The sequence below is a fragment of the Streptomyces sp. NPDC102514 genome (genome assembly GCF_055584525.1).
This window is the reverse complement of sequence record NZ_JBVJLW010000027.1, coordinates 1-57671: the sequence shown is the minus strand read 5'-3', so window position 1 is coordinate 57671 and position 57671 is coordinate 1. Positions and strand designations below refer to the sequence as shown.

The window sequence follows — 57671 nt, the reverse complement described above, 5'->3', positions numbered from 1 at the left end:
CCGGTGGTGTAGTCGACGAGAGCGGCTCCGGTCGCGCCCTCGATGGAGGCCAGGGTCTCTTTCAACGCGGTCTCGGTGTTGGTCATGGTGGTGCGGTCCTTTCGGTTCGGTTCAGTTCGTGTTGGTTCGGATCGGTCCGGGCTGGGTCGGTGCGGCCGGATTCAACGGCTCTCACCGGTCGGCCCGGGGATCGTCCGCGCGGTGCGCGCGGTTCTGGTGCGGGGCGTGAGGGCGGCCTTCGGGGTGGGCCGTGCCGCCGGGGCCGGCTGGGCCTCGACGGCGGCCTCGACGAGTTCGCCGATCCGGGTGCCGGAGCGGCGCCCTTCGAGGTGCAGCCGGCCGACGTTCGTCCGGTCGCCCGCCAGCAGCGTCAGTACGGCGGAGGGTCCCGCCGCGTAGGTCGCCACATAGCCGTGCTCGCCGCGCAGCAGAAGTTCGCGGAAGTCGCCCCGGCCGGTCGCGTCGGCCACGCGGAGGGCGACCCCCAGTGCGGCGGCGGTGAGGGCGGCCAGCCCCTCCGGCTCCACGCCCGGAGTGTCCTGGGCCAGTACCAGGCCGTCGACGCTGGCCGCGAGCGCGCCCGTCAGCTGGGGCACCCGGGCCCGTAACCGGTGCAGTTCGTCGAGGACTTCGGCCTCCGCCGCCATCAGTTGTCTCCTCTCGGCACGCTGTCGGAGCGCGCGGATCACAAGGCCTCCAATGCGTCTCTGAGCCGGCGCAGCAGGGCCACGTCGGGATCCGCCGACGCCTGCGCGGCCTGCGCCGCCTGGGCGGTCGCAGTGGAGACGGGGGACATGGGGGACACGGGGGGTGCGGCGGTTTCCGGTGCCCGGCACTCGACCGTTCGCGCGCGGGTCGTCACGATCCCGGCCGCCGCCAGCCGGCGGACGTCGACCAGCGTGTGGAATCCCGGCCTGCCGAGGACCCGCGAGATGTCCGAGACCGTGCGCGCCCCGTCGACCTGGTCGAGAACCGTGCGCTGACGCGGCGGAAGGACCACGTCGACGGCACGGGCGGTCCGGACGAGTTCCGCGGTGTCCGTGTCCGGATCCGGCCAGATGCGGTGCAGCAGCGCGCGGCGCCGCAGCGTCTCGCGCTCCACCGCGTCCACGGTCACCGGCCGTACGGGGCCTATCCAGTGCGCGACCCCGTACCTGAACCGCGCCGGGCCGCTGCTCGCGCCGAGCGTGAAGAACGCGGCGTCGTACAGCGCCCCCAGGTGGCACAGCTCCAGGGCGCCCGCGGCCAGCCGCCCGCTGTCCACCAGGAACCGTCCGACGCGGCGTTCGGCGCCCGCCTCCGAGACCGCCTCCCACCAGCCGTCGGAACCCAGTGCCCCGCGGCTGGTGAGCAGGATGTCCAGCCCGGGGGTCGCGGGGCTCTCGGCGTGCACCACCTGGCCCTCGACCAGGTACAGCACTCCGCGGTCCCGTGTCAGTACGCCGGTGGCGCGCTCCTCCGCGAGCCGGCTGAGCATGGGACTGAGCACGGGCGGGACACCGGCCGGCCGGTCCGCGCCGTCCAGGTCGACGGCCGGGTCGACGGGTGGGCCGACGGGTGGGTCGGGGTCGGGTCTGCCCAGTCCCGGCAGGGGGCCTGCTTCCATCGTGGTCACCCCACCACCAGCCGTTCCGCCATCTCACCGAGGCGTATTCGGGCCAGGGCGAGATTGCCGTCCGAACGCCCCAGCCACAGATGCAGGAACACACTGCTGTCGAAGGTCGTCCGGACGAAACGCAGGACGTGATAGCTGTCCCTGTTGCTGACGATGAGGTCCTCCACCGGCGGCTGCCCGCCGGACCAGTCGGCTCCTTCCTCGGGTGCGAACGCCTTGTGCTCCGCGGCGAGGCGGGCGAGTTCCGCCGCCTCGGCCGCGGTGGCCTCGTGATCCCCGTTCGGTGAGTCCCCGACCGTGCCCAGAGCCAGTCCGCTGGTCCAGTCGACCACCGAGGCTCCCCGGGCTCCGGGCAGCCTCATGGCCTCCAGCAGGCACTCGTCGATTCCGGGCACGGTGCTTCCCTCCCGCCCGTCGGTTCAGCTGAGTGACGCAGAAGCTACGCAACGTGTGCGTGACGGGTGAGAGATAGTGCATTTTCCCGTGGAACATGCCAGTTGCTGGCTAGTGTGGGTCGATTGCCCTGAAGATAATCAGACCTTCAGGCTTTGCCCGGTTCGTAGGTGCATTCCGGTCACGCCTGGTTCGAGCCGCGCCTGGTTCGAGCCGGTCCCGCCCGCGCCGTACGGGTCAGGCCGGGGGTTCGCCCGTCAACGCGTCCGCGTGCGCCCCTCCCGACTCCGCCACGAGTTCGTCGATCGTCTGCGCCGTGCGGACCGTCGCGAACCGCACCCCGCCCGCCCCGTCAGGACCGAAGCCGTGCACGGCGGGCCGCGCGAGCGAGTTGTACCCGTAGTGGTGCGCGAAGTAGTACGCCCCCGTGTCCAGCGCGGCCGCGTAGTCGCCCTGTTCGAGCAGCGGCATCGACCGGCCCTCCGCCAGCAGGTCGCCCGCGAAACAGGCCGGCCCCGCCACGTCCTGCACCACCTCGGGCCCCGTCTTCGGCCGCCCCTTGGCGTCGTACGCGGCCACCCGCAGCGGCCAGGACTCGGGCGCGTACACCGTGCGGGCCGCCACCTGGACCCCCGCGTGCGTCACCGCGATGGCCCGCCCGCCCGCCGACTTCGCGTACTCGACGCGCGCCAGCACCACGCCGTGCTTGGCGAGCAGCGACCGCCCGAACTCGGTGACCAGCCCGTACCGCCCGTCGAACAGCCCCGGCACGGTCGACGCGAGGAGCCGTGCGTACTCCTCGTACGTCGGGGCGTGGACGTCCGAGCCGAAGTTCACCGGCAGCCCGCCGCCGATGTCGAGCGTGTCGACCTGCCGCCGTCCGGCCCGCCCGTTGATCTCCTCCGCGAGCCCGTACGCCTCTGCCACCCCGCGTGCCATCAGCTCCAGCGGCATCCCCTGCGAACCCGAGTGCGTGTGCAGCCGGGTCAGCCACGGCCGGTCCAGGTACGCCCGCACGACCCACTCGCGCGCCCCTTCGTCCCGCAGCGCCACACCGAACTTCGAGGTCGCCGTCGCCGTGGACAACGCCCCGATCGAACCCCCGCCGACCTGCGGGTTCACCCGCAGCCCCAGAGGTGAGCGGGTCGACGCCGACCCCACCAGCGCGTCGATCCGCGCCAGCTCCTGGGGGTTGTCCGCGTTGACCGCGATGCCCAGCGCCAGTGCCTCCCGCAGCTCCGAAGGGGTCTTCGCGGGCGAGTCGAGGACCGTACGGGACGGGGGCACCCCGGCCGCGCGGGCGAGGGCCAGTTCGCCCGGACTCGCGACCTCCATGCCGATGCCCTCCCGGTGCAGCAGGCGCAGCACGGGGACGAGCGGGGTCGCCTTCACCGCGAACGCGTGCAGCACGGGCGTACCCGGTGCGGTCACCGCGTCGAAGGCCGCCCGCAGGGCCATGACGGAGGACCGGATTCCGGTGGTGTCGAGGAGTGCGACGAGAGGGGTGGAGGGACTCACGAGCCCTTGCTCCACGGCGGCGCGAACGGCTTCGTGGCGCCGCGCGGCCCCCTCCGGCGGTCCGCCGGCCGGGTCCGGGCCGGTGTTCGTTTCCGTATCACTGTCCGCGTCCCCTGAGCCTGTGTATGCAGCCATACATCCAGCCAAACACCCGTACGGCGCCCGTGCTGGCCCGCGAGGGTATTGACTAGTTCTATTCAGAAGTTCAGGATGTGAATATCTGCTGTATCGCTGTATTGCCCCACCGCTGTATCGCCGCACCGCTGTACGAACGGCACCACCCGGAGCACTCACCGTCGCCAGGAGGCAGACCATGTCAGGACCCCGCCCCGTCCGAGCACCGCGCGGAACGGAACTGAGCGCCCTGGGATGGCAGCAGGAAGCCGCTCTGCGGATGCTGCAGAACAACCTCGACCCCGAGGTCGCCGAGCACCCCGACAAGCTCGTCGTCTACGGCGGCACCGGCAAGGCCGCCCGCGACTGGCGCTCCTACGACGCCATGGTCCGTACGCTGCGGACGCTGAAGCAGGACGAGACGATGCTGGTCCAGTCCGGCCGCCCCGTCGGCGTCATGCAGACCCACGAGTGGGCGCCGCGCGTCCTCATCGCCAACTCCAACCTCGTCGGCGACTGGGCGAACTGGGAGGAGTTCCGGCGCCTCGAAGCCCTCGGCCTCACCATGTACGGCCAGATGACCGCCGGATCGTGGATCTACATCGGCACGCAGGGCATCCTCCAGGGCACCTACGAGACCTTCTCCGCCGTCGCCGCGAAGAAGTTCGGCGGGACGCTCGCCGGGACCATCACCCTGACGGCCGGCCTCGGCGGCATGGGCGGCGCCCAGCCGCTCGCCGTGACGATGAACGACGGCGTCGCGATCTGTATCGACGTCGACCCGCGCGCCATCGAGCGCCGCATCGAGCACCGGTACCTGGACGTACGCGCCGACTCCCTGGAGCACGCCCTCCAACTCGCCGTGGAGGCCCGGGACGCCCGCCGCCCGCTCTCCATCGGCCTGCTCGGCAACGCCGCCGAACTGCTGCCGCGGATGCTCGCCGAGGGCGCCCCGATCGACATCGTGACCGACCAGACCTCGGCCCACGACCCGCTGGCCTACCTGCCCGTGGGCGTCGAACTCGACGACATGGCCGCGTACGCCGCGAAGGACCCGGCCGGTTTCACCACCCGGGCCCGTGAGTCCATGGCACGGCACGTGGAGGCCATGGTGGGCTTCATGGACGCCGGCGCCGAGGTCTTCGACTACGGCAACTCCATCCGGGGCGAGGCCCAGCTCGCCGGATACGAGCGGGCGTTCGCCTTCCCCGGCTTCGTGCCCGCCTACATCCGGCCGCTGTTCTCCGAGGGCAAGGGCCCCTTCCGCTGGGCCGCCCTGTCCGGTGAGGCGTCCGACATCCACAAGACCGACAAGGCGATCCTCGACCTCTTCCCGGAGAACGAGTCCCTCCACCGCTGGATCAAGCTGGCCGGCGAACGCGTCCACTTCCAGGGCCTGCCCGCCCGGATCTGCTGGCTCGGCTACGGCGAGCGGGACAAGGCGGGCGAGCGCTTCAACGACATGGTCGCCTCGGGCGAACTGGCCGCCCCCCTGGCCATCGGCCGCGACCACCTCGACTGCGGTTCCGTCGCCTCCCCGTACCGCGAGACCGAGGCCATGCTCGACGGCTCGGACGCGATCGCCGACTGGCCGCTGCTGAACGCCATGGTGAACGTGGCCTCCGGCGCGTCCTGGGTGTCCATCCACCACGGTGGCGGTGTGGGCATGGGGCGTTCCATCCACGCGGGGCAGGTGTCGGTGGCCGACGGCACGAAGCTGGCCGGGGAGAAGATCCGGCGTGTGCTGACGAACGACCCCGGGATGGGTGTCATCCGGCATGTCGATGCCGGGTACGACATCGCTGAGACGGTTGCCGATGAGCGTGGCGTGCGGGTTCCCATGCGGGAGGGCGAGTGAGCGGGTCGTTGTCCGGCGGGGGCTCCGCCCCCGGGCCCCGCTGGGGGCTCCGCCCCCAGGCCCCCGATCGGCCTGAACGGCCTCGTCCTCAAACGCCGGACGGGCTGGGGGTGTCCGAGCGGTCTCGTCGGCAGGCGTCGGACGGGCTGGGGGTGCCGGACGGGGTGAAGGGGTCCTCCTTTCTTGAGATGTGGGGGGAGTTGGAGTCCATCGGGCGGCATGCCGGGTCCGGGGGGTATCGGCGGTTCGCCTGGACCGGGGCCGATACCGACTGCCGGGCCTGGTTCCGGGCGCAGGCCGAGGCGCGTGGGCTCACCCTCGAACTGGACCGGAACGGGAACCAGTGGGCCTGGCTCGGTGACCCCTCCGCGGGAGACGCCGTCGTCACCGGGTCCCACCTCGACTCCGTACCCGACGGCGGTGCCTTCGACGGGCCCCTCGGCGTCGTGTCCTCCTTCGCCGCGCTGGACGAACTGCGCGGCCGGAACGCGCGGTTCACCAAGCCTCTCGCCATCGTGAACTTCGGCGACGAGGAAGGCGCCCGCTTCGGGCTCGCCTGCGTGGGCTCGCGGCTCACCGCCGGGGAACTCACCGTCGAGCAGGCTCACCGGCTCACCGACGCCGACGGGATCACCCTCCCGCAGGCGATGGAGGCCGCGGGCCACGACCCGGACGCCATCGGCGCGGACCCCGAACGCCTGGGCCGTATCGGCGCGTTCGTGGAGCTGCACGTCGAGCAGGGACGCGCCCTGGACCTGACCGGTGACCGGGTCGGTGTCGCCAGCGCCATCTGGCCGCACGGGCGATGGCGGTTCGACTTCCGGGGCGAGGCCAACCACGCGGGCACCACCCGCCTCGTGGACCGCCGCGACCCCATGCTGTCGTACGCGGAGACCGTGCTCGCGGCCCGCCGGGAGGCCCAGCTCGCCGGCGCGGTGGCCACCTTCGGCAAGATCTCCGTCGAGCCGAACGGCGTCAACGCCATCCCCTCCCTCGTACGCGGCTGGCTCGACTCCCGCGCCGCCGACCAGGCGACCCTCGACACGGTCGTCCACGGCATCGAGAAGGCGGCCCGCGAGTACGCCGACGCGCACGGCATCCACCTCGACGTCGTCCGGGAGTCGTTCACCCCGGTCGTCGAGTTCGAGCACGCCCTGCGGGACGAGATCGCCCGCCTCCTCGGCAAGGAGGACGGGGGGAAGAGCGCGCACCTGAACGTGCCCGTCCTGGGAACCGGTGCGGGACACGACGCCGGGATCCTCTCCGGTTCGATCCCGACCGCCATGCTGTTCGTACGCAACCCCACGGGGATCTCGCACTCGCCGGCCGAGTACGCCGCCGAGGACGACTGCGTGGCCGGGGTGACCGCACTCGCCGACGTACTGGAAGGGCTGGCCTGCAAGTGAGTGAGCCGCACGTGAGCGCGCGAGGCACGACGTACTGGCTGGAGCACGCCTGGCTCGACTCCTACGTGGAGCCGGGCGTGGCCCTCGACGTGGGGACGGACGGCCGGATCGCCGCCGTCCGCACGGGCGTCGACGGTCCACCGCCCGGGGCGGAGATCCTGCGCGGCCTGACCTTCCCCGGCCTCGCCAACACCCACAGCCACGCCTTCCACCGGGCCCTGCGCGGCACCGTCCAGGTCGGCTCCGGGACCTTCTGGACCTGGCGCGAGATCATGTACTCCGTCGCGGACCGGCTCACCCCGGACACGTACCACGCGCTCGCCCGCGCGGTGTACGCGGAGATGGCGCTCGCCGGGATCACGGCCGTCGGCGAGTTCCACTACGTGCACCACGCGCCGGGCGGCACCCCGTACGCCGACCCGAACGCCATGGGTGAGGCGCTCGTCGAGGCCGCCGCCGAGGCGGGCATCCGCATCACCCTCCTCGACACCGTCTACCTCGCCGCCGGCCTGGTCGACGCGCGCAGGGGACAGCCGCCGAACCGGCACCAGCTCCGCTTCTCCGACGGCACCGCGGAAGCCTGGGCAACACGCTGTTCAGTTCTCAAGGACCGGGATCACGCGCGGATCGGGGCCGCCGTCCACTCCGTACGGGCGGTGCCCGCGGGGCAGTTGGCGACGGTGGCGCGGTGGGCCGAGGAGCGGCGGGCCCCGCTCCATGTGCACCTGTCCGAGCAGACGGCGGAGAACGACGCCTGCCTGGCTGCCCACGGCCGCACGCCCACGCAACTGCTCGCCGACCACGGGGTGCTGGGCCCGCGCACCACGGGCGTGCACAACACCCACCTCACCGACGAGGACATCGCGCTGCTCGGCCGCTCCGGCACCGGCACGTGCATGTGTCCGACCACCGAGCGCGACCTCGCCGACGGCATCGGACCGGCCGTCGCCCTCCAGCAGGCGGGCTCCCCGCTGTCCCTCGGCTCCGACAGCCACGCCGTGATCGACCTGCTCGAAGAGGCGCGCGCGATGGAGCTGAACGAGCGTCTGCGCAGCCGTACGCGGGGTCACTGGACCGCGGCGGCGCTCCTTCGTGCCGCCTCCGCGGACGGTCACGCGGCCCTCGGCTGGGCCGACGCGGGCACGCTCGAAGCGGGTGCGCTCGCCGACTTCACGACGGTCGCGCTCGACTCCGTCAGGACAGCGGGGACGCTGCCGCGGCTCGGGGCCGAGACGGCCGTATTCGCCGCGACAGCGGCGGACGTGCGGCACACAGTCGTGGGCGGCCGACACGTCGTACGCGACGGGGCGCACACCCTCGTCCCGGACGTGCCGCGGGCCCTGGCGGACGCCGTCGAAGCGCTGCGCGCCTGAACTCCGGCCCCGACCGGGCCCTCTCCGCCCCGACAGCCCCCGAGGACGCCATGAGCAGCACCAGCCCCAGCAGCACCAGCGGTGGCAAGACCGGCAGCACGACCCTCATCACCAACATCGCCAGTCTGGTCACCAACGACTCCTCTCTCGGTGACGGTTCTCCGCTCGGTCTGATCCAGGACGCGGCCGTCGTCATCGACGGCGACCGCATCGCGTGGACCGGTGATTCAAGAAAAGCACCCGCCACTGACAATCGGGTCGACGCCGGTGGCCGAGCGGTGATCCCGGGCTTCGTGGACTCCCACTCGCACCTGGTCTTCGCGGGCGACCGCACGCAGGAGTTCAACGCCCGGATGTCCGGCCGGGCCTACAGCGCCGGCGGCATCCGCACGACCGTCGCGGCCACGCGCGCCGCGAGCGACGCGGAGCTTGAGCGCAACGTCGTCCACTACCTCGACGAGGCTCTGCGCCAGGGCACGACCACGTTCGAGACCAAGTCCGGCTACGGGTTGACGGTCGAGGACGAGGCGCGGGCCCTGCGGATCGCGTCCGCGCACACCGACGAGGTCACGTTCCTCGGCGCGCACATCGTCTCGCCGGACTACGCGGACGACCCCGCCGCGTACGTCGCGCTCGTCACCGGCGAGATGCTGGACGCGTGTGCCCCGTACGCGCGTTGGATCGACGTCTTCTGCGAGAAGGGCGCCTTCGACGGGGACCAGGCCCGCGCGATCCTCACGGCCGGCAGGGCGAAGGGGCTGCACCCGCGCATCCACGCCAACCAGCTCTCGTACGGCCCCGGCGTGCAGCTGGCCGTCGAACTGGACGCGGCCAGCGCGGACCACTGCACGCACCTCACCGACGCGGACGTCGACGCCCTCGCGAACGGCACCACGGTGGCGACGCTGCTCCCGGGCGCCGAGTTCTCCACCCGCGCCGAGTGGCCGGACGCCCGTCGCCTGCTCGACGCGGGCGTCACGGTCGCCCTGTCGACGGACTGCAACCCGGGCTCGTCCTTCACGTCGTCCGTACCGTTCTGCATCGCGCTGGCGGTACGGGACATGGGCATGACGCCGGACGAGGCGCTGTGGTCGGCGACGGCGGGCGGTGCGGCGGCGCTCCGCCGCACGGACATCGGCCGCGTGGCCCCGGGCGCGTACGCCGACCTGACGTTCCTCAACGCCCCGAGCCACGTGCACTTGGCGTACCGGCCGGGGGTGCCGCTGGTACGGGAGGTGTGGCGCCGGGGAGTACGGGTGTGATCAGGCGGTGCCTGCTTTCACCCCGAGTATCAGGTGGGCCAACGGGCCGGTGGTGGTGTTGAGTGCGATGTCTGGGGTGTCGCTCTCGCGGAGGTGGAGGGTTCCGGGGGAGGTGGCGATTTCGACGCAGGTGTTGCCCTCGCCGCCGTCCGAGAAGGTGGACTTCTGCCAGTGCAGGGTGTGGCTCATGGGGTGCCTCACCGCTCCCTTGTCAGGCGGTTGCGCGGAACAGGCCTGACTTCACTCCGCGTATGAGATGCGTCAACGAGGTCGCGGAAATCGTGAGTTCGGTGGACGGGGCGTCACTCTCGCGGAGGCGGACGTGATCTGCGTGGGTGGCGACTTCGACGCAGGTGTTGCCGTCTCCGCCGCCGGAGAACGTGGACTTCTGCCAGCGCAGTGCGTGCTTCATGTGCGGCTCACAACTCCTTGGTCATACGGTGGATGAAGTCCCGTGACGCCGAGGGGTCCAGCGACATCTTCTCGACTCTACGGAAGAGTGTTCGGAGCTGTCTCAGCTGTGCTTCCGCATCGATGAACATGGTTCCGGTGGGGAAGTCGCGCAGGACAGTGTCCAGTTGGGGCAGCGGACCGCCCAAATGCATCATGGAAGCCTCGGCGCCGGCGAAACCGTCCTGGTCGGTCGGGATGATGCGGACGGTGGCGTGGCCCTGCTCGATCTTGTCGAGGATCTGCTGGAGTTGTGCGCGGGACGCCCGGCGGTCGGCCACGCGGATGCGCAGGGCGAACTCGTGGATCAGCGTCTCGTACGGCGTGGGTTTGGCGCCCTCGAGGACGGCGCGCCGTTTCATCCGGTGCTCGACCCGAGGGGTCAGATCTCGCTCGGGCAGGCCGGGGACCATGTACGTGTAGACCGCGCGAGCGTAGTCGGCTGTCTGTAGCAGTCCCGGCACGTGCGTGATCACCACCTCGCGGAGGAACGTCGCGTGGTGCTCGACCTCGGCGACGTCCGCGAACACCGGAGGCAGCGGCCCTCGGTACTCCTCCCACCAGCCCCGTGTCCGGTCGGTCGCCATCGCGGTGAGGGCTTCGATCAACGCCTCGTCCGTGCAGGCGTAGTGGCCGGCGAGGCGTCGTACGCGTTCGGCGCTCACACCTGCGACGCCGGACTCGATCTGGCTCATCTGGACCGCGTCGGCCCCGAGCAGGGTGGCGGCCTCCCGGGCCTTCATGCCCGTCGCCTCGCGCAGTTTCCGCAGTTCAGCACCTAGTCGCAGCCTGCGGGCCGTGAGGTGCCTCTTCGGTGGCAACCGGCGCCTCCTCGTCTCAACTGTGCGGTGGTTGTAGCTCGTTCGAGGGTCAGAATACGCCAGCCGCTTGCGCCTTCCTAATGTTAGGAAATACCGTCAGTGACGTAAGAGTCACGTTGCGGAAGCGCACCACTCCGTCCTGCCATGACGGCTGCGGCTCTGCCACCGCCCGTGCATCCACCCCGCGCCCCACACCCGGAGCTGACGCATGCCCGAAAACGAGAACGGACCCTGGGAGTACTCCCTCTCCATCCCCAACGACCCCCGCGGCGTCACCATCTGTCGCCGCACCCTGCGGCTCATCCTCACCATGCATGGGCTGATCCGCCTCGTCGATGTCGCCGAACTCCTCGCCACCGAGCTGGTCGCCAACGCCGTGCTGCACACGAAGGGGCCCGCGACCCTCCGGGTCTGCTGGTCGGTCGGGGTCCTGCGGATCGGCGCGTGGGACACGGACCCCGAACCGCCCGAGCCGCCCGGGGAGTTGACGGCGCTCACCGACGCCGAGGGCGGCAGAGGTCTCGCTCTGGTCCACGCATGCTCCGACGCTTGGGGCTGGCACCCCCTGTTCAGATACGGCAACCAAGGCAAGTACGTGTGGTGTGACCTGGCCGCCGTGTAGCCCGTTGACCAGGGCTCAGTGCGCGTTCGTCATGCCTTGCCCGCTCGCCAGCGTTGCGTCGTCGCGCCCGTGTCCGGGGACAGGTCCAAGGTGTTGTTGCCCGTCGGGGTCAGTGCGTGGTCCGGGGCTATCGCCGGGCGGAGTGCGCCCGTTGTGGTCACCGCGAAGCGTAGGTTCGGGCCGTTGTGGCCGTCGAGCGAGGCGCATTCCCAGATGCCCACGCCGTCGTCGGTCGCGCCCCGGCTGTCCAGGCAGAAGTCGGGATCGGCGTACGACCGCAGCGCGCCCTCGTCGGTGTCGACGCGCCAGCGTTGCGTGCGGGACGAGGTGCAGGGAGCCGTGATGACGTCCGTGCCCTTCTCCAGGTCGCCGTTCCGGATGTCCAGGCAGCGGCCCGAGGCGCGGTTCACCACCTGCGTGTAGTCGCCCCCGGGAGGGCGCGCGGGTGGGGGTGGCGACTTCGTGGGGCTGGCGCTGGGGCTCGGGCTGTACGTCGGTTGCGGGGAGCTGGGGGTGCCTGTGGGGGAGGAGGGCAGCGGGCTCGTCGGAACCGTGGCCGTCACCGTCACCGGTGGGCGGGGCGGAGTCGCCGTATCGCCCGCCTCCTGTGAGGGGACGAGGAACAGGAGCAGCGGGGCCAGGGCCACCCCGAGCGCCGCCGAGGTGAGGACGAAGCGGCGGGAGGGCGGCCAGGGGCCCGGATGAGTCCGCTCGTGGGCGTCGGCGTGGGCGTGCGTTCCGGGGCCGAGCGCCGCCGCGTACGCCGTGCCTCCCCAGGGGAGCAGGCTCTCCGCCAGCGCCGTGCGCCGGTCGTCCCGTAGCGCGGACAGCACCGCGTACGCCGTCGCGCAGTGACCGCACTCGGCCATGTGGGCCCGCAGGTCCGCGCTGTGACGAGGGTGGTCGGGGCGTACCGACTCCTCGATCAGCCGGCGGAAGTCCTGGCAGCGCGGGTCCCCGGACGCGGCGAGGTGGGACTTCAGGAACGTCGCGCGCAGTGCCTGGAGCGAGGACTCCAGCCCGTACGTCACGTCCTGGCGCGTGACGCCCAGCAGTCCCGCCGTCTCGTCCTCGGGCTCCCGCTCGACCAGCCCGTACCAGATGAGGCCCTGGACCCGCGTGGGGAGCGAGCGGAACGCGTCCAGCATCGGCGGGGTCGGGCCGCCGGGGCCCGCCTCGTGCAGCCGCGCGAGCAGGCCGGGGTCGAGGCGGCGCGAGCGCTGGTCCCCGGCCCATGCGGCGGCCAGCCGCCAGGCCAGGAGCAGGAGTTGGTGCCGCCACGGTCCGCGCGGGTCCGTGCCGCGCTCGGTCTCCCGCGCGGCGAGCGTGAACGCGTGGGCCGTCAGATCCCTGGCCGCGTACTCGCCGGTGGTGCACAGCCGGGCGTACGCGAGGACCGCGGGCCGGTGGCGGGCGCGCAGTTCCTCCAGCGCCGCGTCCCCGGTCGCGGCGTCGGCGCGCAGCAGTTCCGTGAGCTGTGCGTCGGACGCTCCCGTGTGCACACCCCCGCCCGGCCGGTCGTCGTCGCCTTCGCCCCGAGCCATGCGTCCGCCTCCCCTGCGCCCGTACCGTCACTCGCTCGACTGCTGACGTACCAGCCAGTTTGTCGGGTGACCATAGTGAGGGAAGGGGATCGGAGGGGAAAGGGGTTTCCGTGGGTAACTCGGGTGCGTCGAATGGGGGATGGAGAACCGCCCGTGGACAGAAAGCGCGGGGCCGAGCCGGTCAGTCCGGCTCGGCCCCGCACACGTCCCGTCACGGCGAAGGTGTCACTCCTCGACGGTCACTCCTTGAAGGTCACTCCTCGACGGTCAGGCCCCTGCGCAGTCGCACCAGCGTCCGCGACAGCAGTCGCGACACGTGCATCTGCGAGATGCCCAGCTCCTCGCCGATCTCCGACTGGGTCAGATTGGCGACGAAGCGCAGCGACAGGATCTGCCGGTCGCGGTGCGGAAGTTCGGCGATCAGCGGCTTCAGCGACTCCACGTACTCGATGCCTTCGAGCCCGTGGTCCTCGTAGCCGATCCGGTCCGCCAGCGCGCCCTCGGAGTCGTCCTCCTCGGGCTGGGCGTCCAGCGAACTGGCCGTGTAGGCGTTGGACGCCGCCATGCCCTCGACGACCTCGTCGTTCGACAGTCCCAGACGCTCCGCCAGCTCTCCCACCGTCGGAGCGCGGTCCAGTTGCTGTGCGAGTTCGTCGCCGGCCTTGGCCAGGTCGAGGCGGAGCTCCTGCAGCCTTCGCGGTACGCGCACGGACCATGACGTGTCACGGAAGAAGCGCTTGATCTCGCCGACGATGGTCGGCATCGCGAAAGTGGGGAACTCGACGCCACGGCTGAGTTCGAAACGGTCGATCGCCTTGATCAGGCCTATCGTGCCGACCTGGATGATGTCTTCCATCGGCTCGCTGCGGGAACGGAACCGGGAGGCGGCGAACTTGACCAGGGCGAGGTTGAGTTCGACCAGAGTGTTACGGACGTACGAGTACTCGGAGGTGCCTTCCTCCAGCGATTCGAGCCGCCCGAAGAGGGTCTTGGAGAGTGCTCGCGCGTCGACCGGGCCCACCTCCGCGAACGGGGGGATCTCGGGAAGCCCGGCGAGGCCGGCATTCTCGTCGGCGGACTCTTCTTCCAGTTCGTCCAGAGGGCGTGTCGACGTCGCCCTCTGGGCCTGCGATGCGTCGAGCCGGGGTGACATGATGTCCTCCATCGTTCTCGGCATATGGCTGCCGATGCCAATACGTGCACTGCGGTGTGCGGCGCCTCCAAAGCCGGCCGTGTCGAAAACTGTCTCTACTAGCCCTACCCGCTTTCGTGACCCTCCCGCAAGTGAGTTTTGCGGTGAAATGTCCGATTCTTGGCGGTTGTTCGGGTGTCAGAGTGTGCAGGGAAGGCGTAGGGTTCGAGTGCGTCAACGAACAACCACATCGGCCGGAAGAGAGAGACGGCATGGACCGCGGGACGGTCGGCAGCGCACAGTCGGGCCGGCTTTTGGTCGAGGTGCGAGAAGAGGGCACTAGTGCCGTCGTCACCCCGGCGGGTGAGCTGGATCACCATACGGCGGATCTTCTGCGCGAACCGGTCGAGGACTGCCTCGACCGCGGGTTCGTGCGTCTCGTCGTGGACTGCTCACGGTTGGAGTTCTGCGACTCCACCGGGTTGAACGTCCTTCTCGGTGCTCGGCTGCGTGCCGAAGCCGCCGGAGGCGGGGTCCACCTGGCAGGAATGCTGCCGGTGGTGGCCCGGGTCTTCGAGATCACCGGGGCGGAGGCCGTCTTCACCGTGCACGACACGCTGGAAGCGGCATTGGACGACAAGAGCGGGGCAGGTGACTCCGCGGTGGCGGACGGCTCCGCGGCGGCGGGCGAGGCCGGTACCGACCGGCCCGCGGGCGATCGGGGTGACTAGTCGCCCCGAGGCGCTGTCCTGCGGCACAGTTGTGTCCAGGCCGGCTTCGACGTGACCGATGTGATCGACGTGATCAATGTGATCCACGCGATAACGGAGTCTCGTCATCCGTACCGAACAAGTGGGTGTTCCGACGGTTCGGTCGGGCAGGAGACATCCTGAATATGTCAACGGACCCAACGGCAAGTGCGCGGCAGTCCCGGACCACTCCCGGAGCCCGAGTGTCCTGAGCTTTCCGAGTGCGCCGCATGTGCTGAATGTGCTGAGAACTGAGTCTTGAATCGTGAACTGGTGAATCGGTGAGGTGAAGCGCTGATGAGCACCACCCGGCCTTACTCGCCGGGCGACCGCGGCCCTGAATCGGGCGACGGCGGCGCTTCCGGGGCGTCTCCGGGCGGTACGCCCCCCGGGCGTCACGCCCGCCGGCTGAACTTCGACGGCGAGAGCGGGGTCGTTCCGCTCGCCCGCGACTTCGCACGGCAGGCGCTGTACGAGTGGGGGTGGCTGCCCGCGGCCACCGCCGATCGGCGGGCCGCGGCGGAGGATGTGCTGCTGGTCGTCTCCGAACTCGTCACCAACGCCTGTCTGCACGCCGAGGGTCCCGACGAGCTCTGGATCTCCTGCGAGAACAAGGTGCTGCGGATCGAGGTGTCCGACCGTGGGGCCGGTCAGCCCGCGCCGCGGACGCCGCACCGGGCCGGGCGGCCCGGTGGGCACGGGATGTTCATCGTGCAGCGGCTGTGTCTGGACTGGGGTGTGATCCGGGCGGAGGGGGTTGCCGGGAAGACGGTCTGGGCGGAGTTGGGCGCCCCCGCGTAGCGCTCCGCTGTGGTTGGCGTTGCCCTGTGTGGGGTGCGCTGGCTGTTTGGTTTTCGGGTGCGGGTCCGGTGGGGGCTGGTCGCGCAGTTCCTCGCGCCCCTGATGGGGGCGGTCCTTTGGACCTGGCCCGCGCTGCGTTGCGCTGTGTGGGGTGCGCTGGCTGTTTGGTTTTCGGGTGCGGGTCCGGTGGGGGCTGGTCGCGCAGTTCCTCGCGCCCCTGATGGGGGCGGTCCTTCGGACCTGGCCCGCGCTGCGTTGCGCTGTGTGGGGTGCGCTGGCTGTTTGGTCTTCGTCCGCGGGTTCGGTGGGGGCTGGTCGCGCAGTTCCCCGCGCCCCTTATCGGGGCGGCCCTTCGGGCCTGCCCCGCGTCGCGTTGCCCGCGTCGCGTTGCCCGCGTCGCGTTGCCCGCGTCGCGTTGCCCGCGTCGCGTTGCCCGCGTCGCGTTGCCCGCGTCGCGTCGCCTCCGGGGCGTTGGTCGCCCCGTGACGACTCCCGGGAGTCGACCCCCGGCAGGCGTTCCCTCGTCGTCTGGTCCATGCGCATTGGATCCTCACGGATCCGGTGCGCATTTTGTCTTCCCTCGGCAAGGGGCCGGGCGTACCTTGACGGCCGATCTGATGTTCCGTCAGGAACTGACTCAGGAATGGTGTCAGGAACGCCTTCGGGAATGAGGGGACCGTGTCATACCGGACGTACCAGAAACGAACCGCAGCGATCGCGTCCGCCGCGGCCCTGGCCGGCTCGGCGGTGCTGATGGCCGCCCCCGCAGCCCGGGCCGACGTGGTGGACGTCAACTACCAGTGCAAGACCCCGATCGGTGACAAGTCGGCCGTCTCGCCCATCGACATCAAGAGCGTCAAGAGCGGCAGCGGCTACCGGCTCACGATGACCTTCGAGAAAGGCGTCTCGTCCAGCCCCGTCGAACTGGGCAAGGGCGCGATGAACCCGAGCGCGGTCATCAAACTCGGCGGCGCCGACAGCGGCACCGTGGCGGTCAAGGGCCCACCGAACCCGGCCGCGATCCCCGCCAACACCCCCATCAAGATCACCGATCTGACCGGCACGTACACCCCGAAGGGCAGCGGAAAGGTCACCTTCACCGCGGGTGTGCTGACCATCAAGGCCCTCGGTACGACGACCACGTGCACCCCCGGCAACAGCCCGAAGCCCTCGCTGACCCTGACCGTCGCGGCGGCGGGCGGCGGCTCCACGGGCGGCTCGGGCACCACCGGTTCCTCGCAGGACGCCCCGGCCGGCGGTGAGGATCTGCCGCAGACCGGCCCCGAGGACTCCGCGATCGCCCTCGGCACGCTCGGCGGCACCGTCCTGCTGGCAGGCGCGGCCGGCGTGCTGTGGCTGACCCGGCGCCACCAGGCCCGCGGCTGAACCACCCCGCACCAGCCCTTCTGCTACGGAGCCGCCGATGCCGTTCGCCGTCCGTGCCCTCTGCCTCGCCTCCGTGACCGTGCTCGGTGTCGCCCCGGTCTCCGCGGCCGACGCCGACTGGTCCGTCGTGCCCTCGGCGGGCGGGGGCCGGGACGGCCGGCCGTACTTCTACGCCGAGGGCGCGCCCGGCACGGTCCTCCAGGACACGGTGTCCGTGCGCAACCCCGGCGGAAAGCCGCTGACGGTACGGCTCCGGGGCGCCGACGCCGACAACGACGGCGACGGAACGCTCTCCGTACGGGCACGGGCGAAGGACACCGGAGCCTGGATCAACTTCGCCGAGCGGACGGTACGCATCCCCCCGCGCACCCGCGCCGACGTGCCCTTCACCGTGAGCGTCCCGGCGGACACCGCGCCCGGCGACCACCCCGGCGCGATCCTCGCGAGCGCCGGGGGCCGGACCGCGGCCGTACGGGTCCAGCTGCGCGTCGGCGGCCCGACCCTCTCGGCGCTCACGGTCGAACACGTGCGGATCCACGGCGGCCACATCTCCTACGAGCTGGTCAACCGCGGCACCACCGTGCTGACCCCGAAACTCGCCGTACGGGCCGAGGGGCTGTTCGGCGAGGTGCTCGACCGGGCCCCGCGCACCCTGCCCGTCGAACTGCTTCCCGGCCGCCGCGTACGCCTCGACGAACCCTGGCCCGATCCGCCCGCCCTCGACGGCGTCGACGTCGAGCTGACGGTCACGGCGGAGGGCGGGGCCCGTGCGGAGGCCGCCGCGGAAACGTGGTTCGTGCCGAAGACGGCGGCGATGGCGGGCGCGTCGGCCGGCCTCGCGGTGTGCGCGGGCGGTGCCCTCTGGTTCGTACGGCGTATGCGGCTCGTACGGCGTCGGGGGCAGCCGGGGCCGACCGCGGCCGGCGGACAGGCGCGTACGGAAGTCGAGTCGACGGGAGCGGTGATGTGAGCGGCACGGCTGAAGGGGTGTGTCGGTGGCGGGCGGCCGTGGCGGCGGTGGTCGTGGCGCTCGGGATGGTGCTGTTCCCACTGGTGGCGGGTACCGCCTCCGCGGCGGAGAAACCGCAGGTGAAACTCTCCAAGTCGCAGGCGGGGACGGGTGGTTCCCTCACGGTGAGCGGCAGCGGCTGGCGGGCGAACGCCCTGCTGATGGTGCTCATCTGCGGGCGGTCCTCGGTCGACCGGGGCGTGATCGGCGGAACCAACTCCTGCGCCAACGCGGACGGACGGGCCGTCACCACCGACGCGAAGGGCCGGTTCAGCAAGAAACTGCCGGTCACCGAACCGCCCGTACCGTGCCCCTGCGTGGTCCATGTCGCGACCGTCACCGGCGCGAAGGCGGAGGCCGACGCCTCCTTCCTGGTCGCGGGACACGAGGTCGAGCCGCTGCCCAAGGAGGACACCGCGGGGCGGCTCTCGGTGCTCACCGACACGCAGCTCGACGGGTCGAGCGGTCTGCTCACCTGGTTCGGCGCTCCGCCGTCCCGCAAGCTCGTCTTCACCGTCGGCAACGTCGGTACCACCCCCGTGAAGAACCCGGTCTTCCAGGTCGGCACCTCGCACGGCGTGTTCGCCCCGCAGTGGGAGGAACACCAGTGGCGCGGCACGATCGGCCCCGGCAAGAAGGCGCGGATCACCCTGCCGGTGGAACTGACCGCCGGTGCGCACGGCGACTACACGGTCGCCCTGAAGTTCGGCGGCAAGGTGCTCGCCGAACAGCCGTGGGGCGTGGGCCGCCCCTGGGGCGTGACCCTCTTCTGGATCCTGGTCTGCGTCGTCGTGCCGGCCGCGCTGTTCCGGACCGGGATGGCCGTGGTGGACCGGGTGCGGCCGGGTGGACCCAACCAGCGCGCCGGACGGTTCGGAAGCGGCAGGGGCGGCGGGGGCGGGGGCGGACGGAGCGTGCGGCCCGGCCGGGGCGCGCACGGCGTGCGGCGCGGGGGGCTGCGGCTGCCCGACGTCACCCTGCGGATGCCGAAGCTGAACCTCTCGCCTGCCTCCAGGGACTCCGACGACGCCCACGACTCTGCGGGCTCGGGCTCGGGCTCCGGCTCCGTTTCCGGCACAGGTACGCCGACGGGGGCCCGTACGCGTACGCAGTCCGCTCTGCCCTGGTTCACCCCGGACACCGATCCCGGGGCCACCGAGGCCGATCAGCTCTCCGCACCGCACGAGAACACCCCGACGACCCCCACCAGGAAGGGAAACACGTGAGCACGCAACGGAGAGTCCGGCCGAGACCGAAGAAGCCCGGAGGCGGCCGGAGAGCGAGCGCGGCCGGAGTCGCGATGATGCTCGGCGGTGCGGGAGTCCTGCTGGCGGTGGCGGCGGCGCCCGCCCAGGCCGCCGAGGTGTCCTACGCGACCGACTGCGTACCCCCTCCGATCTCCGGGCTGCCGACGGTCAAGGGCACCACCAAGGTCGAGGTCACCGCACCCGCCACGGCGAAGGTCGGTGACGAGGTCGAGGTGGTGTGGAAGTTCACGCAGGCCGCGTCCAAGAACCCCGACCTCATCGACCTGCCCGCCAACTCCGTGCAGCCGTCCGGCACCCTCAAGGCGGCCGGTGCGCAGACCGCGTCCGTCGCGATGCAGGGGCCGCGCGAGAACCCGGCGATCCCCAAGGGCGGGGCGATGATCCTGTCCGACATGAAGGGCAAGCTGAAACTGACGACGGCCGGTGAGGTGACGCTGACACCGGACGCGTACGCCATCAACGTCATGTCCACGGACACCAAGTGCGCGCCCACGGAGACGGTGAAGCCCGCCGCGACGATCAAGGTCACGGCGGGGGACGGGGATCCGCCTCCCGAGTCGCCCGATCCGACGAGTCCGACGCCCACGCCGACAGGGGGCACCACCGGGGGCGAGACCGGTGGAGACACCGGCGGTGACACCGGGGGCAGTGACACGGGCGGCAGCACCGGCGGCGACGGGGAACAGACCGACTTCACCGGCAAGGCGGTCGACATCCCCTACGCGTGCAAGACGCCGATCGGGGACAAGAACGCCACCTCGCCGGTGCAGATCAACGCCAAGAAGAACGGCGGGAGTTACGACCTCACCGTCCAGTTCAAGGGGTCCGTGATGGACAGCCCCGCCGATATCCCGGCCGACTCGGTCAAGCCGTCGATGGAGGTCGTGCTGGGCGGCGCGGACAAGGGAACGGTGGCGGTAGAAGGGCCGACCAACTCCGAAGCCATCAAGTCCGGGGATCCCATGGTGATCTCCGACATGACCGGTACGTACAAGCCGGGCGCGGACGGGGAGTCGACGCTGTCGCCGGGCGTGCTGACGGTGAAGGCGCTAGGGACGACGACCACGTGTACGCCGACGAAGTCCGCGGTGTCCCTGACGCTCGACACCTCTGCCCAGCCGGGTGGGGCGGCCGGGGGGAGTGGCTCCGCCGGGGGCAGTGCTTCCGGTTCCGGGGGGAGCGCCTCTGGTTCCGGGGGCGGGCTCGCTGACACCGGTAGTGATGACGGTGGGGGGTTGCGGGCGCTCGGGTTTGTGGCGGGGACGGCGGTGCTGCTGGGTGGAGCGGTGTTCACCTTTATGCCCCGGGGGCGGCGGGGGTGAGGTGCGTGGGCATCTGACGGTCCGCTGTGGCTGGCCGCGCAGTTCCCCGCGCCCCTAAAAGATTGCGCAGTTCCCCGCGCCCTCAGATACCTGGGGGCGCGGGGAACTGCGCAATCTTTTTGTCTTCGGCGGGCGACTAGTTGACGTTGCCCATCAAGGACTTGACCTTGTTGCGGTACATGAAGATCGCCACGCCCGCCACGACCGCGAGGGTCGCCTCCAACGCCACGATCCCCATCCCGTTCAGGCCGACGCCCGCGATGGAGAGCAGCGCGGTGGTGGCGTCGCCGGCGGTGACCGCCAGGAACCAGACGCCCATCATCTGCGAGGCGTACTTCGCGGGGGCCATCTTCGTGGTGACGGAGAGGCCGACCGGGGAGACGGCCAGTTCACCGACGGTCTGTACGAAGTAGATGGCGACCAGCCACATCGCGGCGGCCTTGTGACCGCCGTCGGCGATCGTCAGCGGGGCCAGGAAGAGGAAGAACGAGGCGCCGACCAGGACCAGACCGGACGCGAACTTGACGATCGTGCTCGGCTCGCGGCCGGCCCGGTTCAGCGCCAGCCACGCCCAGGCGAAGACCGGGGCGAGCGCCATGATCATGACCGGGTTGACCGACTGGTACCAGGACACCGGGAAGCCCCAGCCGAAGACGCTGTTCTCGGCCGACGACTCGGCGAAGATCGACAGCGTCGAGCCGCCCTGGTCGTAGATCATCCAGAAGACGGCCGCGGCGACGAAGAACCAGATGTACGCGGACATCCGCGACTGCTCGACCCGGTCGAGCGACTTGTCGCGCTTGATCCTGGCGATCACCCAGACCGGGATGATCAGGCCGATGAGCGCGAGCGGGACCATGATCCAGTTCAGCGTGTAGTGGCCGGAGAGGCCGACGGCGGCGTAGAAGACCGCGGCGACGGCCAGCCACAGCAGACCCTTGCGCAGGGTCGAGGACTTCTCCTCGGCGGACATCGGCGTCGGGACGACGTCGGACCGCGCGTCGAGGTGGCGGCGGCCCATCAGGAACTGCGCCAGGCCCAGTGCCATGCCGAGCGCGGCGAGCGCGAAGCCCAGGTGCCAGTTCACCTTCTCGCCGATGGTGCCGATCACCAGCGGAGCGGCGAAGGCGCCCAGGTTGATGCCGATGTAGAAGACGGTGAAGCCGCCGTCGCGGCGCGGGTCGTCCGGGCCCTTGTAGAGGTGGCCGACCATCGTCGAGATGTTGGCCTTCAGCAGACCGGAGCCGATCGCGACGAGGCCGAGGCCGGCGAAGAAGGTGCCGGACGAGGGCAGCGCCAGCGTCAGATGGCCCAGCATGATGACCAGTCCCGCGACGGCGACGGTCTTGCGGGGGCCGAGCACCCGGTCCGCGAACCAGCCGCCGGGGAGGGCGAGCAGGTACACGAGCGACAGGTACACCGAGTAGATCGCGGTCGCGGTGGTCGCGCTCAGGTGCAGGCCGCCGGGTGCGACCAGGTAGAGCGGGAGCAGTGCCCTCATGCCGTAGTAGGAGAACCTCTCCCACATCTCGGTCATGAAGAGTGTGGCCAGTCCGCGGGGGTGGCCGAAGAAGGTCTTCTCGTGTCCGGAACCGGGGGTGCCCGGAGAGACCGAGTCCTTCGTCAGGCTGGACGCCATGGTCGTTCCTTGCTGGTCGGGACGCGCCGCCGAGGCGGACACCGCCGCAGCGGAGGCCGTTTCGAGCGGAATGGGGTTGCGCGCCCGGTGGGGGAGGCGGCCGGCACCGGCGGGTCGGCCGTCCCGCCCCACGCCCACGGGGAGTCCGTTCCGTCCTCGGTCGACGAGGTCGGAGCGGTGGACGACGACCACCGGGATCCACGCCCGTCGCGCGTTCTCACGCGCCGGGCCCGGCCACAGGTCATTCCTTCCAAGGCTGGTAGACACCAGCCCGCACACAAAAGAGACCTTCAGCGTGAAGCTTTCGCCAAAGGTCCCTGTGTGCTGCTACAGGCGTCTGGTCACCATAAGGCCCTACGCCATAGCAATGCCGCATATGGCATGACTTGAGAGATGGATCACAGGCGTGGATGGAACCATGCGCCTGATTCGAAGGCCGTTCACAGATTTACATCCTGAACCCCAGGGTCGCACGGTGCGGAGGGGGCCCGGCCAACACGGATGTCGATCACCCTCACTGCGCCGCTCCATGGCGGACTACCATCAGTTCATGACCCGAGTACTGCTCGCCGAGGACGACGCGTCCATCTCGGAACCCCTGGCTCGCGCCCTGCGCCGCGAGGGGTACGAGGTTGAGGTACGCGAGGACGGACCCACCGCGCTCGACGCGGGCATCCAGGGCGGTATCGATCTGGTCGTGCTCGACCTCGGGCTGCCCGGAATGGACGGCCTGGAGGTGGCCCGGCGGCTGCGCGCCGAGGGGATGACCGTGCCGGTCCTCATCCTGACCGCGCGCGCCGACGAGGTGGACACCGTCGTGGGCCTGGACGCGGGCGCCGACGACTACGTGACCAAGCCCTTCCGTCTCGCCGAACTGCTGGCCCGCGTACGGGCCCTGCTGCGGCGCGGCGCGGCCGAGCCCCAGCAGCCGCCCGCCACCCACGGGGTGCGGATCGACGTCGAGTCGCACCGGGCGTGGATGGGCGACGAGGAGCTGCAGCTGACGGCCAAGGAGTTCGACCTGCTCCGGGTACTCGTCAGGGACGCCGGCCGGGTCGTCACGCGCGACCAGCTGATGCGCGAGGTCTGGGACACCACGTGGTGGTCGTCCACCAAGACGCTCGACATGCACATCTCCTGGCTGCGGAAGAAACTGGGCGACGACGCGGCGAATCCGCGGTACATCGCGACGGTACGAGGAGTGGGCTTCCGCTTCGAGAAGAGTTGACCCGTTGCTGTCGGCCGCGCCCCCTCGCCGTCGTGTCGTCGGTGGGTGCGCGGCAGCGGGCCGTGCGTGGCTGGTCGCGCAGTTCCCCGCGCCCCTGACGGGGCGTGGGCCCAGCCCGGATCATCAGTAGCCCGGAGGGACCTGTGCGTCGCCGTCTCATCAATTCCACGCTGGCCGTCGTGCTGGTGGTGATCGCCGTGTTCGGGGTCTCGCTCGTCATCGTCGAGACCCGCACGATCAGCAACAGCGCCCAGGAACGGGTGGACTCCGAGGCGGTACGGCTGGTCAGCATCGTCGACAGCCGCATCCTCGGCGACGAGCAGGTCAACGCCCGGGTCCTCAAGGACCAGGTCACGGGCGACCGGTACGCGCGCATCGAGATCCCGGGCCGCGACTCCATCCACATCGGCACGCCGCCCACCGGTGACGTCATCACCTCCACCCGCGAGGGCGAGGAGGGCGAGACCGTCACGGTGGAGGAGGCGCGCTCGGCGGTCACCCGTGAGGTCGGCCGGACGCTGCTGATCATCGCCGCGGTGGCCCTGCTCGCGGTGATCGCCGCCGTCCTCCTCGCGGTACGCCAGGCCAACCGGCTCACCTCCCCGCTGACCGACCTCGCGGAGACCGCGGAACGGCTCGGCTCGGGGGACCCGCGCCCGCGCCACAAGCGGTACGGGGTGCCGGAGCTGGACCGGGTCGCCGATGTGCTGGACGGCTCGGCCGAGCGCATCGCCCGCATGCTGACGGCCGAGCGGCGCCTCGCGGCCGACGCCTCGCACCAGCTGCGTACGCCGCTGACCGCGCTGTCCATGCGGCTGGAGGAGATCACCCTCACCGACGACCCGAGCACGGTCAAGGAGGAGGCGACCATCGCGCTGGCGCAGGTCGAGCGGCTCACCGACGTGGTGGAGCGGCTGCTGACCAACGCCCGCGACCCGCGTACCGGGTCCGCCGTCACGTTCGACCTCGACGAGGTCATCAAGCAGCAGCTCGCCGAGTGGCGCCCGGCCTACCGCAACGCGGGCCGCGCGATCGTCAGCTCGGGCAAGCACCATCTGCAGGCCGTCGGGACGCCGGGGGCCGTGGCGCAGGTCCTCGCCGCGCTGATCGAGAACTCGCTGATGCACGGCGGTGGGACGGTCGCGCTGCGGACACGGGTCACCGGCAACCAGGCCGTGATCGAGGTCACCGACGAGGGGGCGGGGGTGCCGGCCGATCTGGGTGCGCGGATCTTCGAGCGGGCGATCAGTGGGCGCAACTCCACGGGGATCGGGCTCGCTGTCGCCCGTGACCTCGCGGAGGCGGACGGGGGGCGGCTGGAGATGCTTCAGGCTCAGCCGCCGGTGTTCGGGTTGTTCTTGTCTCGTACGCCGTTGAAACGGCGGGACGGTGACGAGCCCACGGTCCGTTAGGGGGCCTTCGGTTCGGCTTGTGTTCGGGTGGCGTCGCGTGCTGGAGAGGTGCGGCGCCGTGGGGGCCGGTCGCGCAGTTCCCCGCGCCCCTAAAGGCAAAGGATTGCGCCGTTCCCCGCGCCCCTAAAAAGCTAAAAGCGAAAGACTGCGCAGTTCCCCGCGCCCCTGAAGGGCGAAAAACCAAAAGACTCCGCCGTTCCCCGCGCGCCTTAGGGGCTCATGGGGGTCAGCGGACCCTTTGGACCTGGCGGACGGGTCGGGGCGGGTGGTCTTCTGCCAGGTACGGGGTCGGGGGCTCCGGGAACGGGGCCGTGTCGGGTGCCGGGGCGTGGGTCGGGGCGACCCGGAAGACCCATGTGCGGTACGACCAGAAGCGGAAGAGGGTCGCGATGCCGATGCCGACGAACTTGAAGACGTTGCTCGCCAGCGGGCTGTCGAAGCCCAGGCCGTACGTCGCGGCGAAGAGGAACCCGTTCTCGATGACGAGCCCGACCGCGCTGAACAGGACGAACAGCGTCAGTTCCTTCGTACGGCCGCTCTTGTCGCGATCGCGGTACGTGAAGTAGCGGAAACCGATGTAGTTCGAGACGATGGCGACGACCGTGGCGATCACACTGGCCCGTACGACCTGCAGGTCGGTCGTGTGGCGCACCAGGTTGAAGACGATCAGGTTGACGAGAAGACCGGCTCCGCCGACCGCGCCGAACTTGGCGATCTCCCTGGTCAGGCGCTCGATCCGGAGGCGCACAACGCTGGCCTGCCCGGCATGAGCCCCGCGTTTACCAGCTGTGCCCATGGTGTCGCCCAGCCCCCGTCTCGTCGGATCCGTCATTTTCGTCAACCTTCGTCGACTCAGCCATGCTAACCAGCGGTTCCCCCGGGTGCCCGGCCCGGACTCGAAGATGTGGCCCGGATGTGATGAACCCGCACAATTTCCGATGAACGGGCGCGCGACGGGGTGGCTCGAAACGGCCGATACCCTGGGGGTGTGACGTTCCCGGTAGTCGGCATGGTCGGCGGCGGTCAGCTCGCTCGTATGACGCACGAGGCTGGCATCCCGCTCGGCATCAGGTTCAAGCTCCTCAGTGACACCCCCCAGGACTCTGCGGCGCAGGTGGTCAGCGAGGTCGTCGTAGGCGACCATCGCGACCTCGGCACGCTGCGGGCCTTCGCGCGGGGCTGCGACGTGATCACGTTCGATCACGAACATGTACCCACCGAGCATCTGCGGGCACTGGAGGCGGACGGCATCCCCGTGCGCCCCGGCCCCGACGCGCTCGTGCACGCCCAGGACAAGGGCGTGATGCGCGCGAAGCTCGTCGAGATCGGGGTGCCGTGCCCACGGCACCGGATCGTGAGCGATCCGGCCGACGTGGCCGCGTTCGCGGCGGAAGGGCTCCCCGAAGGGGCCGAGGGGGACGGCTTCCCGGTCGTCCTCAAGACCGTCCGCGGCGGGTACGACGGCAAGGGCGTGTGGGTCGTGCGGTCCGCGGCCGACGCCGAGGACCCCTTCCGGGCCGGCGTCCCGGTCCTCGCGGAGGAGAAGGTCGACTTCGTCCGCGAGCTGGCCGCCAACGTCGTACGGTCGCCGCACGGCCAGGCCGTGGCGTACCCGGTGGTCGAGTCCCAGCAGGTCGACGGGGTCTGCGACACGGTGATCGCGCCCGCGCCCGGCATCTCCGAGGAGCTGGCGCTGAAGGCCGAGGAACTGGCCCTGCGCATCGCGAAGGAACTCGGCGTCGTCGGCCACCTCGCCGTCGAGCTGTTCGAGACCCATGACGGCCGCATCCTCGTCAACGAACTGGCCATGCGCCCGCACAACTCCGGCCACTGGACGCAGGACGGCGCGATCACCTCCCAGTTCGCCAACCACGTCCGCGCGGTCCTGGACCTGCCCCTGGGCGACCCGCGCCCGCGCGCGAAGTGGACGGTCATGGTGAACGTCCTGGGCGGCGACTACCCCGACATGTACTCCGCGTACCTGCACTGCATGGCACGCGACCCCCAGCTCAAGATCCACATGTACGGAAAGGACGTGAAGCCCGGCCGCAAGGTGGGCCACGTCAACACCTACGGCGACGACCTCGACGACGTGCTGGAGCGCGCCCGTCACGCAGCCGGCTACCTCAGAGGAACGATCACCGAATGAGTCCTGTCGTAGGCATTGTCATGGGGTCGGACTCCGACTGGCCCGTCATGGAGGCCGCCGCGAAGGCCCTCGACGAGTTCGAGATCGCGTACGAGGTCGACGTGGTCTCCGCCCACCGGATGCCCCGCGAGATGATCACGTACGGCGAGGAGGCGGCCGGCCGCGGCCTGAAAGCGATCATCGCGGGCGCGGGCGGCGCGGCCCATCTGCCCGGCATGCTCGCCTCGGTCAGCCCGCTGCCCGTGATCGGCGTACCGGTGCCGCTGAAGTACCTCGACGGCATGGACTCGCTGCTGTCGATCGTCCAGATGCCGGCCGGTGTCCCGGTCGCCACGGTCTCGGTGGGCGGCGCGCGCAACGCGGGCCTGCTCGCCGCCCGCATCCTGGCCACGCACGACGAGGAACTCCTCGCCCGGATGCGTGACTTCCAGCAGGAGCTGAACGACCAGGCCACCGAGAAGGGCAAGCGGCTGCGCTCCAAGGTCGAGAGCGGCGCGGGCACGGGCAGCGGCTTCGGCTTCGGAAAGTGACGGACGTGACCACCATGCCTTCTCTCGAAGAAGCCCGCGCGTTCCTGGCCGACTTCCCCGTGGTCGACGGCCACAACGACCTGCCCTGGGCGCTGCGCGAACAGGTCCGCTACGACATCGGCGCCCGCGACATCGCCGCCGACCAGAGCGCGCACCTGCACACCGACCTGGCGCGGCTGCGCGCGGGCGGCGTCGGCGCGCAGTACTGGTCGGTGTACGTGCGCTCGGACCTGCCCGGCGCGGTCACGGCGACCCTCGAACAGATCGACTGCGTACGGCAGCTGATCGCGCGCTACCCCGCCGATCTGCGCGCGGCCCTGACCGCCGCCGACATGGAGGCGGCGCGCGCCGAGGGCCGGATCGCCTCGCTGATGGGAGCCGAGGGCGGCCACTCCATCGACAACTCCCTCGCCACCCTGCGCGGCCTGTTCGAGCTGGGGGTCCGCTACATGACCCTCACCCACAACGACAACATCGCGTGGGCGGACTCGGCGACCGACGAGCCGGTCGTCGACGGCCTGTCGCCGTTCGGCCACGAGGTCGTACGCGAGATGAACCGCCTGGGCATGCTGGTGGACCTCTCCCATGTGGCCGCCACGACCATGCGGGACGCGCTGGACACGTCCACCGCGCCGGTGATCTTCTCCCACTCGTCCTCGCGCGCGATCTGCGACCACCCGCGCAACATCCCGGACGACGTCCTGGAGCGCCTGCCCGCCAACGGCGGTGTGGCGATGGTGACGTTCGTGCCGAAGTTCGTCCTCCAGGCCGCCGTCGACTGGACGGAGGCCGCGGACGAGAACATGCGCGAGAAGGGCTTCCACCACCTCGACTCGACCGCCGAGGCGATGAAGGTCCACCAGGCCTTCGAGGAGTCCACCCCCCGCCCGGTCGCGACCGTCTCGACGGTCGCCGACCACCTCGACCACATGCGTGAGGTGGCGGGCGTCGACCACCTGGGCATCGGCGGCGACTACGACGGCACGGCGTTCACCCCGGACGGCCTCGGTGACGTCTCCGGCTACCCGAACCTGATCGCGGAGCTCCTGGACCGCGGCTGGTCGAAGCCGGACCTCGCCAAGCTGACCTGGCAGAACTCGGTACGGGTGCTGGCCGCCGCCGAGGACGTGGCGCGCGACGAGCAGTCCCGCAGGGGCCCGTCGAACGCGACCCTGGAGCAGCTGGACGGTTAGTTTCCGGGTGTGGTGACGGGGTGCCCCAGGAGCATGGCCGGGGCGCCCTGCACCCGCGTCAGGAACACGGTCGCGGAGTGCGGCCCCTGCGGCTTCACCTTGCGCCGCAGCTCCTCCGGCTCGACGGCCGACCCGCGCTTCTTCACGGTCAGGACGCCCACCTCGCGCTGCCGCAGCAGCGCCTTGAGCTTCTTGACGCCGAAGGGCAGCTGGTCGGTGATCTCGTAGGCGGTCGCGTACGGGGTGGCCGTCGCGGAGTCCGCGGTGACGTAGGCGATGGTCTCGTCGACCAGCCCTCCGCCGTCCAGCTCCGCGGCCACCTCGGCGACCAGATGCGCGCGGATGACGGCGCCGTCGGGCTCGTACAGGAAACGTCCCACGGGCCGCACCGCGGGATCGGGCAGTCCGCGGCCGAGGAGGGTCCGCGCGGCGGGCAGCAGGGTCGCGCGGACCGAGCCCGCCTCCCCGGTGCCGAACCACAGCACGGCCTCCTTCACGTCCCCGGCGTCCGAGATCCACTCGGCCCCGGCCTCGGCGGGCACGGCCTCGTGCGGAATGCCGGGGGCGATCTTCAGCGCGGCGAGAGGTGCCTTGAGGGCAGCCCGGACGGCCCACGACAGGGGCGGTGAGTAGGCCTCGGGGTCGAAGATCCGCCCGCGCCCGCCCCGGCGCCCCGGATCCACGAACACGGCGTCGTACCCGGCGGTGTCGACCTCGGTGACATCGGCCTCGCGTACCTCGATCAGCTCCGCCAGCCCGAGCGCCTCGGCGTTCGCGCTGGCCACGGCCGCGGTCAGCGGGTCCCGGTCGACGGCGAGGACCCGGATCCCGGCACGGGCGAGCGCGATCGCGTCACCGCCGATGCCGCAGCACAGGTCGGCCACGGACCGCACCCCCAGTGCCTGGAAGCGCGCGGCACGGTACGCGGCGACGCTCGCCCGGGTCGACTGCTCGACCCCGTTCGGCGTGAAGAACATCGCCGCCGCGTCCGCCGCCCCGAACTTCGCTACGGCCCGCTGCCGCAGCCGCGCCTGCCCGAGCGCGGCCGACACGAGCCCGACGGGATGGTCACGCCGCAGCCGCGTCGCCACGGCCAGTTCCTGGGCCGGTTCGGTACCGCGCACCTCGTCGAGCAGGGCACGCCCCTCGGACGTACGCAGAGCGGCGAAGGAGGCGAGCGGGGAGTCCGGCGGATCGAGGTCGTTCACCGCCCCATTGTGGGCCAGTCGGTGGACGGCACGCGCGCGACGGCGGTGTCGCCCCGGAGAAGGCCCCTTGACCTGGGAGTATCCGACCCCATGCGACTTGTAAGACAAGCTGACAGCGCCCCGAAAGGGGCGCGGGGAACTGCGCGGCCCGCCCCCACCGGCCCGCAGACGACTGTCCGTCGGTCCCGCGCGGCGGCACGCGCGATCTTGACCCTGCTGGCAGCCACCGCCAGCGCCCCGAAAGGGGCGCGGGGAACTGCGCGACCCGCCCCCACCGGCCCGCGGTCGACCGTCCACCCGTCCCGGGCAGCGGCACGCACGGCCCTGGCCCTGCTGGCAGCCACCGCACTGGCAACCGCCTGCTCGGCCCCGGCCCAGCCCCCCAAAGACGTCAAGCCGGCCGCAGGCCAACAGGCAGCGGCCAAACTCCGTCAGGAACAACGCGCCCACGCCGCGGCGGTGAAGAGATGGGGCCTCCACAAGGCCCCCCTGCCCGCCCCGCCCGCCCCGGCGAAGAAGCCGCACATCGACACCCGTGACGGCTTCGAGGTGGACGACCACGAAGGACTGCCGCCCGTCTTCACGACGATCCCCACCAAGGACAAGGTCGTCTTCCTCACCATCGACGACGGCGCCGAGAAGGACCCGGCGTTCCTGCGGATGATGAGCGAGCTGAAGATCCCGTACACCGCCTTCCTCAGTGACTACCTGGTCAAGGAGGACTACGGGTACTTCAAGAAGATGCAGGCCACGGGCGTCTCCCTGAACAACCACACCCTCCACCACCGCTATATGCCCGGCCTGTCGTACGCCGCGCAGAAGCGTGAGATCTGCGGGATGCAGGACGTGATCGAGAAGCGGTACGGAAAGCGGCCGACGCTCTTCCGCCCGCCTTTCGGCAACTACAACGAGGACACCCTGCGGGCCGCCAAGGCCTGCGGCATCAAGGCGGCGCCCCTCTGGAACGAGGAGGTCTTCGTCGACCACTGGGAGTACCGGGAGTGGGACCGCGACCTGCGCCCCGGAGACATCGTTCTCAGCCACTTCCGCGGCAAGGAGGACTGGCAGGGCACGATGCCCGACATGGTCCGCCGCTTCCTGAAGCTGATCACCGACAAGGGGTACGCGGTGGCCCGCCTGGAGGACTACCTGTGAGGCGCCGGGGGGCCACCGCCGCACTTCTGGCAGGCGTGCTCTGCCTCGCCGGCTGCGCCCAGTCCGTCGACCCCATCGAACGGCTGGGCAAGAAGGCGGCGGAGAAGGTACGCACACACGGGCCCCCCGTGGACGCGTACCGCCGCTGGGGGCTGAGCGCCCCGCTCGCCCGTGCGCCGGGCCCCTCCGTCCCGCGGCCCGCCTTACGGGCCGCGGGGCCCGGCCTGCCGCCCGTGGTGGACCGCGTCCCGACCCGCGACAAGGTCGTCTTCCTGACCTTCGACGACGGCGCGGAGAGGGATCCGCGGTTCGTCGACATGGTGCGGGAGCTGCGGCTGCCGGTGAGCGTGTTCCTCACGGACAGCGTCGTGGGGCCGGGGTACGCGCACTTCGGCCGGCTGCGGGCGGTCGGTGCGAGCGTGCAGAACCACACGCTCGATCATCCGTATCTGCCGGGGCTGCCGTACGAGGGGCAGCGGGCGGAGATCTGCGGGCAGCAGGAGAAGCTGAAGCGGCGGTTCGGGATTCGGCCTCGGCTGTTCCGGCCGCCGTACGGCGATTACAACGGCGACACGTTGCGGGCCGCGGGGGATTGTGGGATCGCTGCGGTTGTTCTCTGGCGGGATCCAGCGCGGTTGCGGGCGGGGGACATTCTTCACTGTCCTGAGGGGGGTGGGGCGTTGACGGGGGCGACCGTCGGGATGCTGCGCCGCGTCCAGGAGCAGGGGTTCGCTGTGGGGCGCCTGGAGGACTACCTGTAGGGGGCCCGGCTTTTCCTCGCCCCCGCCGCCCCTACCCGTCCCGTCCACGCATGGGGGCTGCGCCCCCTCGCCCCCCTTTGCGCAGTTCCCCGCGCCCCTGGGGGGGTGGGGGTGGGGGTAGAGGGGAGAGTGCGGAAGGTGGGCGGGGGGAAGGGCGGGCGCGGGTGTTTTTCAGGGGCGCGGGGAACTGCGCAATCTTTTGGGTCCGCCCCCACCGGGCCGCAGCCGACCACGCCCCAGCCCGTCCGGCGCTTGAGGACAACGGGGGGCCGGGGGCGCAGGCCCAGGGGCGGCAAGCCCGATTCCGACCCGCCCGGATGCCGCCAACCGCCGGAGGCAACTGGCACTCCGCTTGACCGAGTGCTAATCGCAGTCATAGTCTCGGCTCTGGCACTCACCGCAGGAGAGTGCCAATAGCGACGGGCAGGTCCGGCACCCGCGACGACGGATCCACCTGGTCGCCACCTCAGACAGTTAACCCCGTGAGATCTCCGAAGGGGGAGGTCGGATCGTGACGACCACCAGCTCCAAGGTTGCCATCAAGCCGCTCGAGGACCGCATTGTGGTCCAGCCGCTCGACGCCGAGCAGACCACCGCCTCTGGCCTGGTCATTCCGGACACGGCGAAGGAGAAGCCCCAGGAGGGCGTCGTCCTGGCCGTTGGTCCGGGCCGCTTCGAGAACGGCGAGCGGCTTCCGCTCGACGTGAAGACCGGCGACATCGTGCTTTACAGCAAGTACGGCGGCACCGAAGTGAAGTACAACGGCGAGGAGTACCTCGTCCTCTCGGCTCGCGACGTACTCGCGATCATCGAGAAGTAATTCACCCAGGTTTGCTTTGAACTGCGCCCCTGGCCCCAGCGAGTACTCCACACGAGTACTAAAAAGCGCCGGGTGCCCGGGGCGCCGTTCGTTTTTTGAGAGGACTGAATCAGCTCCATGGCGAAGATCCTGAAGTTCGACGAGGACGCCCGTCGCGCCCTTGAGCGCGGCGTCAACAAGCTTGCCGACACCGTGAAGGTGACGATCGGCCCCAAGGGCCGCAACGTCGTCATCGACAAGAAGTTCGGCGCCCCCACCATCACCAACGACGGCGTCACCATCGCCCGCGAGGTCGAGCTCGACGACCCGTACGAGAACCTCGGCGCCCAGCTGGTGAAGGAGGTGGCGACCAAGACCAACGACATCGCGGGTGACGGTACGACCACCGCCACCGTGCTGGCCCAGGCGCTCGTCCGCGAGGGCCTGAAGAACGTCGCCGCCGGCGCGTCCCCCGCCCTCCTCAAGAAGGGCATCGACGCGGCCGTCGCCGCGGTCTCCGAGGAGCTCCTCGCGACCGCGCGCCCGATCGACGAGAAGTCCGACATCGCGGCCGTCGCCGGTCTGTCCGCGCAGGACAGCCAGGTCGGCGAGCTCATCGCCGAGGCGATGGACAAGGTCGGCAAGGACGGTGTCATCACCGTCGAGGAGTCCAACACCTTCGGTCTGGAGCTGGACTTCACCGAGGGCATGGCCTTCGACAAGGGCTACCTGTCCCCGTACATGGTGTCCGACCAGGAGCGTATGGAGGCCGTCCTCGACGACCCGTACATCCTGATCCACCAGGGCAAGGTCTCCTCCATCCAGGACCTGCTTCCCCTGCTTGAGAAGGTCATCCAGACCAACGCGTCGAAGCCGCTGCTGATCATCGCCGAGGACGTCGAGGGCGAAGCCCTGTCGACCCTGGTCGTGAACAAGATCCGCGGCACCTTCAACGCGGTGGCCGTCAAGGCCCCCGGCTTCGGCGACCGCCGCAAGGCCATGCTCGGTGACATCGCGACGCTCACCGGCGCCACGGTCATCGCCGAGGAGGTCGGCCTCAAGCTCGACCAGGTCGGCCTGGACGTGCTGGGCACCGCCCGCCGCGTGACCGTCACCAAGGACGACACGACCATCGTCGACGGCGGCGGCAACAGCGCCGACGTGGCCGGCCGTGTCAACCAGATCAAGGCCGAGATCGACTCCACGGACTCCGACTGGGACCGCGAGAAGCTCCAGGAGCGCCTCGCGAAGCTGGCCGGCGGCGTGTGCGTGATCAAGGTCGGCGCCGCCACCGAGGTGGAGCTCAAGGAGAAGAAGCACCGTCTGGAGGACGCCATCTCCGCGACCCGCGCCGCGGTCGAGGAGGGCATCGTCTCCGGTGGTGGCTCCGCGCTCGTCCACGCCGTGAAGGTCCTCGAAGGCAACCTCGGCAAGACCGGCGACGAGGCGACCGGTGTCGCCGTCGTCCGCAAGGCCGCCGTCGAGCCGCTGCGCTGGATCGCCGAGAACGCCGGCCTGGAGGGTTACGTCATCACCTCCAAGGTCGCCGACCTCGACAAGGGCCAGGGCTTCAACGCCGCGACCGGCGAGTACGGCGACCTGGTCAAGGCCGGCGTCATCGACCCGGTCAAGGTCACGCGCTCCGCCCTGGAGAACGCCGCGTCCATCGCCTCCCTGCTCCTCACGACCGAGACCCTGGTCGTCGAGAAGCCGGCGGAGGAAGAGGCCGAGGCCGGCCACGGTGGCCACGGGCACTCGCACTAGGCGCTTCCCCGAGCGCGCGGTGAGTTGACCGCGGGCTCGGTGGGCGCTGAGCGCGCCCACGCGGCGGAGCCGCACATGGATACGGCCCCGCGCCCCTTCGGGGCGCAGCATGAAGGCCCGGCTTCCCGTCTCGGCGGGGGCCGGGCCTTCATGCTGCCGGGATGGTCTGGGTCCGCGAATCTGATAGTTCGTCCGTTGTCGACGCCGTGACTCCCCGTGGCCGGGGTGATTGGGCCAGATCTCGTATGGCGAATAAGGGTGAGCTTCACCTAACCTGGAGAGGTTGTAGCCCTTCGTAGTGTTTTGGGCACTCTGTGCGAATGTTTACCCGATGATTTCGGGGACCGCCTGCCACAGTGCACAACCGTCCACTACGCTCGAAGAGCACCATTTGGGCAGCTCGGGGAATCTAGGGGGACTGCGGTGGTTCATGAGGGGGAACCCTTATGGCGCAGGAGCAGCGCTTGTGGCAATGAGACGGAGTGTGTGGAGATAGCGGTGCGGGCCGAATGCGTTCTTGCTCGTGACTCCAAAACACCCGTTATGGCCGTGCTGTACTTCACCGCCGTCACATGGTCGAGCTTTCTCCGGGCTCTGTCACAGGGGGAGTTGCGAGACTCATGACTTTCTTACTGGGCGTCGGCAGGAGGTCTGAGGCAGCCATGGACACTGAGAAGTCTGCAGTGCACGGGGAGCGCAGGGGCCGTTCCCGGTCCACCGGCGTCGGAGGTGTCGCTGTCTTCCTGCTCGCCGTCGGGACGGTGGCCACCACGACAGCTGCCGCGACGTCGCTCTTGGTGGACAGCGTGGTAGCCAAGCGGGTCCTGTGGGGAGTAGTGCTCGTGGCTATCTCGGTCAGCGCAGGATTGTGGCGCGGAAATCAGGCTGTCACTGCATCCCCACCGAATTCTGATCGTCTTCCGTACGTCCCGCGCGCGGGTTCCCCTCGGTGAGACGGTTCTTCCGTCGTCGCAAGGCTCCCCGGGCCCACCATGTGAGGGCGGCCAGACATATTGCGCCCACCAGGCCGAGAGCCAGGGTGGCGATGTTCCCCCAGGGGAGTTCGAGTTCTCCGGACGCGTACCGAGCCACAAGGGCCAGCGAGCTCGATATGAGGAGGAGTAGGAGCGTGACTCCGACTCCGACTCCGACGAGGGTCGCGTCATTGGGCTCCTGTGGCGTATGTGGGGCGTCTTCCTGCGCGGCAGGGTTTTCTATCGGCTCGATACCGTTGGGAAGTTCCCCGGTGGCTTCGTCTTCGGTGAAACCGGTCGGGCCCGCCCCTTGCTCGTGAGTGTGCGTCAGCTTGCGCAGGCGCTGCCATGCTGACCTGGTCACGTCGATCCTCCCCCTGGTTCCACCGCTGGCGGTTGGTGATGCGGGCTCAACCCACGCCGAGGTCCTGCTTGATGCGGTCGATCAGGCCGAGTGACTCGGACTCGTCGAGCGCCATCTCCGTGATGTCCCGGTAGCACTTCTGATAGCGCTTCAACAGTTCGACGTCTTCGCCACCCGTCATGCTGCCAGCAGCATGCTCCAGGTACAGGAGGTCCTTGTCGTCGGTGAAGCCGAGCAGGACGAAGCTGCCCAGGGTGCTGTAGTGGGCGCCGGCCGCAAAGGGAAGCACCAGGATGGTCACATCGCTCCGGGTGCCGAAGTCCAGCAGTTGCTGCAGCTGCCCGGCCAAGACTTCTTTCCCGCCGATCTCGCGTCGTACGGCTGCTTCGTCGAGGATGAATACGGAGCTGAGTCGCTCCGCGGCCTCGAACATTCGAGACTGGCGCTCCATCCTGAGGTCGACCACACGGTTGACCCGCTCGTCATCGAGACCGCGGGGAGCGAGAAGCGCCTCCGCGTAGGCGCGGGTCTGCAGATGACCCGGTACCACGATGGGGTGGTACGTGTGCAGACGGGCGGCTGCGGTTTCGTACCCCAGGTACTGAGCGAACTGGGGACTGAGAACCTCGTGGTAGCCCGACCACCAGCTGGGACCCTTGCTTCCCCGGGCAGCTTCCTCCAGCTCCGCCACTACGGCGGGGTCGGTGATCCCGTAGACGTGTGCCAGCGCTCGCAGGTCACTGACGGAAATGCTGACCGCGCCGGTCTCTACCCGGATCAGTTTCGATTGCGACCACTCCACACGCTCGGCCGCCTCGCGCTGCGTGCAGCCCGCGTCCTCCCGCGCCCTGCGCAGCGCGATACGCAGCTTGCGTCGATTGAGACTTGGATCAACAGAGGGTGCCATCACCGCTCCTTCCGTCGTGCACGTACCCTGCACTTCATCCGCCATGCCATGAATGCCTGTGGCTTTCAACTCTATCCCTTAAGCGATGGTCAATCGGCTACTAGCTGATTGGCTTGTTCATGCTGCGGGCTGGTTCTGGAGAAGCGAGCGACCCGGTATCGGCGCTCTGGCGTGACAGTGTGCGAGCGGCGGACCCGCACGGAGGCCGACCGCACGGCCGGAGTCGAATCCGGCCGTGTGGCACCGGGCATTGCATGGTCATGTCCGGACCGTGAGGTGAAGTCGAAACGCGTGAGGGCCCCCACTCCGGTGGGGGCCCTGCGATGTCGAGCGCTCTGCCGTCCTCGTCGGCCTCAGTCGACCCGGCGCTGTGGATTACTCCACGTCTCCCAGCGGATTGAGCACACTCCCAGGAAGACGCGCAGGTAGTGAAATCGCGGAATGCGCCCTTCCTGCAGGCGCAGTTCGTTGCGGTGGTTCATCATTTCCTCGACGCGCCACTCGTCACCTTTGGGCAGCAGTGCCCCGATGACGAGCAGTCTGATCCCCACCCTTGTCTGCCTGCGATCCGAGGAGACGTCGCTGCGCGACTTCGAGAGACCGATGGCCACCCTTCCCACACGGGTGAAGAAGGTGCTCAAGGCCGGGGGCAGTAGGCCCACCAGGGTGTTCCCCATGTCTGTCTCAGTCGCGCGTCTCCACTTTAGGAACAGCAGCAACGCCAGCAGCAGGAGAAGTGCCGCCGAGGCAGAAAGGGCGACGGCGGCGAGAACGGTGACCATGGGTATGGGGTCCGATCAGTCCGTGACGGGGGTGGCCGCAGATGTGGTTGTCGGTGACGGCCTTCTCTTGTAGGCGCCGGCCAGAGCCAGTCGCGCTTGCTCTGCTCCGTCGGTGGTGAACGAGTAGTACCGGCGCCTTGGGCGTGGGGGGGTTGCAGCGGTGTGGGCGTCGGGGTCTTCCCAGGAACTCTCCAGTATTCCCGCTCGCTCCAGCCGGGCCAGGATGGGATGGATGGTTCCACTCTGTAGGCCCACCGCCTGGCCGACCGTCAGCCCGTACTGGGGCTGTGTCGGGTTCTGAAGCAGTTCCTTGAGGACCAGCTGAGTCTGCATGGTCATTCGGAGTCCGCTCATACAGCTAACTCTACCTAACTCGTCAAGCACCTACCTAGTTCTACAGTCGGTACATTTTGAGCCTATCTCTACTTAGGTTGTTCTCGACTTGAGTAGAGGTGTAGCCTGCGGTGCGAGCGCAGAGTGAGAGGAACATCGGTATGACTTCGCAGGGGCTGAGCGAGAACGATGCGAGTGGACCCGACATGGGGCCCGGTGGTGTGCCCCCGGCCTGGGACTTCCGGCTCGACCGCTCCGGACTGCTCGTCAAGGCGGGACGGCATCTGCAACTTCACGTTTCCCTGGCTCTGCTGCTCTGGCTGATCGCGGCAGTAGCCGGCTGGGGCGCCATCCAGTGGGAGTGGCCTCCTGCGGGGTGAGCGAGCAGGCAGTAGACAGTCGAGCGAGGTGTGATGGGCCCCCATCATTCGGTGGGAGCCTTCCGTCTCCTCCTTCGCTGATCATGTAGCCCCGGAGCGCGTGATGACAGCGGTCGTGGTATGGCACAGCAAAAGTCCCCTCCACCTCTAGGTGGAGGGGACTTCATCGATGTCAGGGCCTAACGGCAGCAACGCGCTCACTTCGGGCCGTACTTGCGGCCCGTCTTCGAGCTGATGCCGCTGAGCAGGCCCCGCGGGGTCACCTTCGCCACGCCCATCAGGGCCTTGTAGCGCGGGTCCGGGATGGACAGGGACTTGTCCCGGGCCAGGTCCGCCAGCGCGGCCGTGACCACCTTGTCGGCGTCCAGCCACATCCAGTTGGGGATGTTGTCCGTGCCCATCCCGGCCCGCTCGTGGAACTCGGTCCGTACGAAGCCGGGGCACAGTGCCATCAGCCGGACGCCGCTGCCCGCCAGGTCCTTCGCCACGCCCTGGGTGAACTGCACGACCCACGCCTTCGACGCCCCGTACGTGCCGCGCGGGAAGAACGCGGCCGTCGACGCCACGTTGACGACTCCGCCGCGCCCGCGCTCCCGCATGGCCTCGGCCGCCGCCGAGGTGAGCCGGAGCACCGCCTCGCAGTGCACCTTGAGCATTTTCAGCTCGTCCGCCATCGGTACGTCCAGATAGAGGCCCTTGTTGCCGAAGCCCGCGTTGTTGACGAGCAGGTCGACCGCGTGTTTGCGGTCCGAGACACGGGCGGCCACCGCCTCGATGCCCTCGTCCGTCGCCAGGTCGGCCGCCAGCACCTCCGCCTCGATGCCGTGCCGGTCGTGCAGTTCCGTCGCCTGCTCGCCGAGCCGCTTGGTGTCACGCGCCACCAGCACGAGGTTGTGCCCGTCGGCGGCCAGCCGCCGTGCGAAGGCGGCACCGATGCCCGCTGTCGATCCCGTAATCAAAGCCGTTGTCATGGCCCAAGGTTAGTGACCGCCGTACTTCTCGACGTACCTCAGCGCCTTCTCCCGTGCCTCCGGGTGCAGGGCGTCGCCCGCCGCCAGCACCCGCGGCAGCAACGTCCGTTCGAGGGTGACCGCGCGGAACTGGAGGGCGGCGGTGACCTCGTGGTCCGGCCGGTGCACGATCTCGATCGGATCGCCCGCCCGTATCTCCCCGGGCTCGATCACCCGCAGATATGCGCCGGACACCCCCTTCTGCGTGAACCGCCTGACCCAGCCCTTCTCGCCCAGGTGGCCCTGGAAGGTGAGGCAGGGGACGCGCCCGGACGTCACTTCGAGCACGACCTCGGAGCCGATGCGCCAGCGCTCCCCGATCTTCGCCCCGGACACGTCGAGACCCTCCGTCGTGAGGTTCTCCCCGAACATCCCGCTGGACAGCGGGCGCCCCAGCTCGCGTTCCCAGTCGTCGAGGTCCTCGCGCGCGAAGGCGTACACCGCCTGGTCGTCGCCGCCGTGGTGCCGCAGCTCGCACACCGCGTCCCCGGCGAGACCGCTCCCGCCGACGCCCTTCGGCCCGGGCGCGGCGACCCGGACCGGCCCGTCCACCGGCCGCTTGTCGATCCCGGTCACGCCCTCGGCCTGGTCCGTGTAGTCGACGGCCTCGGGCCGCCCCAGATTCAGAGACAGAAGCTTCATGAAGGCACGCTAGGCGATCCGGGCCAAAAGCGTCGACGCGATATTCCTCGCCGTATCCAAGATTCGCTTATGCTCGAAGGGTGATCGAGGCCCGTCATCTGCGTGTCCTGCGTGCCGTCTCCGCCACCGGCTCCTTCTCGGCGGCGGGGCGCGAACTGGGCTGCACCCAGCCCGCCGTCAGCCAGCAGATGAAGGCACTCGAAGCCTCCGTCGGCACACCGCTGCTCATCCGCACCGGCCGTGAGATGCGGCTGACCCAGGCCGGCGAGGCCCTCGTGCGGCACGCGGCGGGCATCATCGCCGGTCTGACGGCCGCCGAGGAGGAGGTCGCCGCGATCGCGGGGCTGCGCGCGGGCCGGGTGCGCCTGGTCTCGTTCCCCAGCGGAAGTTCCACGCTCGTACCGACCGCGCTTGCCGCCCTGCGTGCCGCCCACCCCGGCACCCGGGTCTCCCTGGAGGAGGCCGAACCGCCGCGCTCCGTGGAGATGCTGCGCGAGGGCGACTGCGACGTGACACTCGCCTTCCGTTACGAGGGCGCGGCGGGCGCCCCGGGAGGGGTGGGCGCGGCGGGCCCGGACGAGTGGGACGACCTGGTGATCCGGCCGCTGCTCACGGACCGGCTCGTCGGTCTGGTCCCCGAGGGGCACCGCCTGGCCCGGGCGGGCACGGTCGCCATAGGCGACCTCGCCGACGAGCCGTGGATCGCCGGCTGCCCGCGCTGCCGGGCCCAGCTGGTCGAGGTCTGTGAGAGCGCGGGCTTCACCCCGCGCATCGACTTCGCGACCGACGACTATCCGGCGGTGGTCGGTCTGGTCGGGGCGGGGCTCGGGGTCGCGGTCCTGCCCGAACTGGCCATCGAATCCGTACGCCCCAAAGGTGCACGCACAGTGACGGTGGAGCCCGCGGTGCGACGGGAGATCGTCGCGCTCACGCTGCCGGATCTGGCCCAGGTGCCCGCCGTGGCGGCCACCCTGGACCAGTTGGCCAGGGCCGCCGCCCGCTGAACCGGGCTCCACGGGGTCCGGTCTCGCGGGGTCCTCGTCCTAGGAGGCGCGGGGTATGCCCCGGGGGACGTGAAGAAGGGGCACACGCGCGCGTGTCGGTTCGGAAAAACGTTCCTTCAGTGGTGTGACGGGTCGCCCCCGCTCGACGCCGAGACCAGGCGGTTGCGCGCCCGTCCCATGAGTTCCTCGCGCTCGTCCTCGGTCAGGCCGCCCCACACGCCGTACGGCTCGCGCACCGCCAGCGCGTGCGCAGCGCACTCCGCTCGCACCGGGCACCGCATGCAGACCTCTTTGGCCGAGTTCTCACGGGCGCTCCGTGCCGCACCGCGCTCGCCCTCGGGGTGGAAGAAGAGCGAGCTGTCGACCCCGCGGCATGCCGCGAGGAGCTGCCAGTCCCACAGATCCGCGTTCGGTCCGGGAAGGCGGGAGAAATCTGCCATTGCTTTGTCCCCTTGTAGCCGTTTTGGTCGGTTACGTGCCCATCACCGTACATCTACGATCTAAGGAGATGAAAATATGACTCATTGCGAATCTAGCCCCAGACACCAGTAAATGGAACGAAAAGCGGCTGAATGGGGCATAGCTTGTGATGAAACCTTGAGGGTCTGCCGCACGTGTCTGCACCGTGTCCGCGCCCTCACGTAGAGTGCCGAACGTGGCTCACCGCCCCGTAACTCTTTCGAGTGACCGTCGTTGAGTGTGCGAGGCGGTTGAAGGAACAAACGCTCGGGCAAGCGTCCGAGTCGGTCGACCGCACAGGTGACGATTTCGTACCAGCCTGGAGGCCCAAGGTGACGCGCATCAGCTGCGGAGGACGGCCATGACATCCGTCCTCGTCTGCGACGACTCCCCGCTTGCCCGAGAGGCGCTCCGCCGTGCGGTGGCGACCGTGCCCGGCGTAGAGCGCGTGACCACGGCGGCCAACGGCGAGGAAGTCCTCCGCCGCTGGGGTGCCGACCGTTCGGACCTGATTCTGATGGACGTACGCATGCCCGGTCTGGGCGGCGTGGAGACGGTCCGGCGGCTGCTGTCCGCCGACCCCGGTGCGCGCATCATCATGCTCACCGTGGCCGAGGACCTGGACGGTGTCGCACTCGCGGTCGCCGCCGGTGCCCGCGGCTATCTCCACAAGGACGCCTCCCGCGCGGAGCTGCGGGCGACCGTCACCCAGGCCCTCGCCGACCCGACCTGGCGGCTCGCGCCGCGCAGACTGCGGTCGGCCGAGATGGGTGCGGCGCCGACGCTCACCGCGCGTGAGATCCAGGTCCTGGAGGGCATGAGCCACGGCCGGTCGAACGCGGAGATCGGCCGTGAGCTGTTCCTCTCCGAGGACACGGTCAAGACGCACGCCCGCCGGCTCTTCAAGAAGCTCGGCGCCTCGGACCGCGCGCACGCGGTGGCGCTCGGATTCCGATGGGGCCTGGTCCGTTAGGTGGACCGCCGCGGGGGTACGGGTTTCCCCGCCTGCCGAAAGGCGGGCGGGGCCGGGCCCGACAGGGGATCGAATGACGCCGTTCGGGCACCCGATCCCCGTTTCCCGGCGGATGCCGCATCCTTGAGGTGTGGAGTTCCTCGGGAACAAGTCGGTCGAGCGGGAGGGGAGGGCGCAGGAGATGAGTTCCGGCGCACCTGCTCATAACGCTTCGGTGCACAACTACGGACGCGGTGCCACGGAACGAACGACGCCAAGGCACCATGGACCGATGCGTGACGACGAGGCGGCTAATGCCCATGGGGTGATTGGTGCGCTCGTCCATCGTGCGGTCGACGGCGACGAGCAGGCCACGCACGACCTCCTCGCCCATGTCCACCCGCTCGCCATCCGCTACTGCCGTACGCGGCTGTCCCGACTTCCGGGCGACGCGCGGCACTTCGTGGAGGACCTGGCGCAGGAGGTCTGCGTGGCGGTGCTGCTCGCACTGCCGCGCTACAAGGACACCGGGCGCCCCTTCGAAGCCTTCGTCTTCGCCATCGCCGGTCACAAGGTGGCCGACCTGCAGCGGGCCGCGATGCGGCATCCCGGTTCGACGGCCGTGCCGTCGGACGAGATGCCCGAGCGGCCGGACGACTCGCTCGGCCCCGAGGAGCGAGCCCTCCTCAGCAGCGACGCCGAGTGGGCGAAGAAGCTCATGGCCAACCTCCCCGAGAACCAGCGGGAACTTCTCCTGCTGCGCATCGCGGTGGGCCTCACGGCCGAGGAGACCGGACAGATGTTGGGAATGTCACCCGGCGCGGTCCGGGTCGCCCAGCACCGGGCGCTCAGCCGCCTGCGGGCCCTCGCCGAGCAGTAGGCGTTCTTCCTCCGGGCGCGGCTCGCCCCACGGTCGGCGGCCGGCGGTCCGCGTCGCGGATCCGGGGCGTGCGGCTTGAAGCGGGGGCGGATTCCCCGGCGGTACGTGTTCACGTGCGCCGGCCGGCACCGGTGTGCGGCACCGCGCTGAACGGGGTGGTCGCCCGGCCCGTAGGAACCTACGAGGCCCGGGGGCGGCCGCAACCGTGGAATGAGAGAGCCATGCTTCCCGTTAGCATGGACATCCGCACCGATCAAGGCCATTTGGGGAAGGTGTCATGACTGCAAACGTCGACGGAGTGCCCGAGAAATTCGCGACGCTCGGGCTGACCTACGACGACGTGCTGCTGCTGCCGGGCGCATCGGAAGTGCTGCCCAACGCGGTCGACACCTCGTCCCGCATCTCCCGCAACGTACGCGTGAACATCCCGCTGCTCTCGGCGGCCATGGACAAGGTCACCGAGTCCCGGATGGCGATCGCCATGGCCCGCCAGGGCGGCGTCGGCGTACTGCACCGGAACCTCTCCATCGAGGACCAGGTCAACCAGGTCGACCTCGTGAAGCGCTCCGAGTCCGGCATGGTCACCGACCCGATCACGGTGCACCCGGACGCGACGCTGGGCGAGGCCGACGCGCTGTGCGCCAAGTTCCGCATCAGCGGTGTCCCCGTCACCGACGGCAACGGCAAGCTGCTCGGCATCGTCACCAACCGCGACATGGCCTTCGAGACCGACCGCTCCCGTCAGGTGCGCGAGGTCATGACCCCGATGCCGCTCGTCACCGGCAAGGTCGGCATCTCCGGGACCGACGCCATGGAGCTGCTGCGCCGCCACAAGATCGAGAAGCTTCCGCTGGTCGACGACGCGGGCATCCTCAAGGGCCTCATCACGGTCAAGGACTTCGTCAAGGCGGAGAAGTACCCGAACGCGGCGAAGGACGCCGAGGGCCGCCTCCTCGTGGGCGCCGCCGTGGGCGCGAGCCCCGAGGCACTTGAGCGGGCCCAGGCACTCGCCGAGGCCGGGGTGGACTTCCTGATCGTCGACACCTCGCACGGGCACAACAGCAACGCCCTCAACTGGATGGCGAAGATCAAGTCGAGCGTCGGCGTCGACGTGATCGGCGGCAACGTGGCCACCCGCGACGGCGCCCAGGCGCTGATCGACGCCGGTGTCGACGGCGTCAAGGTGGGTGTGGGCCCCGGCTCCATCTGTACGACCCGCGTGGTCGCCGGTATCGGCGTACCGCAGGTCACCGCCATCTACGAAGCGGCCCTCGCGGCCCGCGCCGCCGGTGTCCCGGTGATCGGGGACGGCGGACTGCAGTACTCCGGAGACATCGGAAAGGCGCTGGCCGCCGGTGCCGACACGGTGATGCTCGGCAGCCTCCTCGCCGGCTGCGAGGAGTCGCCCGGCGAACTGCTCTTCATCAACGGCAAGCAGTTCAAGTCGTACCGCGGCATGGGCTCGCTCGGTGCCATGCAGTCCCGCGGCCAGGGCAAGTCGTACTCGAAGGACCGCTACTTCCAGGCGGAGGTGGCCTCCGACGACAAGCTCGTCCCCGAGGGCATCGAGGGCCAGGTGCCCTACCGCGGCCCCCTCGGGAACGTGCTGCACCAGCTCGTCGGCGGGCTGCGCCAGACCATGGGCTACGTCGGCGCCGCGTCCATCGACGAGATGGAGACCAAGGGCCGCTTCGTACGGATCACGTCGGCGGGCCTCAAGGAGAGCCACCCGCACGACATCCAGATGACGGTCGAGGCACCGAACTACAGCCGCGGCCAGTAGCAGCAACCCGTTCGAGGGCGGTCTCGGAGACTCCGGGACCGCCCTCGCCGTATGTGTCGGGGATACTGGAACGCGCAGAACCGAAGAGGGAAAGGCCACACACGTGACTGAGATCGAGATCGGGCGCGGCAAGCGCGGCCGCCGGGCGTACGCCTTCGACGACATCGCCGTCGTCCCGAGCCGCCGTACGCGCGACCCGAAGGAGGTCTCGATCGCCTGGCAGATCGACGCCTACCGCTTCGAGCTGCCGTTCCTGGCGGCTCCCATGGACTCGGTGGTCTCCCCGGCGACCGCCATCCGCATCGGGGAGCTGGGCGGTCTCGGCGTCCTCAACCTCGAAGGCCTGTGGACGCGGCACGAGGACCCGCAGTCGCTCCTCGACGAGATCGTGGAGCTGGACGCGGAGACCGCCACCCGCCGCCTCCAGGAGATCTACGCGGCTCCCATCAAGGAGGAGCTGATCGGGCTGCGCATCAAGGAGGTGCGCGACTCGGGCGTGGTCACCGCCGCCGCGCTCTCGCCGCAGCGCACCGCGCAGTTCTCCAAGGCCGTGGTGGACGCGGGCGTCGACATCTTCGTCATCCGCGGTACGACGGTCTCGGCGGAGCACGTCTCCGGCGCCTCCGAGCCGCTGAACCTGAAGCAGTTCATCTACGAGCTGGACGTCCCGGTCATCGTCGGCGGCTGCGCCACGTACACGGCGGCGCTGCACCTGATGCGTACCGGCGCGGCCGGTGTCCTGGTGGGCTTCGGCGGCGGCGCCGCGCACACCACGCGCAACGTGCTCGGCATCCAGGTCCCGATGGCCACCGCCGTCGCGGATGTGGCCGCCGCCCGCCGCGACTACATGGACGAGTCCGGCGGCCGGTACGTGCACGTGATCGCGGACGGCGGGGTCGGCTGGTCCGGCGACCTGCCCAAGGCGATCGCCTGCGGCGCCGACTCGGTGATGATGGGCTCCCCGCTCGCCCGCGCGACGGACGCGCCCGGCCGCGGCCACCACTGGGGCATGGAGGCCGTCAACGAGGAGCTGCCGCGCGGCAAGAAGGTCGACCTCGGCACCGTCGGCACCATCGAGGAGGTCCTGCTGGGCCCCTCGCACACCCCCGACGGCTCCATGAACTTCTTCGGCGCCCTGCGCCGCGCGATGGCCACGACCGGCTACAGCGAACTGAAGGAGTTCCAGCGCGTCGAGGTCACGGTGGCGGACTCGCAGCACAAGCGCTGACGCGACGCCGCGCTCGGCCTGAGCCGACGAACGACGAGGGGCCCGGTCACTCACAAGGGTGAGTGACCGGGCCCTTTCGCGTGCCCGCGCATCCGAACGGCCCTGGTGGGGCGCGTTTCGCGTTCAGGGGGCGCACGGTTGCCTTTGCGCCGAATGGGCGGGAAACGGCCGTGTCGAGGCGATAACGTCCGTGTTCGGCGCTCCAGTTGTGTGGGCGCCCCCTTCCAAGGACATCGTTCCGGACCCCGGCCCTCGGGGCCCGGCCCGAGTTCCAGCCGAGCCGCCTACCGGGTCTCTGGGTGGCGTCGTGGAAGGGGGCCGCCCATGGGCCGCCACCGCAAGCCCACCCGCTGGGACCGGATCCGTCTGTGGACGGTGAAGTGCCGGAGGAGGTGGATTCTGCGGATTTTCGGATGGTGAGCGGCCGCCCCCACAACAACTAGGGGCGGACACTCCGTAACCCATCTAGGAGCCTGCCGCAGTTACCCCCTGCGGTGGGCTCCACCTTATTTTGCACGGTACCGGATACGGCCGACGAACGGCACGGCACCGCGGGAGGTGGATCCTGTGGATTCCAGGATGGTGAGCGGTCGCCCCCAGCACAACTAGGGGCGGACACTCCGTAACCCATCTAGGAGCCTGCCGCAGTGACCCCTGCGGTGGGCTCCACCCATTTCCGTACGGTACCGGCGGTGGGTGTCGTTCGCCACCAGCGGCCGGGGCTTCGGAGGTGTCCCGCGCCCCCTTTCACAACCTGTGCGCCGCCCCCGTAGGAGTCGCTCCCCGGGTGTCCAGGAGGAGCTGGGCCTTCACCGAGAGGCCTTGCAGGTCGTAGGTGCGGTGTTGCTGGAGCAGGATCGTCAGGTCCGCGTCGGCTGCCGCCTCGTACAGGGAGTCCACCCGGGGGACCGGGCGGTCGAGGATGGACCAGGACGGGACGTGCGGGTCGTGGTAGCTGACGGCGGCGCCCAGTTCCATCAGGCGGGTCGCGATCTCCTGGGCGGGTGAGCCCTGCTGGTCGGCGTGGTCGGCCTTGTAGGTGACGCCGAGGAGCAGCACGCGCGCGCCGCGGGCCGACTTGCCGTGTTCGTTGAGGAGCGTGGCCGCGCGCTGGATGACGTACCGGGGCATGTGGTCGTTGACCTGCTGGGCCAGTTCGACCATGCGCAGGGAGCGGGTCCGCGGGCCCGCCAGGTCGCGCGGGACGGCGTGGCCGCCCACTCCGGGGCCCGGGCGGAAGGCCTGGAAGCCGAACGGCTTGGTCTCGGCGCAGCGGATGACGTCCCACAGGTCGACGCCGAGGTCGTGGCAGAGGACGGCCATCTCGTTGACCAGGGCGATGTTGACGTGCCGGTAGTTGGTCTCCAGGAGCTGCACGGTCTCCGCCTCGCGGGGTCCGCGCGCGCGTACGACCTTGTCGGTGAGCCGGCCGTAGAACGCGGCGGCCGACTCCGTGCAGGCCGGGGTGAGTCCGCCGATGACCTTCGGGGTGTTGGCGGGGCCGTGGTCGCGGTTGCCCGGGTCCACCCGACTGGGTGAGTACGCGAGGTGGAAGTCGCGGCCCGCCCGCAGCCCCGAGCCCTCCTCCAGGAGCGGCCGGAGGAATTCCTCGGTCGTCCCCGGGTACACGGGGGACTCCAGGATCACCGTGGTGTGCGGGCGCAGATGCGCGGCCAGGGTGCGGGCGGCGGAGGCCACCTGTCCCAGGTCGAGCGTCCCGTCCGCGCCGCGCGGGGTCGGAGCGCAGATGACGGCGGTGCGTACGCGGCCCAGCTCGGCCGGGTCCGTGGCCCGCCGGAATCCCGTGGACAGCATCCGGCGCAGGTCGGCCGCGGCCAGCGGCGCCGGGTCGCCGCACTCGTAGCCGAGGGTGGGGATACCGGTGGTGGCGGCGGCCCGGGCCAGGGGCAGGCCGAGCTGGCCGAGGCCGATGACGGCGAGGTCTGCGGGCATGGCGGTGGGCCGTCCTTCCCTGTAGCCGGAGTGGCAGTAGCCGGAGTGGGGTGAGGGCGCAAGCCCTGTGGACAGAACGGGCGAGCGCAATGTCAGACTAGGAGTAAATATGACCGATTTGCGGGATTGCTCGGTTGTGTTTTTCCGGAAGTCGCCGGGCCGGGCACCGAGAGTTGTCCACAGGCGGACCGCCGGTAGTGGCCGATGGCGGGCATCACGGTCAGAATTTGGGCATGGGGGATGTGAGCAGGGCCTCGCCGTACGGGTGAGCCCGGCGCGACAGACAGCTGGAGGCAACTGTGCGGACAGCGACACTGGGACCGGCGGAGCGCGCCGGGTCACTCGCGGCGATGGCCGAGCACGAACTGGACGTGCTCGTCGTAGGAGCGGGCGTGGTGGGCGCGGGCACCGCGTTGGACGCCGTGACCCGCGGCCTGTCCACCGGACTGGTCGAGGCGCGTGACTGGGCGTCGGGCACATCGAGCCGGTCGAGCAAGCTGATCCACGGCGGCCTGCGCTATCTGGAGATGCTCGACTTCGCGCTCGTACGGGAGGCGCTGAAGGAGCGCGGGCTGCTCCTTGAGCGGCTCGCACCGCATCTCGTGAAGCCCGTGCCGTTCCTGTACCCCTTGCAGCACAAGGGCTGGGAGCGGCTCTACGCCGGATCGGGCGTCGCGCTCTACGACGCGATGTCGATGGCGCGCGGCCACGGCCGCGGACTGCCCGTGCACCGGCACCTCTCACGGCGGCACGCGCTGCGCGTGGCCCCCGCGCTGAAGAAGGACGCCCTGGTCGGGGCGCTGCAGTACTACGACGCGCAGATGGACGACGCCCGCTATGTGGCGACCCTGGTGCGCACCTCGGCCGCGTACGGCGCGAAGGTCGCCAACCGCGCGCGGGTGACCGGCTTCCTGCGCGAGGGCGAACGGGTCGTCGGTGCCAAGGTGCAGGACGTCGAGGGCGGCGGGGAGTACGAGATCCGCGCCAAACAGATCGTGAACGCCACCGGCGTGTGGACGGACGACACCCAGGCGATGGTCGGGGAGCGGGGCCAGTTCCACGTCCGGGCCTCCAAAGGCATCCATCTGGTCGTACCGAAGGACAGGATCACCTCGTCGAGCGGACTGATCCTGCGCACCGAGAAGTCCGTGCTGTTCGTGATCCCCTGGGGCCGGCACTGGATCGTGGGCACCACGGACACCGAGTGGGACCTCGACAAGGCGCACCCGGCGGCGTCCAGCGCCGACATCGACTACGTCCTGGAGCATGTGAACGCGGTACTGGCGGTCCCGCTGACCCGCGACGACGTACAGGGCGTGTACGCGGGACTGCGGCCGCTGCTCGCCGGTGAGTCGGAGGCCACGAGCAAGCTGTCGCGCGAGCACACCGTGGCCCACCCGGCGCCCGGGCTCGTGGTCGTGGCGGGCGGCAAGTACACGACGTACCGGGTGATGGCCAAGGACGCGGTGGACGAGGCGGTGCACGGCCTCGACCAGCGGGTCGCCGAGTGCGTCACCGAGGACATCCCGCTGGTCGGCGCCGAGGGCTACCGGGCCCTGTGGAACGCGCGAGCGCGGATCGCCGCCAGGACCGGCCTGCACGTGGTGCGCGTGGAGCACCTGCTGAACCGGTACGGGTCACTCGCCGAGGAGGTCCTCGACCTCATCGCCGCCGACCAGACCCTGGGCGATCCGCTGCCGGCGGCCGACGACTACCTGCGCGCCGAGATCGTCTACGCCGCCTCCCACGAGGGCGCACGGCATCTGGACGACGTCCTCACGCGGCGCACGCGCATCTCGATCGAGACCTTCGACCGGGGCACGCGCAGCGCCCGGGAGGCCGCCGAACTGATGGCGCCGGTGCTCGGCTGGGACAAGGACCAGATCGAGCGCGAGGTCGAGCACTACCAGAAGCGCGTCGAGGCGGAACGGGAGTCGCAGCGCCAGCCGGACGACCTGACGGCCGACGCGGCGCGGCTGGGAGCGCCGGACATCGTGCCGCTGTAGCCGCAGTAGCCGCCGCAGGGGTCCAACTCGGCGGCGGGCAGGGGCCGGTGTCCCGCAGGTGCCCGCCGCCGGAAGCGGCCGTGTATGCGGCCTTGTGCACGGCCGTGTCCGTGACCGGGCCTTTCGTGGTGGCTTCCGCCCGGGCGAAGTGGGTACCCGGCCTCAAGGTGTCGAAGGAGGCGGAACCCCCGGCGGTGGCAGCGAAATCCTTCCTTGTCGCAGCTCATGACGGGGGAGAAGCCCGGCCGAGGGGCAGGTGGGGAACGGATGAGGGGCGGTTCGGGGAAGCGTTGCCTCCAGGAGGGGCACCCGGGGCATCGGACGGTGTCCGGGTGGGTGACAATGGAGGCTCTGTCAGGGCGGGTTGCATGAGGGGACGCATGTCGGAGGCGGAGCAGTCGGGAGCATCCCGTCAGGACGATGATGGACGTCTCCTCGCCGGGCGGTACCGGCTGGGAGGGGTCCTCGGCCGCGGCGGCATGGGCACCGTGTGGCGGGCGGAGGACGAGACGCTCGGGCGCACGGTCGCCGTGAAGGAACTGCGGCTGCCGCCGCGCATCGACGAGGACGAGAAGCGCCGGCTGATCACCCGGACCTTCCGCGAGGCCAAGGCGATCGCGCGGATCCGGAACAACAGCGCGGTGACCGTCTACGACGTGGTCGACGAGGACGACCGGCCGTGGATCGTGATGGAACTGGTCGAGGGCAAGTCCCTCGCCGAGGTGATCCGTGAGGACGGGCTGCTCACGTCCAGGCGCGCGGCCGAGGTGGGCCTCGCCATCCTCGACGTGCTGCGCTCGGCGCACCGCGAGGGCATCCTGCACCGCGACGTGAAGCCGTCGAACGTGCTCATCGGCAAGGACGGCCGGGTCGTGCTCACGGACTTCGGCATCGCCCAGGTCGAGGGCGACCCGTCCATCACCTCGACCGGCATGCTCGTCGGCGCGCCCTCGTACATCTCGCCGGAGCGGGCGCGCGGGCACAAGCCGGGCCCCGCGGCCGACCTCTGGTCGCTGGGCGGCCTGTTGTACGCGGCGGTGGAGGGCGTGCCCCCGTACGACAAGGGATCCGCCATCGCGACGCTCACCGCGGTGATGACCGAGCCGGTGGAGCAGCCGAAGAACGCGGGCCCGCTGGAGAACGTCATCTACGGGCTCCTCGTCAAGGACCCCGAACAGCGGCTCGACGACGCCGGGGCACGGGCGCTGCTCACCGACATCATCAACACGCCCGAGCCCAAGGACGAGCCGGAGCCGGTGGACGCGACGAAGGTCGTGCCGCTGCCGGACCTGCCCTCGGACAAGCCCTCGGGCCCCTCGAAGAAGGGGACTTCGGGCGGCGGCAAGAAGAAGGCCGCCGCCGCGGCGGCCCTGGCTTCCGCGGGGGTCGCGTCGGCCGCCGCGCCCGCGTCTGCCGCCCCGCCCTCCGGAGCAGGTGCTGCTTCCGGCGCGCGGTCCGGTTCCGCCGCCGGTGGCGCCGCGGGTACCGGTGTGCCCGCTTCCGCGAAGAACCGGGACGCTGCCGCTTCAGGACTGAACTCCAGTGCGGTGGGCGGAAGTCCGGGCGATTCCGGGCCCGCGTACTCGCGGGGCACCACGTCCAGGGCGCCGCTCACCGATGTGGTGTCCCGGCGGACGCTGGTGATCATCGCGGTCGTCGTGGCGCTGGCCGTGCTCGGCACGATCCTCGCCGTCACGCTGGGTGGCGACGACAGTTCGGGCGCCAAGGGGAACAAGGGCGGCGACGACAAGTCGACGTCCAGTGGCGCGAACGCGGGAAGCGACACCAAACAGGACGAGAACAGCGGCACCGATTCGGACGACGACGACAAGACGGACTCCTCCGGCGGGGGCGCGACGAAGGAGAGTTCGCCGAGCGCGAGCGCTTCCGAGGAGTCGGGCGGATCGGGTGGGTCGGAAGACGACTCCGAGAGCGGTTCGGGCAGCGGGGTCGAGTCGACGCACAAGGACGGACAGGGCTTCGAGATCGGCCTGCCCAAGGGCTGGAAATACCAGTCCACGAGTGCGGCCGGCGCCCGGTTCGCGGGTCCCGACGGACAGAAGCTGCTGGTCGGCTGGACCACGACGCCCAAGGACGACCCGGTGGCGGACTGGAAGAACCAAGAGCAGTTCATGCAGCGGTCGCAGTATCAGCGGATCCGAATAGAGAAGGTGGACTACCGCGGCTGGAACACGGCCGACTGGGAATTCACCTACGTGGACGGCGGCACGAAATACCGGTCCATAGACCGCGGCTTCGTCGTCAATGACAGTCAGGGATATGCGCTCATGTACACCGCGAAGGACTCGAAGTGGGACACCGGGCTTCGCAAGGACACGTGGCGCACGCTGACAAAGTCGTTCGAACCGAAGTCCTGAGGGTCACGGGTCAATTGAGATCTCGTATCTCCTCATGATGGGTTGCCTCCGGCACGTATCGTGAGTGGTTGCGGACCGTACGCAGGCACAACTGCAGCCACAACGGGACGCATGGCGAACGGATTTGACCAACCGGGCGGCCGGGGGAGGCATCGTGGAGGACTATGCGGGACGGGTGCTCGCCGACCGCTACCGCTTGCCGCTCCCGCCGACGGACGAGTACGAGCCGACCGAGTCGTTCCGGGCCTGGGACACCTACAGCGGACAGGAAGTCCTGGTCCGGCAGGTGCCGTTGCCCGAGGTCGTCGAGGCGGAGGTGCTCGACGCGGACGGGCTGCCCGACGGGTTCGTGGCGCGGGACGCCGGGACGCGCGGCGGCGGGGTGCGGCGGTCGTCCGCGCGGACCACACGGCGGCCCACCGAGCCCGCCGTGCGACGGGCGATCGAGGCCGCCCAGGCCGCGGCGCAGATACCCGACCACCCCCGCCTCGACCAGGTCTTCGACGTGTTCGCCGAGGGCGGCTCGCTGTGGATAGTGAGCGAGCTGGTGCCCGCGCGGCAGCTCTCGGCGCTGCTCGCCGACGGGCCGCTGAGCCCGTACCGGGCCGCCGAGGTGGCCTCCGACGTGCTGACCGCCCTGCGGGTGCTGCACGCGCACGGATGGGTGCACCGGAACATCACCGAGCGCACGGTGCTCGTCTGCGACGACGGCCGGGTGATGCTCACGGGCCTTGCCGCGGGGGCCGCGGAAGAGGCGCTGTGCGGGTACGACCCGGTGCCGCCCGCCGAAGGTGAAGGCGGCACGGGCCGGCAGGGTGCGCCCGGAACGGCGGGCGGGCCGACAGGCCAGGTGGGCCAGGCAGGACATGCGGGTCAGGCCGGTCAGGCGGGTGCGGGCGGTTCGTCCGGGCAGGTGGGCCGGGCCGGGGGTACGGTCGGGCAGCTCGGTCAGTCCGGTACTCCTGGCCGCGCCGTGGGACAGGCGGTGCCCGGAGCGCGCGGGCTGGACGGCGGTCGCGGAGCGGTCGAGGCCGTGCGCGGAGGCGGCGGCACAGGCGCGCTGCCCGTCCCGCAGGCGCATGCCCAGTCCCAGACCCAGGCACAGAGCCGGACGCAGTCACAGTCGCAGGCGCACGCCTCCGAGATGGCGCAGCGGGCGCTGGAGGCCGGCGGAGACGTACGGGCCGCGCGGGCCGGTGCCATCGCGGCCTACCGCGCGGGTGCGCGAGCGGCGGCCCGGGTGCAGGAGGAGCAGCGGGGCGGCGGGAACGCGGCGTTGCCCGCCGCGCGGTCGCTGCCCGGTGGGAGCGACACGGAGGCCGGTCAGGCCTCGGGGCCGATCTCGGGCCGGATAGCAGGCCAAGGGACGGAGCACACCTCACCGCCGGGACAGATCGCCGACCCTTACGGGGTGGGCGGAGCGGGGATGCCGGGCGCGTGGCACGGCGCGGCGCCGCGCAGCGGGGCCCCGGCCGTCGGAAGCCCCGGACAGGTCCGGCCTCCCGCGCTCCCCGACGGCCGCATCGGCGGCCATGGCAACAACGGTGGGACCGGCGGAGCCGCCGGGACCGGCGACGGCCGCGCGACGGAGGTCGCTGCGTACGGCGCCGGGTACGCGCCGTCGGCCGACCACACCTCCGCGGCCCCCGGTACGGACGCGGGCGCGGACCCCGGCACGGGCGGGGCTCCCACGCAGTGGAGCCAGCTCGCCTCCAACTCCGCCGCCCGGCGGGGCCCGGCGACCGCGCTGGCGGCGGAACGGGCCCGCCAGGCGCGGATGGCCGTCGTGGGACCCGTCACCGAGCGCTGGGCGCCCGAGCAGGCCGGACCCGTGCACGAGAACTGGCAGCTGGCGGCGCCGATCGGGCCCGCCACCGACCTGTGGGCGCTGGGCGCGCTGCTCTTCCGCGCCGTACAGGGCCATGCGCCCTACCCCGAGGAGAGCACCGCCGAGCTGGTGCAACTGGTGTGCGCGGAGCCGCCCGCGTTCGCGGAGGAGTGCGGTCCGCTGCGGCCGGTCGTGGAGTCGCTGCTGCGCCAGGACCCCACCGAGCGACTGGACTTCGAGGAACTGCGGGGCTGGCTGCGCTCGCTGGTGCGGTCGGCGCCCGAGCCGGAGGCGGGCACGTTCGTCATAGCGGCGCCGCCGGTGGACCCCACCCGGCTCCCTGTCGTACGCCGTCGGGGCGAGCTGGTCCGCAGGCGTCGGGCGGGTCTGCCCGCGACCACCCCGCACGGCCGCCACAAGCGGGGCAAGCAGGGCAAGGAGGCCAAGCCGCGCAGGCTCGGCCGGACCCTGCTGCTGCTGATCCTGCTCGTCATGGCCGCGGCCGTCGCGTACGCCATGGCGTTCATGCCCAAGTCCGGGTCCGGCGGTGAGCGCACCGGGTCCGCGGGGGACGTCGTCGCCCCCACCCCCGGGCACTCCGGGGACACCGGCGCGGGGTCGGACGGGAACGCGAGCTCCGATCCGCAGGGCGAGAAGACGTCGAGCGGCAAGAGCAGTCCGAGTCCGACGCGCTCGTCCAGTTCGACGACCCAGACCACCGGCCCCGACCTTCCACAGGGCTTCACCCTGCGCAAGGACTCGGCGGGGTTCCGGGTGGCGGTCGCCAACGGCTGGGAGCGGACCGGCAAGAACGGACGCGGTCAGGTCGTCTACTCGCACGGCAAGTTCGAGCTGCTGGTCGTGCCCGGACGCGACACGACCGAGGAGTTCGGCAGCGACCCGATGTCCTACCAGCGTGAGGACGAGCGGGAGTTGCAGCCGTTCCGCGACTCGACCTGGGCCACGTCCAGCGGGATGCGGCGGATCGACGTGGGCGGACGGGCCATGGCCGAGGGGCAGTTCACCTGGCAGGACTCCACGGGGAGCGAGGTCTACGTACGGAACCTCGTGATCATCGCCGGCGGGAAGTACCACGTGGTGCAGCTGCGCGGTCCGGAGGCCGAGCGGGACGAGGTGACGCGGCTCTACGAGCAGGCGTCGTCGACGTACCAGATCACTGGTTGATGCCGTACCGGGTCACCGGTTGATGTGGCGTCATCACACCGTGCAGTCAGGGGCCTTGTGGGGCCGTGACATCGGTTCGCCGCCAACGCCCCATCACCGGGCGGCAACCGTTCGTTCATACCCGTGGGAACCGTCACAGTGCTGTCTCCGTAGGACCCCGCCGGTTCCCTGGCTGCGTGTCGGTCCTTAGTCTGACCCTGTCAAGAGCATTGCGGGGAAACGTGAATCAGATGCAGGGCCTGCTTCTCGCAGGCCGCTACCGGCTCGCCGACTCCATCGGCAGTGGCGGCATGGGCCGGGTATGGCGTGCGCGCGACGAAGTGCTGCACCGCTCCGTAGCCATCAAGGAGCTGACGGCCGCGCTCTACGTGTCCGAGAGCGAGCAGGCCGTCCTCCTCGCCAGAACCCGGGCCGAGGCCAGGGCCGCCGCGCGCATCAACCACTCGGCCGTCGTCACCGTGCACGACGTACTGGAACACGACGGCCGCCCGTGGATCGTCATGGAACTGGTCGAGGGCGGCTCGCTCGCCGACGCCGTCAAGGACGCGGGACGCATCGAGCCCAGGGAGGCGGCCCGGGTCGGGCTGTGGGTCCTGCGCGCTCTGCGGGCCGCGCACTCCGCCGGCGTACTGCACCGCGACGTCAAACCCGGCAACGTACTGCTCTCCCACGACCGGCGCGTGCTGCTCACCGACTTCGGGATCGCCCAGGTCGAGGGCGACACGACGATCACCCGTACCGGCGAGATCGTCGGGTCGGTCGACTACCTGGCGCCGGAACGCATCCGCGGCCAGGACCCGGGCCCGTCCGCCGACCTGTGGGCGCTCGGCGCGACGCTCTACACGGCCGTCGAGGGCAGGTCGCCGTTCCGGCGGACGACACCCCTGACGACCATGCAGGCCGTCGTCGGCGAGGAGCCCGAGGCCCCGGAGAACGCGGGCCCGCTCACCTCCGTCATCACCGCCCTGCTGCGCAAGGACCCCGCCGAGCGGCCCGGTCCCGAAGAGGCCGAGCAGATGCTCGCCGAGGCCGCGGAGGGGCGGGCACCCGACGCGGCGCAGGCCTACGTGCCGACGCAGCACGGGGACGGCGCACGGGACCCCCGGGGAACGTACGGCCACGGACTGCCGGGCGCGTACGGGCCCGGGCACGCCGCCGCCGCCGCTCCCGGGTCCGAGGACGCCACCCACGCCGTCGCCCACGGGTCGCACGGCTTCAACGGGTCCCAGGACGGCCGGTATCCGCCGGGCCCCTACGGCGGCCCGGACGGCCGCGACACGTACGGCAGCCACGGCCGGCCCGCTCCCGATCCGGCCGTCGCCACCGCGAACCAGCCGGCGGTGGCCGGCGGGCCCGGCCGGCGACGGTTCCGTACCGTCGCCGCGGTCGTGCTGGCGGCGGCGCTCGTCGGCGGCGGTGGCGTCGCGGCGATGCTGCTCGCGGACGGCTGGGGGGACGACGACGCGTCGAAGTCCTCCAACCACTCCTCGTCTCCCAGGACGCCGTCCCCCTCGGGCTCGGGCGGTGAGGGCGACGGAAAGCAGACCGAGGCGGCCCAGACCGGTGACGTACCCGCCGGGTGGGAGCGGGTCGACGACCCCGGGGGTTTCAGCCTCGTCCTGCCCGAGGGCTGGAAGCGGCAGGTCGAGGGCACACAGGTCGACTACACGCCCGACGCCGGCGAGCACTTCGTCCGCATCGCCGTGGACGACTCGCCGGACTTCGACAATCCGTACCGGCATCTCGTCGATCTGGAACAGCAGATATCGGGGCGGCTGAGCGAGTACCAGCAGGTCGGGCTGGAGTCCAACACCTTCCGCGACCGTCCTGGAGCGCTGTGGGAATTCACCTGGACCGCGCTGGGCAAGGACACGGAGTTTCCCGGGCCGCGGCGGGCCATCGAACAGGCGTATCTCGGCCGGGACGGGGTGGAGTACGTGATCTACATGTCCGCGCCCGCGGAGGACTGGGAGACTGCCCGGTCGCAGTTCGACACGGTTCTGCGCGGGTGGCGGCCGCCGGAGTCTTAGCGTGCGCTCGCCCCTGCCGGGGGGGGTGCCTCTATGTCTTTGGCCAAGCGAGGCGTGGGGGTCGGTGTTCGTAGAAGGTGCCGTCGCGGAGCATCGCGAAGAGCACGCTGGT

General features: G+C 70.5%; 50 protein-coding genes and 1 pseudogene (1 of these 51 running past the window's edge). 31 read left to right on the top strand and 20 right to left on the bottom strand.

Annotated elements, in window-relative coordinates; genetic code table 11:
- The 5 genes from ACZ60E_RS41885 to ACZ60E_RS41865 all read right to left on the bottom strand — a co-directional run.
- A protein-coding gene (locus ACZ60E_RS41885) for a roadblock/LC7 domain-containing protein (RefSeq protein WP_107015660.1) crosses the window boundary here: on the bottom strand, positions 1-86 show its 5' end (the start). 289 nt of this gene lie to the left of the window's left edge; the window shows 86 of its 375 coding nt (coding positions 1-86); the start codon lies at positions 84-86; the stop codon falls past the left edge of the window.
- Between the two features lie 75 nt (positions 87-161).
- Positions 162-647, bottom strand: a complete 486-nt coding sequence (locus tag ACZ60E_RS41880; RefSeq protein ID WP_384810554.1) for a roadblock/LC7 domain-containing protein — start codon at positions 645-647, stop codon at positions 162-164.
- A 38-nt stretch (positions 648-685) separates the two neighbouring features.
- Entirely contained in the window at positions 686-1477 is a 792-nt protein-coding gene (locus ACZ60E_RS41875; protein WP_384810605.1) for a transcriptional regulator, read from the bottom strand.
- A 134-nt stretch (positions 1478-1611) separates the two neighbouring features.
- Positions 1612-2010 (bottom strand): hypothetical protein, encoded by a 399-nt coding sequence (locus ACZ60E_RS41870; RefSeq protein ID WP_210880812.1) that lies wholly within the window; start codon positions 2008-2010, stop codon positions 1612-1614.
- Positions 2011-2245: 235 nt separating this feature from the next.
- Complete coding sequence (locus ACZ60E_RS41865; protein WP_469447448.1) at positions 2246-3661, bottom strand: type III PLP-dependent enzyme domain-containing protein; 1416 nt, start codon at positions 3659-3661, stop codon at positions 2246-2248.
- Between the two features lie 178 nt (positions 3662-3839).
- On the opposite strand from ACZ60E_RS41865, the gene hutU reads away from it, so the two are divergent.
- The 4 genes from hutU (at position 3840) to hutI (ending at position 9539) form a co-directional block, all read left to right on the top strand.
- Entirely contained in the window at positions 3840-5498 is a 1659-nt protein-coding gene (hutU, locus tag ACZ60E_RS41860; RefSeq protein ID WP_453794682.1) for a urocanate hydratase, read from the top strand.
- 188 nt (positions 5499-5686) lie between these two features.
- Positions 5687-6904 carry an allantoate amidohydrolase gene (locus ACZ60E_RS41855; protein WP_469447473.1) on the top strand — a complete coding sequence of 406 codons (1218 nt, stop codon included), beginning with the start codon at positions 5687-5689 and terminating at the stop codon, positions 6902-6904.
- Between the two features lie 11 nt (positions 6905-6915).
- On the top strand, positions 6916-8277 hold the full coding sequence (locus ACZ60E_RS41850; protein WP_469447445.1) for a formimidoylglutamate deiminase: 1362 nt from the start codon (positions 6916-6918) through the stop codon (positions 8275-8277).
- 50 nt (positions 8278-8327) lie between these two features.
- On the top strand, positions 8328-9539 hold the full coding sequence (hutI, locus tag ACZ60E_RS41845; RefSeq protein WP_469447444.1) for an imidazolonepropionase: 1212 nt from the start codon (positions 8328-8330) through the stop codon (positions 9537-9539).
- Here the strand turns inward: hutI and ACZ60E_RS41840 are convergent, their stop codons facing one another.
- From ACZ60E_RS41840 to ACZ60E_RS41830, 3 genes are read right to left on the bottom strand one after another with little or no spacing between them, the layout of a single operon-like run.
- Complete coding sequence (locus ACZ60E_RS41840) at positions 9540-9728, bottom strand: DUF397 domain-containing protein (RefSeq protein ID WP_469447442.1); 189 nt, start codon at positions 9726-9728, stop codon at positions 9540-9542.
- 22 nt (positions 9729-9750) lie between these two features.
- Positions 9751-9951: a DUF397 domain-containing protein gene (locus tag ACZ60E_RS41835; RefSeq protein WP_469447440.1), complete on the bottom strand. Its 201-nt coding sequence runs from the start codon at positions 9949-9951 to the stop codon at positions 9751-9753.
- A 7-nt stretch (positions 9952-9958) separates the two neighbouring features.
- Positions 9959-10810, bottom strand: a complete 852-nt coding sequence (locus ACZ60E_RS41830; protein WP_469447438.1) for a helix-turn-helix domain-containing protein — start codon at positions 10808-10810, stop codon at positions 9959-9961.
- A gap of 208 nt (positions 10811-11018) precedes the next feature.
- On the opposite strand from ACZ60E_RS41830, the gene ACZ60E_RS41825 reads away from it, so the two are divergent.
- Positions 11019-11432 carry an ATP-binding protein gene (locus ACZ60E_RS41825; RefSeq protein WP_469447437.1) on the top strand — a complete coding sequence of 138 codons (414 nt, stop codon included), beginning with the start codon at positions 11019-11021 and terminating at the stop codon, positions 11430-11432.
- A 29-nt stretch (positions 11433-11461) separates the two neighbouring features.
- Here the strand turns inward: ACZ60E_RS41825 and ACZ60E_RS41820 are convergent, their stop codons facing one another.
- Together ACZ60E_RS41820 and ACZ60E_RS41815 are read right to left on the bottom strand one after the other, a co-directional pair.
- Positions 11462-12976: a ricin-type beta-trefoil lectin domain protein gene (locus tag ACZ60E_RS41820; protein WP_469447435.1), complete on the bottom strand. Its 1515-nt coding sequence runs from the start codon at positions 12974-12976 to the stop codon at positions 11462-11464.
- Between the two features lie 253 nt (positions 12977-13229).
- Entirely contained in the window at positions 13230-14141 is a 912-nt protein-coding gene (locus ACZ60E_RS41815) for an RNA polymerase sigma factor SigF (protein WP_384810590.1), read from the bottom strand.
- Positions 14142-14380: 239 nt separating this feature from the next.
- Here ACZ60E_RS41815 and ACZ60E_RS41810 point away from each other — a divergent pair.
- The 6 genes and pseudogenes from ACZ60E_RS41810 to ACZ60E_RS41785 all read left to right on the top strand — a co-directional run.
- Positions 14381-14752, top strand: a pseudogene (locus ACZ60E_RS41810) (STAS domain-containing protein); the annotation flags it as partial.
- A gap of 402 nt (positions 14753-15154) precedes the next feature.
- Entirely contained in the window at positions 15155-15658 is a 504-nt protein-coding gene (locus ACZ60E_RS41805; protein WP_189769731.1) for an ATP-binding protein, read from the top strand.
- Positions 15659-16336: 678 nt separating this feature from the next.
- Positions 16337-17044: an LPXTG cell wall anchor domain-containing protein gene (locus ACZ60E_RS41800; RefSeq protein WP_384810595.1), complete on the top strand. Its 708-nt coding sequence runs from the start codon at positions 16337-16339 to the stop codon at positions 17042-17044.
- A 37-nt stretch (positions 17045-17081) separates the two neighbouring features.
- Entirely contained in the window at positions 17082-18014 is a 933-nt protein-coding gene (locus ACZ60E_RS41795; RefSeq protein ID WP_469447432.1) for a COG1470 family protein, read from the top strand.
- Between the two features lie 65 nt (positions 18015-18079).
- The gene (locus ACZ60E_RS41790) at positions 18080-19279 is read left to right on the top strand and encodes a hypothetical protein (RefSeq protein WP_469447471.1); all 1200 of its coding nucleotides are present in this window, start codon (positions 18080-18082) and stop codon (positions 19277-19279) included.
- A gap of 77 nt (positions 19280-19356) precedes the next feature.
- On the top strand, positions 19357-20643 hold the full coding sequence (locus tag ACZ60E_RS41785; RefSeq protein WP_469447470.1) for a hypothetical protein: 1287 nt from the start codon (positions 19357-19359) through the stop codon (positions 20641-20643).
- 136 nt (positions 20644-20779) lie between these two features.
- On the opposite strand, the gene ACZ60E_RS41780 is transcribed toward ACZ60E_RS41785, so the two are convergent.
- Positions 20780-22282 (bottom strand): oligopeptide:H+ symporter, encoded by a 1503-nt coding sequence (locus ACZ60E_RS41780; RefSeq protein ID WP_469447430.1) that lies wholly within the window; start codon positions 22280-22282, stop codon positions 20780-20782.
- A 550-nt stretch (positions 22283-22832) separates the two neighbouring features.
- On the opposite strand from ACZ60E_RS41780, the gene ACZ60E_RS41775 reads away from it, so the two are divergent.
- Positions 22833-23510 (top strand): response regulator transcription factor, encoded by a 678-nt coding sequence (locus tag ACZ60E_RS41775; protein WP_107015675.1) that lies wholly within the window; start codon positions 22833-22835, stop codon positions 23508-23510.
- Between the two features lie 143 nt (positions 23511-23653).
- Positions 23654-24922 carry an ATP-binding protein gene (locus ACZ60E_RS41770; RefSeq protein WP_384813044.1) on the top strand — a complete coding sequence of 423 codons (1269 nt, stop codon included), beginning with the start codon at positions 23654-23656 and terminating at the stop codon, positions 24920-24922.
- 226 nt (positions 24923-25148) lie between these two features.
- Here ACZ60E_RS41770 and ACZ60E_RS41765 read toward each other — a convergent pair whose 3' ends face one another.
- A complete protein-coding gene (locus ACZ60E_RS41765) occupies positions 25149-25718 on the bottom strand; it encodes a GtrA family protein (RefSeq protein WP_384813057.1) in 570 nt (189 codons plus the stop codon).
- Between the two features lie 192 nt (positions 25719-25910).
- On the opposite strand from ACZ60E_RS41765, the gene ACZ60E_RS41760 reads away from it, so the two are divergent.
- From ACZ60E_RS41760 to ACZ60E_RS41750, 3 genes are read left to right on the top strand one after another with little or no spacing between them, the layout of a single operon-like run.
- Positions 25911-27071 (top strand): 5-(carboxyamino)imidazole ribonucleotide synthase, encoded by a 1161-nt coding sequence (locus ACZ60E_RS41760; RefSeq protein WP_469447428.1) that lies wholly within the window; start codon positions 25911-25913, stop codon positions 27069-27071.
- Positions 27068-27601: a 5-(carboxyamino)imidazole ribonucleotide mutase gene (gene purE, locus ACZ60E_RS41755; protein WP_107015678.1), complete on the top strand. Its 534-nt coding sequence runs from the start codon at positions 27068-27070 to the stop codon at positions 27599-27601. Before ACZ60E_RS41760 ends, purE begins: the two co-directional genes overlap by 4 nt.
- 14 nt (positions 27602-27615) lie before the next feature.
- On the top strand, positions 27616-28794 hold the full coding sequence (locus tag ACZ60E_RS41750) for a dipeptidase (RefSeq protein ID WP_469447468.1): 1179 nt from the start codon (positions 27616-27618) through the stop codon (positions 28792-28794).
- On the opposite strand, the gene ACZ60E_RS41745 is transcribed toward ACZ60E_RS41750, so the two are convergent.
- Positions 28791-30002 (bottom strand): class I SAM-dependent methyltransferase, encoded by a 1212-nt coding sequence (locus tag ACZ60E_RS41745; protein ID WP_469447426.1) that lies wholly within the window; start codon positions 30000-30002, stop codon positions 28791-28793. The two genes, ACZ60E_RS41750 and ACZ60E_RS41745, sit on opposite strands and share 4 nt — an antisense overlap.
- 324 nt (positions 30003-30326) lie before the next feature.
- Between ACZ60E_RS41745 and ACZ60E_RS41740 the strand changes: the two genes are divergently transcribed.
- The 5 genes from ACZ60E_RS41740 (at position 30327) to ACZ60E_RS41720 (ending at position 35105) form a co-directional block, all read left to right on the top strand.
- Complete coding sequence (locus tag ACZ60E_RS41740; protein WP_469447466.1) at positions 30327-31157, top strand: polysaccharide deacetylase family protein; 831 nt, start codon at positions 30327-30329, stop codon at positions 31155-31157.
- Positions 31154-31918: a polysaccharide deacetylase family protein gene (locus ACZ60E_RS41735; protein ID WP_384813033.1), complete on the top strand. Its 765-nt coding sequence runs from the start codon at positions 31154-31156 to the stop codon at positions 31916-31918. The genes ACZ60E_RS41740 and ACZ60E_RS41735 overlap by 4 nt, the downstream gene beginning before the upstream one ends.
- A gap of 511 nt (positions 31919-32429) precedes the next feature.
- Positions 32430-32738 (top strand): co-chaperone GroES, encoded by a 309-nt coding sequence (gene groES / locus ACZ60E_RS41730; RefSeq protein ID WP_003998759.1) that lies wholly within the window; start codon positions 32430-32432, stop codon positions 32736-32738.
- Positions 32739-32855: 117 nt separating this feature from the next.
- Complete coding sequence (gene groL, locus ACZ60E_RS41725; RefSeq protein WP_107015682.1) at positions 32856-34481, top strand: chaperonin GroEL; 1626 nt, start codon at positions 32856-32858, stop codon at positions 34479-34481.
- A gap of 423 nt (positions 34482-34904) precedes the next feature.
- Positions 34905-35105 (top strand): DUF397 domain-containing protein, encoded by a 201-nt coding sequence (locus tag ACZ60E_RS41720; RefSeq protein ID WP_469447424.1) that lies wholly within the window; start codon positions 34905-34907, stop codon positions 35103-35105.
- A 760-nt stretch (positions 35106-35865) separates the two neighbouring features.
- Here the strand turns inward: ACZ60E_RS41720 and ACZ60E_RS41715 are convergent.
- The 3 genes from ACZ60E_RS41715 to ACZ60E_RS41705 all read right to left on the bottom strand — a co-directional run bounded on the left by ACZ60E_RS41715 (position 35866) and on the right by ACZ60E_RS41705 (position 37841).
- Positions 35866-36726, bottom strand: a complete 861-nt coding sequence (locus ACZ60E_RS41715; RefSeq protein WP_469447423.1) for a helix-turn-helix domain-containing protein — start codon at positions 36724-36726, stop codon at positions 35866-35868.
- Positions 36727-37079: 353 nt separating this feature from the next.
- Positions 37080-37508, bottom strand: coding sequence for a hypothetical protein (locus ACZ60E_RS41710; protein ID WP_469447421.1), 429 nt, complete (start codon positions 37506-37508; stop codon positions 37080-37082).
- 15 nt (positions 37509-37523) lie between these two features.
- Entirely contained in the window at positions 37524-37841 is a 318-nt protein-coding gene (locus ACZ60E_RS41705; protein WP_469447464.1) for a PadR family transcriptional regulator, read from the bottom strand.
- 161 nt (positions 37842-38002) lie between these two features.
- On the opposite strand from ACZ60E_RS41705, the gene ACZ60E_RS41700 reads away from it, so the two are divergent.
- Positions 38003-38221: a hypothetical protein gene (locus tag ACZ60E_RS41700; protein WP_469447420.1), complete on the top strand. Its 219-nt coding sequence runs from the start codon at positions 38003-38005 to the stop codon at positions 38219-38221.
- A 197-nt stretch (positions 38222-38418) separates the two neighbouring features.
- Here ACZ60E_RS41700 and ACZ60E_RS41695 read toward each other — a convergent pair whose 3' ends face one another.
- Together ACZ60E_RS41695 and ACZ60E_RS41690 are read right to left on the bottom strand one after the other, a co-directional pair.
- Positions 38419-39192, bottom strand: a complete 774-nt coding sequence (locus ACZ60E_RS41695; protein WP_384813029.1) for an SDR family NAD(P)-dependent oxidoreductase — start codon at positions 39190-39192, stop codon at positions 38419-38421.
- 9 nt (positions 39193-39201) lie between these two features.
- On the bottom strand, positions 39202-39873 hold the full coding sequence (locus ACZ60E_RS41690; RefSeq protein ID WP_384813026.1) for an MOSC domain-containing protein: 672 nt from the start codon (positions 39871-39873) through the stop codon (positions 39202-39204).
- 80 nt (positions 39874-39953) lie between these two features.
- Here ACZ60E_RS41690 and ACZ60E_RS41685 point away from each other — a divergent pair, with 80 nt between their 5' ends.
- Entirely contained in the window at positions 39954-40877 is a 924-nt protein-coding gene (locus tag ACZ60E_RS41685) for a LysR family transcriptional regulator (protein ID WP_469447417.1), read from the top strand.
- Between the two features lie 116 nt (positions 40878-40993).
- Here ACZ60E_RS41685 and ACZ60E_RS41680 read toward each other — a convergent pair whose 3' ends face one another.
- The gene (locus ACZ60E_RS41680) at positions 40994-41317 is read right to left on the bottom strand and encodes a WhiB family transcriptional regulator (RefSeq protein WP_107015686.1); all 324 of its coding nucleotides are present in this window, start codon (positions 41315-41317) and stop codon (positions 40994-40996) included.
- A 380-nt stretch (positions 41318-41697) separates the two neighbouring features.
- Between ACZ60E_RS41680 and ACZ60E_RS41675 the strand changes: the two genes are divergently transcribed.
- The 4 genes from ACZ60E_RS41675 to ACZ60E_RS41660 all read left to right on the top strand — a co-directional run bounded on the left by ACZ60E_RS41675 (position 41698) and on the right by ACZ60E_RS41660 (position 46179).
- Positions 41698-42309 (top strand): response regulator transcription factor, encoded by a 612-nt coding sequence (locus tag ACZ60E_RS41675; protein ID WP_003948568.1) that lies wholly within the window; start codon positions 41698-41700, stop codon positions 42307-42309.
- A 271-nt stretch (positions 42310-42580) separates the two neighbouring features.
- Positions 42581-43168, top strand: a complete 588-nt coding sequence (locus ACZ60E_RS41670) for a sigma-70 family RNA polymerase sigma factor (protein ID WP_384813020.1) — start codon at positions 42581-42583, stop codon at positions 43166-43168.
- A gap of 277 nt (positions 43169-43445) precedes the next feature.
- Positions 43446-44951 (top strand): IMP dehydrogenase, encoded by a 1506-nt coding sequence (guaB, locus tag ACZ60E_RS41665; protein WP_189769698.1) that lies wholly within the window; start codon positions 43446-43448, stop codon positions 44949-44951.
- Positions 44952-45054: 103 nt separating this feature from the next.
- Entirely contained in the window at positions 45055-46179 is a 1125-nt protein-coding gene (locus tag ACZ60E_RS41660) for a GuaB3 family IMP dehydrogenase-related protein (protein WP_107015689.1), read from the top strand.
- A 747-nt stretch (positions 46180-46926) separates the two neighbouring features.
- Here the strand turns inward: ACZ60E_RS41660 and ACZ60E_RS41655 are convergent.
- A complete protein-coding gene (locus ACZ60E_RS41655) occupies positions 46927-48132 on the bottom strand; it encodes a nucleotide sugar dehydrogenase (protein ID WP_107015690.1) in 1206 nt (401 codons plus the stop codon).
- Between the two features lie 299 nt (positions 48133-48431).
- Here ACZ60E_RS41655 and ACZ60E_RS41650 point away from each other — a divergent pair, with 299 nt between their 5' ends.
- The 4 genes from ACZ60E_RS41650 to ACZ60E_RS41635 all read left to right on the top strand — a co-directional run bounded on the left by ACZ60E_RS41650 (position 48432) and on the right by ACZ60E_RS41635 (position 57559).
- Positions 48432-50138: a glycerol-3-phosphate dehydrogenase/oxidase gene (locus ACZ60E_RS41650; protein WP_384813016.1), complete on the top strand. Its 1707-nt coding sequence runs from the start codon at positions 48432-48434 to the stop codon at positions 50136-50138.
- Between the two features lie 380 nt (positions 50139-50518).
- Positions 50519-52516 carry a serine/threonine-protein kinase gene (locus ACZ60E_RS41645; protein WP_469447415.1) on the top strand — a complete coding sequence of 666 codons (1998 nt, stop codon included), beginning with the start codon at positions 50519-50521 and terminating at the stop codon, positions 52514-52516.
- A gap of 154 nt (positions 52517-52670) precedes the next feature.
- A complete protein-coding gene (locus ACZ60E_RS41640) occupies positions 52671-55529 on the top strand; it encodes a protein kinase domain-containing protein (RefSeq protein WP_469447413.1) in 2859 nt (952 codons plus the stop codon).
- 230 nt (positions 55530-55759) lie between these two features.
- Complete coding sequence (locus ACZ60E_RS41635; protein ID WP_469447411.1) at positions 55760-57559, top strand: serine/threonine-protein kinase; 1800 nt, start codon at positions 55760-55762, stop codon at positions 57557-57559.
- The last annotated feature ends 112 nt before the right edge of the window (positions 57560-57671 follow it).

Coding starts and splice junctions, on each gene's coding strand:
- ACZ60E_RS41750 (WP_469447468.1), top strand. CDS start 27,616: ATGCCTTCTCTCGAAGAAGCCCGCGCGTTCCTGGCCGACTTCCCCGTG.
- ACZ60E_RS41655 (WP_107015690.1), bottom strand. CDS start 48,132: ATGCCCGCAGACCTCGCCGTCATCGGCCTCGGCCAGCTCGGCCTGCCC.
- ACZ60E_RS41675 (WP_003948568.1), top strand. CDS start 41,698: ATGACATCCGTCCTCGTCTGCGACGACTCCCCGCTTGCCCGAGAGGCG.
- ACZ60E_RS41710 (WP_469447421.1), bottom strand. CDS start 37,508: ATGGTCACCGTTCTCGCCGCCGTCGCCCTTTCTGCCTCGGCGGCACTT.
- ACZ60E_RS41880 (WP_384810554.1), bottom strand. CDS start 647: ATGGCGGCGGAGGCCGAAGTCCTCGACGAACTGCACCGGTTACGGGCC.
- ACZ60E_RS41875 (WP_384810605.1), bottom strand. CDS start 1,477: ATGCTCAGCCGGCTCGCGGAGGAGCGCGCCACCGGCGTACTGACACGG.
- ACZ60E_RS41780 (WP_469447430.1), bottom strand. CDS start 22,282: ATGGCGTCCAGCCTGACGAAGGACTCGGTCTCTCCGGGCACCCCCGGT.
- ACZ60E_RS41785 (WP_469447470.1), top strand. CDS start 19,357: ATGCTCGGCGGTGCGGGAGTCCTGCTGGCGGTGGCGGCGGCGCCCGCC.
- groL (WP_107015682.1), top strand. CDS start 32,856: ATGGCGAAGATCCTGAAGTTCGACGAGGACGCCCGTCGCGCCCTTGAG.
- ACZ60E_RS41765 (WP_384813057.1), bottom strand. CDS start 25,718: ATGGGCACAGCTGGTAAACGCGGGGCTCATGCCGGGCAGGCCAGCGTT.
- ACZ60E_RS41865 (WP_469447448.1), bottom strand. CDS start 3,661: ATGGCTGCATACACAGGCTCAGGGGACGCGGACAGTGATACGGAAACG.
- ACZ60E_RS41855 (WP_469447473.1), top strand. CDS start 5,687: ATGTGGGGGGAGTTGGAGTCCATCGGGCGGCATGCCGGGTCCGGGGGG.
- ACZ60E_RS41695 (WP_384813029.1), bottom strand. CDS start 39,192: ATGACAACGGCTTTGATTACGGGATCGACAGCGGGCATCGGTGCCGCC.
- hutI (WP_469447444.1), top strand. CDS start 8,328: ATGAGCAGCACCAGCCCCAGCAGCACCAGCGGTGGCAAGACCGGCAGC.
- ACZ60E_RS41815 (WP_384810590.1), bottom strand. CDS start 14,141: ATGGAGGACATCATGTCACCCCGGCTCGACGCATCGCAGGCCCAGAGG.
- guaB (WP_189769698.1), top strand. CDS start 43,446: ATGACTGCAAACGTCGACGGAGTGCCCGAGAAATTCGCGACGCTCGGG.
- ACZ60E_RS41645 (WP_469447415.1), top strand. CDS start 50,519: ATGTCGGAGGCGGAGCAGTCGGGAGCATCCCGTCAGGACGATGATGGA.
- ACZ60E_RS41805 (WP_189769731.1), top strand. CDS start 15,155: ATGAGCACCACCCGGCCTTACTCGCCGGGCGACCGCGGCCCTGAATCG.
- ACZ60E_RS41705 (WP_469447464.1), bottom strand. CDS start 37,841: ATGCAGACTCAGCTGGTCCTCAAGGAACTGCTTCAGAACCCGACACAG.
- ACZ60E_RS41690 (WP_384813026.1), bottom strand. CDS start 39,873: ATGAAGCTTCTGTCTCTGAATCTGGGGCGGCCCGAGGCCGTCGACTAC.
- ACZ60E_RS41700 (WP_469447420.1), top strand. CDS start 38,003: ATGACTTCGCAGGGGCTGAGCGAGAACGATGCGAGTGGACCCGACATG.
- ACZ60E_RS41680 (WP_107015686.1), bottom strand. CDS start 41,317: ATGGCAGATTTCTCCCGCCTTCCCGGACCGAACGCGGATCTGTGGGAC.
- ACZ60E_RS41790 (WP_469447471.1), top strand. CDS start 18,080: ATGGTGCTGTTCCCACTGGTGGCGGGTACCGCCTCCGCGGCGGAGAAA.
- ACZ60E_RS41835 (WP_469447440.1), bottom strand. CDS start 9,951: ATGAAGCACGCACTGCGCTGGCAGAAGTCCACGTTCTCCGGCGGCGGA.
- ACZ60E_RS41825 (WP_469447437.1), top strand. CDS start 11,019: ATGCCCGAAAACGAGAACGGACCCTGGGAGTACTCCCTCTCCATCCCC.
- ACZ60E_RS41795 (WP_469447432.1), top strand. CDS start 17,082: ATGCCGTTCGCCGTCCGTGCCCTCTGCCTCGCCTCCGTGACCGTGCTC.
- ACZ60E_RS41840 (WP_469447442.1), bottom strand. CDS start 9,728: ATGAGCCACACCCTGCACTGGCAGAAGTCCACCTTCTCGGACGGCGGC.
- ACZ60E_RS41635 (WP_469447411.1), top strand. CDS start 55,760: ATGCAGGGCCTGCTTCTCGCAGGCCGCTACCGGCTCGCCGACTCCATC.
- ACZ60E_RS41775 (WP_107015675.1), top strand. CDS start 22,833: ATGACCCGAGTACTGCTCGCCGAGGACGACGCGTCCATCTCGGAACCC.
- ACZ60E_RS41670 (WP_384813020.1), top strand. CDS start 42,581: ATGCGTGACGACGAGGCGGCTAATGCCCATGGGGTGATTGGTGCGCTC.
- purE (WP_107015678.1), top strand. CDS start 27,068: ATGAGTCCTGTCGTAGGCATTGTCATGGGGTCGGACTCCGACTGGCCC.
- ACZ60E_RS41715 (WP_469447423.1), bottom strand. CDS start 36,726: ATGGCACCCTCTGTTGATCCAAGTCTCAATCGACGCAAGCTGCGTATC.
- ACZ60E_RS41820 (WP_469447435.1), bottom strand. CDS start 12,976: ATGGCTCGGGGCGAAGGCGACGACGACCGGCCGGGCGGGGGTGTGCAC.
- hutU (WP_453794682.1), top strand. CDS start 3,840: ATGTCAGGACCCCGCCCCGTCCGAGCACCGCGCGGAACGGAACTGAGC.